This is a genomic window from Streptomyces sp. NPDC015346 (assembly GCF_043078785.1).
Classification (GTDB): Bacteria; Actinomycetota; Actinomycetes; order Streptomycetales; family Streptomycetaceae; genus Streptomyces.
Genome location: NZ_JBIBTW010000002.1, coordinates 226119 through 282526 on the forward strand (window position 1 = coordinate 226119; position 56408 = coordinate 282526).

The window sequence follows — 56408 nt, forward strand, 5'->3', positions numbered from 1 at the left end:
CCAGCACCACCCGCGCCTGATCGCCGTACACATCCACACCCCGTACAGCGCCGGCCGCCTCAAGCTCCCGCTCCTCGATCGCCTGGCCGACCGCCTGCTCACAACGGCTCTTGGCGGACTGCTCCAGCTCCTCCCTGGTGGCAGGCGCCAGCGCCGCGCACAACCGCCCATGCTCCCCCGCGGCCACCGCCTGCTCGAAACGGGTGACTTCAGCCGTCACCTCGTCACGACGCTCCGGAAGCGTGCCGCATCCGCCGACCGCGGCAAGGACCACCAGCACCCCGACCCCCGCCCCGTACCGCCGTCCTCGCATCCTGCCTCCTCGGCCCGTCAAACGCGGCTACGCCCATGGGACAACCACACCCAGGTGTCCGCAACCGCGAGTGGACAGAGCTCACGGGCCGCGGGTGTGCGCGCGGCCGGAGCGGGAAGCAGGCGATCATGGCGGACGACGTGACCGAGTGGGGAGAAGTGGACCGGCGCCTCACCAGGCGCGTGGCGCACTGGACATCGCCCGTGGCGCGCCGGGTCCTGCCGGCAGCGCGTACCGCGGCCGAGCACACGAAGCTGTGGTGGGCAGCGGCGGCGGTCATGTCCGCAGTCGGCGGCGGCAGGGGCCGGACCGCGGCGGCGGCCGGGATCGTCGGCATGGGCGTGGCGGAGCTGGTGTCCAACGGGGTGTGCAAGCCGCTGTACGAACGCCGGCGGCCGCCTGCGGATCTCGTCCCCCACAGTGATGTGCGGGAGCGGCCGGACAGCTCCTCCTTCCCCTCCGGACACACGGCGGCCGCCGTGGGCTTCACCGTCGCCGTCGCCGGCACCTGGCCGGAGGCGGCGGCGGTCTGCTCCGTACCGGCCGCGATCGTGGCCGTGGAGCGGGTGCACTCGGGCGCGCACTACCCCAGCGATGTGGCCGCCGGCGCCGCCATCGGCCTGGCGGCGGGTCTGCTGGTGCGTCGGTCACCCCGCCTCCTGCTGCGCCACGCCCTGAGGAAGGCCCGCGTCGGCCGGATCACCTGAGGCGACGATTCGCTCAACTGTGCGGAAGGTGACTCACATGAGCAGCGGCGCATACGTGCCGCGCGGCCGGGCACCCGTACGAGCACACCGGCGCCGTCGATCATCGCGGGGCCGGTCCCAGAGTCCATGTCCCGTCGTCCGCAGGGAGTCGCCGTGACCGTCCGGATCGGGGTCGAGGAAGAGTTTCACGTGATCGACGTCGAGAGCGGGGAGCTCGTTCCACGGGCCGATGCCGTACTCGGCAGGCTGTCGCGGCACGCGGGCGCGTACACACGTGAGCTGCCGCGGTCGGTCGTCGAGTCGAACAGTGGTGTGCACGACTCCCTGGAGAGCCTCTACGCGGACCTTTCCGCGTCACGCGGCCGGCTCGACCGAGCCGCATCCTCCCAGGGCCTGGGGATCGCGGCCGTCGGCACGGCGCCGCTGGCACGGCTCGGTACCGTGCCGCCGACGGAGGACGACCGCTATCTGCGCATGACCGGCGAGTACCGCCGGCTCGCCGATGAGCAGCTGATCTGCGGTGCGCAGGTCCATGTCGACGTGCCGGACCGGGACACCGCGGTGCGGGCGATGTGCGCCGTCAACCCGTGGCTGCCGCCGCTCCTCGCCCTGTCCGCCAGCTCTCCCTTCTGGCTCGGCGCCGACACCGGCTACGCCAGCTGGCGCACCATGGTCTGGCAGCGCTGGCCCACCTCCGGCCCGCCCGGATGCTTCCGAGGGGCCGAGGAGTACGACCGGGCGGTGGACGAGCTGATCGGCTCGGGCGTCATCAGTGACGCCGGCATGATCTATTACGACGTCCGCCCGTCGGCGCATCTGCGGACCCTTGAGCTGCGCGTGTGCGACGCCTGCCCGCGCGTCGAGACGGTGGTGCTGATCGCCGCCCTCTTCCGGGCGCTCGTGGTCGACGCCTGCGCGACGACCAGGACCGGCGGGGACGCCGGGTGCGACGGCCGGCACGAATGGCTGCGCGCGGCCACCTGGCGGGCCGCTCGGTCGGGCCTGGAAGGCGACCTGATCGACCCGTCCACCCGTCTCCCGGCGCCGGCCGCCACGGTCGTACGCGGCATGCTGCGGCGGCTGCGTCCGACCCTTGAGGAGTACGGGGACTGGGAGACCGTGCGTTCCCTGACGGAGGGCGTGCTCGCCCAGGGAAGCGCCGCTCACCGCCTGCGCGGGAAGGCGGCGAAGGAGGACCTGCTCGCGGCCGTGGACGACGTCCTGGCCGAGACCCGGGGCGACGCGCTCCGGCCCGTCCGGGGTGACCGGGCCCGCAGGCGCCTCGCGCCGCTTCCCGACCGCTGGGACGGGCGGACGGCGGCGAGCGCCTCCTGAGACGGGCCGGTCGGACCCGTGCGACGCCGTGGAATTCCCCGGGCGGAGAGGGAGGACCCGGCGAGAACGACCACGTCGAACGTCCATCGAGGAGTAGAGGAGTAATGAGTCATGCGAAAACACGCTGAGACCTTCCCCCACCCTGTGCGAGTCGTCCCCTCACCGGGAGGTCCGACGTGTGCGGCCTGAGCGGAGAGATCCGCTTCGACGGCGGGCGGCCGGATCTGGCCGCCGTGGAACGAATGACCGACCGCCTCGCGGCCCGGGGCCCGGACGGCCGGGGCCTGTGGTCCCAGGGCGCCATCGCCCTCGGACATCGACGGCTGAAGATCATCGATTTGTCGGAGCGTGCGGCCCAGCCGATGACCGATGCCGAGGCCGGCCTCACCTGCGTCTTCAACGGCTGCGTCTACAACTACGAGCAGCTGCGGGAGGAGTTGCGGGGGCTGGGGCACCGCTTCGTCACCACATCGGACACCGAGGTCGTACTCAAGGCGTACCGCCAGTGGGGCACCGACTTCGTCCGGCACTTCGTCGGCATGTTCGCGGTGGCGGTGGCGGAGCACGAGACGGGCAGGCTGGTGCTGGCCCGTGACCGGCTGGGCATCAAGCCCCTCTATCTGGCGGCGCGGCCCGGTCGGCTGCGGTTCGCCTCGACCCTCCCGGCACTCCTCGCGGGCGGCGGGGTGGACACCACCCTCGACCCGGTCGCCGTGCACCACTACATGAGTTGGCAGTCGACGGTCCCCGCCCCGCGCACCGTCCTCGCCGGGGTGCGCAAACTTCCGCCCGCCACCGTACGGGTCGTGGAGCCGGACGGCACCGAGCGGGACCACCACTACTGGCAGCCCTCCTACACGCGCCGGAGCGAATTCGCCGGCATGGGCCCCGAGGAGTGGCGGGACGCCGTCCTCCGGGCGCTGCGCACCGCCGTCCGCCGCCGGATGGTGGCCGACGTGCCGGTCGGCGTCCTGCTCTCCGGCGGCCTCGACTCCAGCCTGATCGTCGCCCTGCTCGCCGAGGAGGGGCAGAAGGATCTGGCCACGTTCAGCGTGGGGTTCGAGTCGGAGGCCGACGAGGAGGGAGACGAGTTCTTCTACTCCGACCGGGTCGCACGGCACTTCGGGACGGACCATCACCAGCTGATGGTGCCCTCCGACCGGGTGTCCACCGCCCTGGACGGCGCGGTCGCCGCCATGAGCGAACCGATGACGAGCCACGACGTCGTCGCCTTCCACCTCCTGTCGGAGCTGGTCTCCAAGGAGGTCAGCGTCGTACAGAGCGGCCAGGGCGCCGACGAGGTGTTCGCCGGCTACCACTGGTACCCGGCTCTGGCCGCGGTCGGACGCGAGGAGGAGCCCGAGCGGTACGCCCAGGTCTACTTCGACCGTTCGCACGCCGAGCTGGCGAGGATCCTCCAGCCGCACATGCTGCCCGACGGCGACCCGTCCCGGCAGTACATCCGGACGCACATGGCCGCCCCCGGCGCCGAGACGGCGCTGGACGCCGCGCTCCGCACGGAGGCCCACGTCATGCTCGTCGACGACCCGGTCAAGCGGGTCGACAACATGACGATGGACTGGGGCCTGGAGGCCCGGGTCCCGTTCCTCGACCACGAACTGGTCGAGCTGGCGGCCGCCTGCCCGCCCGATCTGAAACTCGCCCAGGGCGGCAAGGGCGTGCTGAAGGACGCCGGACGCACGGTGCTGCCCGCCGACATCGTCGACCGGCCGAAGGGCTACTTCCCGGTGCCGGCCATCCGCCACATGGCGGCCCCGGTTCTGGAGCGGGTGCGGGAGGCGCTCTCCGCCCCCGCCGCGCGCCGACGCGGGATCTTCCGCGACGAGTACCTCGCCGAGCTCCTGAAAGCCCCGGACGAGCACCGTACGAACCGAGGGGCGAACGCCCTGTGGCAGGTAGCGTTGCTGGAGATATGGCTGCAGACACACGGCATCGGATGACCGCGGAGAGCCCGTCCGCGGCTCCCTCGGCCCCCTCGACGCAGCCGCTGGCCGACGCCGCCGGTTCTCCCGACGCCTCCAGGGGGCTTGTGGCGCACGCCTGTTGGTACCCGACGGCGGACCCCGGCGGGGAGCGCGTGGCGTTCATCTGCGACCGCGGCGGCGTGCCGCAGCTCTGGACGGGACCGGTCGGCGGACCGGTCGGCGGTGAGGAGGTCCGTCTGCTCGACGCCGGCCCGGACCATGTCACCGAAGTGTCCTGGTCGCCCGACGGCCGTTGGATCGCCTACACCGTCGCGCCGGGCGGCAGCGGCCACACCCGGGTGCTCTGCGTCCGCCCCGACGGCTCGGACCGCAGGATCCTGGCCGGCCAGGATCCGGGATCGTCCGCCTACCTGGGCTGTTGGACCCGGGACGGCTCGGCGCTCGCGGTCACCATCGCGGAGCCCGTCGCCGACCCGCCCGACCTCCTCGCCCTGTCCGAGCGTCCCGCGGGCTGGACGGAACGCGACGGGCACGCCACCCTCCTCGGCGCCGGCGGGCACGGCGCCGAGGACGGCGGCCCCCCGGTCCGCGACCGGCTCACGGCGTACCTCCTCGATCCGGCGGGAACCACCGCGCCCACCCTGCTGGCCGACGAAGCGGAGGCGGCGACGCTGCGGGTGTGCGACGTCAGCCAGGACGGAAGCCTGGCTCTGGTGCGCCGGGGGCCGCGCGGGCGACGCGAGGCGGTGGTGGTCCGCGTGTCCGACCGTAGGCCGCTCTGCGCGCTGCCCGTCGCGGACGGCGACCCGTGGATCGGCCGCTTCTCGGCGGACGCCCGTACGGTGTGGCTGCGGAGCGACCACGAGCGGGAGTTCGCGGCGCTGCTCGCTCTTCGTCTGGACGAGGAGGGCGAGCGGACGGACCTCCGGGTGGTCGCCGAACGCCACGCCTGTGATCTGGAACTGCTCGCCTTCGTGGAGAACGGCCGGCGGGCCGCCCTGGCGTGGAACGTCCAGGGCATCAGCGAAGTGGAGACGCTGCCGCTCGCCGGGACGGAGGCGGGGAGCGGCACCGGGAACGACACGGGGAACGAGGCCGGGGCGGCGCCGCCCGCACCCCGCGCCGTGGAGCTCGAGCACGAAGTGGTCACCCGTGTCACGCCGGCCGGGCCGTACGGGATGCTGGCCGCCCTCTCGGGCTCGCAGCGCAGGCCCGGGGTGTGGCACGTGCCGGATGCCACCGCCCCGGCGCGTACGCCGTGGTCGGCGCGGGACGCCGAGACCGTCCCGCCGGGGCCTCCCCCCGTACGGCCGGTGCCCCTGCGCCCGACGGCCCGTGACGGGCTGCTCCTGGGCGGCTGGTACCACCGGGCGCCCGGCCGCGCCCCCGGCGAACCGGCGCCGTGCGTGCTCCACCTGCACGGCGGCCCGGAGGAACAGGAGCGTCCGGTCTTCGCCCCGCTCTACCACGAACTGGCCGGCCGGGGCCTCGACGTCTTCGCCCCGGACGTCCGGGGCTCGGGCGGCTGGGGCCGTTCCTTCCGCGACGCCGACCTCGGAGAGGGGCGGTTCGCGGCGATCGAGGACGTGGCCGACTGCGCGGCGCACGTGATCGAGGCCGGACTCGCCGATCCCCGCCGCCTGGCCGTCATGGGCCACTCGTACGGCGGCTACCTCACCCTGGCCTCACTCGTCTGGCACCCCGACCTGTTCCGTACGGGCGTCACCGTCTGCGGCATGTCCGACTTCGCCACCTTCTTCGCCGGCACCGAACCGTGGCTGGCGGAATCGGCGGCGCACAAGTACGGCCACCCGGAGCGGGATCGGGCCCTGCTGCACGCGCTGTCCCCGATGAGCCGCATCGACGCGCTGCGTGTCCCCCTGCTCGCGGTCCACGGCGAACACGACACCAACGTCCCGCCGCGCGAATCCGAACAGATCGTCCACGCGGCCAGGGAACGCGGCCTGGAAGCCGAACTTCTCCTGCTCCACGAGGAGGGCCACGACTTCCGGCGCGCGGAGAGCCGACGGCTGTTCCGGCGCACCGCCGCGGACTGGCTCCAGCGATGGCTCACCGCGTGAACCGCGTGTCGCCCGCTGGGGTGAGTGGCCGGTCCATCGCGTGAGGAGTGGGGGTCTCGGTGGCAGGGATGGGTGCTGGGCGCTGTTTCATGCGCCCGTTCGCGTTCACCGGTGCGATGACGGCTGGGCCGCCATTGGAAAGGAGCGTCCGGAATGGGGCACGGAGGAAACGTCATCCAGGAGCTGACCGCCGACCACCGTGAAGTCGACGCGCTGTTCGCGCAGATCGACGCGCTCGCCGCGGGCGACGCCGAGCGGCGTGTGCTGGCCGACCGGCTCACGATGGAGCTGGTACGGCACGCGGTGGCCGAGGAGCAGCACCTCTACCCGGCGGTCCGCCGGTACGTGGACGACGGTGACGACCTCGCCGACAAGGAGATCGCCGACCACGGCGAGGTCGAGCGGCTGCTGAAGGATCTCGAGCGCTGCGATCCCGACGACGCGGCCTTCGGCACCCTCGTCGCCCAGGTCAGGGAGAATGTGACCGCGCACGTCCGGGACGAGGAGGACCGCCTCTTCCCGCTGCTGGCCGACGCGTGCCCGCCCGCGCTCCTCGACGAGCTGGGCGAGAAGGTGCGCAGGTCCAAGGAGACCGCGCCGACCCGTCCCCACCCCGCCGCCCCGGACAAGCCTCCGCTGAACAAGATCCTCGCGCCTGGCACCGGCTTCGTCGACCGCCTCCGCGACGCGCTCACCGGCCGCGGCAAGTAGCGCCCCCGGTCGGCCGCCGGTGTGTAGGCGGGCACCCCGCGGGTAGACGCCGGGACGACCCGGTGCGGGGGCCGCCCTCGTCGCCCTGTCCTCCCGGCGGCGAGGGCGTCTACGGCTCGCGTCTACGGCTCGCAGGAGGAGCTGTGGAGTGGTTCACGGACGGTGACTACTGGCTGGGCCGGCTGGTGTTCCAGCGTGGACTGGCCCTTCTGTACCTTGTCGCCTTCCTGAGCACCGCCCTTCAGTTCCGGGCCCTGATCGGGGCGCGCGGGCTGCTTCCGGTTCCGAACTTCGTCGCGTCCGTACCCTTCCGGCAGTCGCCCGGCATCTTCCACCTCCACTACTCGGACCGCTTCTTCGCGAGCGTCGCGTGGACGGGCGTGGCCCTGTCCGCCGTCCTGGCGGCGGGAGCGGCCGACCGGGCGCCGCTGTGGGCGTTCATGCTGCTGTGGGCCCTGCTGTGGGTGATGTACCTGTCGATCGTCAACGTGGGGCAGACCTGGTACGCCTTCATGTGGGAGTCGCTGCTGCTCGAAGCGGGCTTCCTGGCGATCTTCCTGGGCAACGAACGCACCGCGCCTCCGGTCCTGGTGCTGTTCCTGCTGCGCTGGCTGCTGTTCCGTCTGGAGTTCGGCGCCGGGCTGATCAAGCTGCGCGGCGACCCCTGCTGGCGCGATCTGACCTGTCTCTACCACCACCACGAGACGCAGCCGATGCCCGGCCCGCTCAGCTGGTTCTTCCACCATCTGCCGAAGCCGCTGCACCGGGTCGAGGTGGCCGGCAACCACGTCGCGCAGCTCGTCGCGCCGGTGTTGCTGTTCACGCCGCAGCCGGTCGCGAGCGCGGCCGCCGGCTTCATCGTCGTCACGCAGCTGTGGCTCGTCCTGTCGGGCAACTTCGCCTGGCTCAACTGGCTCGCCGTGCTGCTCGCGGTGACCGCGATCGACGGGGCGCTCGCCGCCGAGGTGCTGGGTCTGCCCGAGCCGCCCGCCTTCGGCGCCACACCCGCGTGGTACGAGGGTGTGGTCATCGCCGTCACCGTGCTCGTCGTCGTGCTCAGCTACTGGCCGGTGCGCAACCTGCTCTCCCGCCATCAGGTGATGAACTACTCCTTCAACCCCCTCCATGTGGTGAACACCTACGGCGCCTTCGGCAGCGTCGAGCGGGTCCGCCACGAGATCGTGATCGAGGGCACCGACGAGCCGGAGATCACCGACGGCACGGAGTGGAAGGAGTACGGCTTCCGGGGCAAGCCCGGTGACGTGTCCGCTCTGCCGCCGCAGGTGGCTCCGTACCACCTGCGGCTGGACTGGCTGATGTGGTTCGCCGCCATCTCACCGGCGTACGCGCTGCCCTGGTTCGCGGCGTTCCTCGTCAAGCTGCTCGACAACGACCCGGTCGTGCTCAGGCTGCTGCGCCACAACCCCTTCCCCGACTCCCCGCCCAGGTTCCTGCGCGCCCGGCTCTACCGCTACCGCTTCACCGACCGCCACGAGTTGCGCGCCACCGGCGCGTGGTGGCACCGCACCCTGGTCGGCCCGTACGTCCCCCCGGTCACGAAGGCGGGCTGAGCGTCTCACGAAGGCCGGCTCACGCGTCCTTCGGGCGAAGGGGCCTCCCAGGTGACGGTGAGCCGGCCTTCGGCGGCGTCGACGTCGACGGTGACCGTCGAGCCGTCGGCGACGTCGCCGGCCAGCAGGGCGCGTCCGATGCGGGTCTCGACCTCGCGCTGGATGAAGCGGCGCAGGGGCCGGGCGCCGTACACGGGGTCGAAGCCCTCGGCGGCGATGTGGCGGCGGGCGGCCTCGGTCAGCTTCAGGTCCAGGCGGCGGTCGGCGAGCCGCCGGCGTACGTCCTCGGTCAGCAGGTCCACCACCCGCTCGATCTCGGGCAGGGTCAGCGGCTTGAAGAGGACCACGTCGTCGACCCGGTTGAGGAACTCCGGCCGGAAGTGGGCGCGGAGTTCGGCCATGACCGCGGCCCGGGCCTCCTCCTTGATCTCGCCGTCCGGTGTCACCCCTTCCAGCAGGTACTGGGAGCCGATGTTGCTGGTCATCACCACCACGGTGTTGCGGAAGTCGACGGTGTGGCCCTGGGCGTCGGTGAGGCGTCCGTCGTCGAGCAGCTGCAGCAGCGTGTTGAACACGTCCGCGTGGGCCTTCTCCACCTCGTCGAGCAGCACCACCGCGTACGGCTTGCGCCGCACGGCCTCCGTGAGCTGACCGCCCTCCTCGTAGCCGACGTATCCGGGCGGGGCGCCCATCAGACGGCTGACCGTGTGCCGCTCCTGGTACTCGCTCATGTCGAGGCGGATCATGTTGTCCTCGGTGTCGAACAGCGCGGCCGCCAGGGTGCGCGCCAGCTCGGTCTTGCCGACGCCGGTGGGGCCGAGGAAGAGGAACGAACCGATGGGCCTGCGCGGGTCCTTGACCCCGGACCGGGCGCGGATGACGGCGTCCGCGACCAGCTGGACGGCCTCGTCCTGGCCGATGACGCGCTCGTGGAGGATCTCGTCGAGCCGCAGCAGCTTCTGCCGTTCGCCCTCCAGCAGGCGGCTGACCGGGATGCCGGTCCAGCGGGCGACGATGGACGCGATCTCGTCCTCGGTGACGACCTCGCGCAGCAGCCGTCGGCCGCCCTGCTTGGTGGCGAGCTGCTCCTCCTCGGCCTGGAGCCGCCGCTGAAGCTCGGGCAGCCGGCCGTGGCGGAGTTCGGCGGCGCGGTTGAGGTCGTACGACCGCTCCGCCTCCTCGGCCTCGTACCGTACGTGTTCGAGCTCTTCCCGCAGCGTCTGGACCTTGCGCAGCGCCTGACGTTCGGCCTCCCACCGGGCGCGCAGCGCGTCCGCCTCGGCGCGGGCGTCGGCCAGCTCCTTGCGCAGCTCCGACAGTCGGGTCCGGCTCGCGGGGTCCTCCTCCTTGGCGAGGGCCGCCTCCTCGATCTCCAGGCGGCGTACGCGGCGGGTGAGCTGGTCCAGCTCGGCCGGCATCGAGTCGATCTCGGTGCGCAGCATGGCGCACGCCTCGTCGACGAGGTCGATGGCCTTGTCGGGGAGGAACCGGTCGGAGATGTAGCGGTGGGAGAGCGTGACCGCGGCGACCAGGGCGCCGTCCTGGATCTTCACGCCGTGGAACACCTCCAGACGCTCCCGCAGGCCGCGGAGGATGGAGACGGCGTCCTCCTCGCTCGGCTCGTCGATCATGACGGGCTGGAAGCGGCGCTCCAGTGCGGCGTCCTTCTCGACGTGCTTGCGGTACTCGTCCAGCGTGGTGGCGCCGATCATGTGCAGCTCACCGCGCGCGAGGAGCGGCTTGAGCATGTTCCCGGCGTCCATGGCGCCCTCGGCGGCCCCGGCGCCGACGACGGTGTGCATCTCGTCGACGAACAGCAGGATGCGTCCCTCGGCGGCGGTGACCTCGTGGAGTACGGCCTTGAGCCGTTCCTCGAACTCGCCGCGGTACTTCGCGCCCGCGACCAGGGAGCCCATGTCGAGGGCGAAGACGGTCTTGTCGCGCAGGCCCTCCGGGACGTCCCCGTGCGCGATGCGCTGGGCGAGCCCCTCGGCGATGGCGGTCTTGCCGACGCCGGGGTCGCCGATCAGGACGGGGTTGTTCTTGGTCTTGCGGGAGAGGATCTGCACGACGCGGCGGATCTCCGTGTCCCGCCCGATGACCGGGTCGAGTCTGCCGCCGCGCGCCTCCGCGACAAGGTCACGGCCGTACTTCTCCAGCGCCTCGTAGGTGACCTCGGGCATGGCGGAGGTCACCCGCTGGTTGCCGCGCACCGAGGTGAGGGCGTCCAGGAACTTCTCGCGGTTCAGGCCCTGTTCGTGCAGGATCCGCCCGGCGGCGCTGCCCGTTCCCTCCTCCAGGACGGCCAGCAGCAGGTGCTCGACGGAGACGTACTCGTCCTTGAGCCGTTTCGCCTCCTGCTCGGCGGCGTCGAGGAGGCGGGCCAGCCGCTGGGAGACGTACACCTGGCCGGGCCCGGCACCGGGCCCCGAGACGCTCGGGCGACGGCTCAGCGCGGCCTCCACCGCGGTGCGCGCCCGGTCGGGATCGGCGCCGGCGGCGGTCAGCAGGCGGGGGACGAGACCCTCGCCCTGGTCGAGCAGGGCGAGCAGCAGGTGCTCCCCGTCGACCTCGACGTGGCCGAAGCGCAGCGCCTTGGTCTGGGCGTCCCGCAGTGCCTCCTGGGACTTCTGCGTCAGCCGGTTCATGTCCACTTCGGTTCACCTCCTGCCCATGCCGCCGCCGTGCCGGGAGAGGACGGCTTCCAGCTCTTCGATACGGTCCAGCAGGTCCAGGACCACGCCGAGCGCCGCGTAGTTCAGGCCGAGGCCGGCCCGGAGCCGCTGGATCCGGGCCACCCGCACCAGGTGCGCGGTGCCGAACCACAGATCACCCGCCCTGTCCGTGTCGGGCTCCAGCAGGCCCAGCGTGACGTAGCGGCGTACCAGCTCTGGATGAAGGCCGGTGGCCGCGGCGAACTCGTCGATCGTGACACCGGCGTGGTATGTGGTGGTCGCGCGGACCAGTGGATAACGGCCGGGGCTGTGCGCCACGCCCGCTCACCCCCTTCCTCTGCTGTCGCGGGAGGCTCTCGGGTCGAAGTGCGACTCCTTGGCGAGGCGCTGGAACAGGTCTCGTTCCGTCGGCGTGGGATCGGCCGGTACGACGATCCTCACCTCGGCGTACAGGTCGCCGGCCGGGCCGCGGCGGCTGGGCATGCCCCGCCCGCGCAGCCGCAGTTTGCGTCCGCTGGAGGAGCCGGGCGGCAGCTCGACCCTGGTGGTGCCGCCGGGGGTCTCCACGGGGACGGACGCGCCCAGCGCGGCCTCCCAGGGGGTGACCGGGAGGTCGACGGTGATGTCGCGGCCGTCGACGCGGTAGCGGGGGTGCGGGGCCAGCCGCACGACGAGGTACAGGTCGCCGGAGGGTCCGCCGCCGGTGCCGGAGCCGCCCTCTCCGGCGAGGCGGATGCGCTGTCCGTCGACGACGCCGGGCGGGATGTTGACCTCGTAGCCGCGCGGACCGGCCGAGGTGTCGAGGGTGACGCGCCTGCGTCCGCCGGCGTAGGCGTCCTCCACGCTCAGGGTGATCTCGGCCTCCTGGTCGGCGCCCGGCATCCGGCCGAAGCCGCCCCGGCCCGCGCCGCCGCCACCGCCGAAGAGGCCGCCGAACAGGTCCTCGAAGCCGCCACCGCCCATACCGCCCAGGCCGCCGAGATCGGCGAAATCGGCGCCGCCGAAGCCGCTGAACCCCTGGCCGCCGGTGTTCACGTACACCCGTCGGCCGCCGCCCGCCCCGAAGGGGCCGCCGGGCCCGCCCGCCGGCTCCTCGCGGGCCTGGCGCCAGGCGGGTCCGAACCGGTCGTAGCGGGCCCTGCTGTCGGGGTCGGAGAGCACTTCGTACGCCTCGCTGAGCTCCTTGAACCGCTCCTCGGCTCCCGGGTCCTTGTTCAGGTCGGGGTGCCAGCGGCGGGCCAGGTTGCGGTACGCGCGCTGGATCTCCTCGGCGCTCGCGTTCCGGGCGACGCCGAGTACGTCGTAGTAGTCACGGTTCGATGTCGCCATCGACTACTCCACCGGTCCCTGTCGTCGGTCCCTGTCGTCGTCCTTCACTCCTCCGGCTTGGCCGCCACCGACACGACCGCCGGCCGCAGGAGCCCTCGGTCGCCGCTGTATCCGGCGCGCAGCACCTGGACGATGCTGCCGGGCGCGGCCGCCGGGTCCTCGCGGACCTGCGCGGCCTCGTGGCGGCCGGGGTCGAACGGCTCGCCGACCTCGGCGATCCGCCGGTAGCCGAGGTGCGCGAGCACGGCGAAGGCCTGCTGGCAGACCGCCTCCACGCCCGCGATGATCGCCCGCGGATCGGCCTCGGCGTGCTGGAGAGCCAGCTCCAGGTGGTCGACGACCGGCAGCCACGCGGCGGTCACGCGGTCGCGCTCGGCGCCGCGGACGTCCTCCAGCCGGCGCTCGTGCCGTTTGCGGAGGTTCTCCGTCTCCGCCACCGCGCGGTGCCAGCGGTCCCGCAGCTCCTCCACGTCCAGCTCCGGAATCGCCGGGGCGGCGCGGGGTCCGCCGGCCGTCTCGGACGCGTCGGCCGTTCCGGTTCCTTCGGTTCCTTCGGCGGCTTCGGCGGCTTCGGCGCGTGTCTCCGAGAGGGCCTCGGTCGCCGCGGCCGCCGCGGCCTCGACGTCGCGCCGGGCCTCCTCCTGTGCCCGTTCCTCGGCAGGGCCTGTGGGTTCTGGGCGTTCCTGGCTCATGGTCCCTCATCCCGCTGTCGGCTCGTGTCGGTCCTCTGTGTCAGTCGGGCCTGAACTCCGCGTCGATCACGTCGTCCCCGCCGGGTCCCGGACCGCCGGGTCCGCCCTGGGGCCCCGGCCCGGCTCCCGGTCCGCCCGGCCCCGGTCCCGGTCCGCCCGGTCCACCGCCGGCGGCGGCGAGGCCGTGCAGCATCTGCTGCAGGTCGGCGGTCAGGGACCGCACCCTGTCGAGCGGCGCCTCTTCCTTGACGGCCTGCCGGGCGTCCGCGATCAGCGACTCGGCGCGGGCCTTGTCGTGTACGGCGACGGCGTCGCCCAGCTCGCCCAGCCGCCGCTCCACCTGGTAGGCGAAGCTGTCGAGCTCGTTGCGCGCCTCGACGAGTTCCCGCATACGGGTGTCCTCGGCGCGGTTGCGTTCGGCCTCGTCGACCATCCGCCGTACCTCGGACTCGTCCAGCGTGCCGCTGCCGGAGACGGTGATGCTCTGCTCGGCACCGGTGTCCTTGTCCTTCGCGGACACGTTCAGGATGCCGTTGGCGTCGATGTCGAACGTCACCTCGATCTGCGGCACGCCACGCGGCGCCGGACGGATGTTGTCCAGCCGGACACGGCCGAGCACCCGGTTGTCCGCGGCCCGCTCGCGCTCGCCCTGGAGCACGACGACGTCGACGGCGGGCTGGTTGTCCTCGGCGGTCGTGAACGTCTCGCCGCGCCGGGTCGGGATGGTCGTGTTGCGCTCGATCAGCTTGGTCATCAGCCCGCCGAGCGTCTCGACGCCCAGCGACAGCGGGGTGACGTCGAGCAGCAGGACGTCCTTGACCTCGCCCTGGAGGACGGCCGCCTGGACGGCCGCGCCGAGGGCGACGACCTCGTCGGGGTTGACCGACATGTTCGGGTCCTTGCCGCCGGTCAGCCGCCGCACCAGCGCCTGCACGGCGGGGATGCGGGTGGATCCGCCGACGAGGATGACCTCGTCCAGGTCGTCGGCGGTCACCTTGCCGTCGGCCATCGCCTGCCGGACCGGTCCCATGCACCGCTCGACCAGATCGGCGGTGAGCTGTTCGAAGGTCGCCCGCGTCACGGTGGTCGTCAGGTGCTTCGGACCGGAGGCGTCGGCGGTCACGAAGGGCAGGTTGATCTGCGTCTGCGCGGTCGCGGACAGCTCGACCTTCGCCTTCTCCGCCGCCTCGTAGAGCCGCTGCAGCGCCTGCGGGTCGCGGCGCAGGTCGATCCCGTTCAGCCGCTGGAAGTCCTCCGCCAGGTGGTCGACCAGGCGCCGGTCGAAGTCGTCGCCGCCCAGATGCGTGTCACCGGCGGTGGAGCGCACTTCGACCACGCCGTCGCCCACGTCGAGGATGCTCACGTCGAACGTGCCGCCGCCCAGGTCGAAGACGAGCACGGTCTCGTGCTTCTTCTTGTCGAGCCCGTACGCCAGCGCCGCCGCGGTCGGTTCGTTGATGATCCGCAGGACATCGAGACCGGCGATGCGGCCGGCGTCCTTGGTGGCCTGCCGCTGCGCGTCGTTGAAGTACGCCGGGACCGTGATCACCGCCTGGGTGACCTTCTCCCCGAGTTGCTTGGCGGCATCGTCGACGAGCTTGCGCAGCACGGCGGCGGAGATCTCCTCGGGGGCGTACGGCTTGCCCCGTACGGAGAATCGCGCCGCGTCCTCGGGGCCCGCGACCACTTCGTAGGAGACCTGCTCGGCCTCCGTGCGGACCTCGCTGAAGCGCCGGCCGACGAACCGCTTCGCCGAGTAGACCGTGCCCTTGGGGTTCAGCACGGCCTGGCGCCGCGCCATCTGCCCGACGAGCCGCTCACCGGTGTCGGTGAACGCCACCACCGACGGCGTCGTGCGGCCGCCCTCGGTGTTGGGGATCACCCGCGGGTGGCCGCCCTCGTAGACGGCGACCACCGAGTTGGTCGTACCGAGATCGATACCCACAGCCTTCGCCATGGCCCTGCCTCCACGCTGCTCGCCACGGCCGTGTACTCACGCCGCGGGGTGCCCGTCAGGGAGCCTCGCAATCATCGGCGTCGGTACACGTCACCGCCTTGCTCCGTCCTGTACCTCATACACCTCCAGGGATAAAAGTTGAGCCTGACATTGTCAAGAAGGATGGGGGGAGTTATATAAGAACTGTCGGACGAACTCCGACGGCCACCGCACGGCCCACACCATCGAGGAGGCGATGATCAGATGCTGATGCGGACCGATCCCTTCCGTGAGCTGGACCGACTCAGTCAGCAGGTCTTCAGCGGCGGGCGACGCCCCGCGGCGATGCCCATGGACGCGTGGCGCGAGGACGACTCGGTCTGGGTCAAGTTCGACCTGCCGGGTGTCGACCCCGAATCTGTGGACCTGAGCGTCGAGAAGGACGTGCTGACCGTCCAGGCCGAACGGAAGCCCGAGATCAAGGAAGGTGCCGAGACGGTGATCTCCGAGCGGCCCACCGGCACGTTCAGCCGTCAGCTCTTCCTCGGCGAGACGCTGGACACGGAGCACATCGAGGCGACGTACGACGCCGGTGTGCTCAGCCTGCGTATCCCGGTCGGCGAGCAGGCCAAGCCGCGCAAGATCGAGATCAGCACCGGCACGCACAAGGAACTGCAGTCGTAACCACGGTCGCGAGTACGTGCGAAGCGGATGGAACGGGCGTCCCACCGGGCCAGGCCCGGGCCGGTGGGACGCCCGCTCTATCCGTGGCGGCTCTCGTCCCACCGGCGGGGACGCGCGCCCGCCAGCCGGGCGAGGACCGGCCCCGCCAGGGCCAGGACGAAGACATAGGCGGTGACGAGCGGGGCGAGGTCCTCGTCCAGTGCGCCGACCAGCCCGACGATGACGATGGAGAATTCGCCGCGCACGACGAGCGCCGTTCCGGCGCGGAGTTGACCGCGCTTTCCGACCTGGTCGCGGGAGGCGGCGTACCGGCCGGTGAGCACCTTCGTGACGGCCGTGACCACGGCCAGGGCGAGGGCGGCCGGAAGGAACGGCACCAGTTCGCCGGGGCCGACCGACAGCCCGATGGAGAGGAAGAAGATCGCCGCGAACAGGTCCCGGAGGGGACCGAGCACGGCTCGGGCCCGGTCGGCGGTCTCGCCGGTGAGGGTGAGCCCGACGAGGAAGGCCGCCACCGCCGCGGTCACGTGGACGAGTTCGGCGAGCGCGGCGACCATCAGGGTCAGGCCGAGCACCCTGAGCAGGAGCTGCTCGTCGTCGGGGTGCGAGAGCAGCCGTCCGAGGTGATGCCCCCACCGGTACGAGGCGGTGAAGGCCGCCAGCACCGCGCCGACCGCCGCCAGGAAGCCGAGCACGGCCTGCCACCATGTGCCGCCCGCGGCGAGGACGGCGAGCACGGGCAGGTAGGCGGCCATGGCGACGTCCTCCATGACCAGGACGGAGAGGATGGACGGGGTCTCGCGGTTGCCCAGTCTGCGCAGGTCGGACAGGAGCCGGGCGATCATGCCGGAGGAGGAGACGTACGTCGCGCCCGCAAGGGCCAGGGTGCCGACACCGTCCAGGCCGAGGAGCCAGCCGGCCACCGCGCCCGGCACCGCGTTCAGGACGAGGTCGACCACGGCGGAGGGCACGTGCCGGCGCAGGCTCGCCGTGAACTCGGGCAGGGAGAACTGCAGCCCGAGCGTGAGCAGCAGCAGGACCACGCCGATGGCGGCGCCGGTCTCGACGAACACACCCGCGGCCGGGACGGGGGCGATACCGCCCTCGCCTAGCGCCAGGCCCGCGAGCAGGTAGAGCGGGACGGGCGAGAGGGTGAGGCGGCGCGCCACCGCGCCCAGCACGCTGAGCGCGGCGAAGATGAGGCCGAGCTCGAGGAGCAGCGTGACGGGGGTGGCCACCCTCAGCCCTGGATGATCTCGTCCACGTCGGCGATCCCCTCACGGGTCCCGATCACGACCAGGACGTCACCCGCCTGGAGCGTCTCGTCCGCCGCCGGGGACGCGATCACGTTCTCGCCGCGGACGATCGCCACGATGGAGGCGCCCGTCCGGGTCCTGGCCCGGGTGAGTCCCAGGGGCCGGCCGGCGTACGGGCTGGACGCCCTCACCTCCACCTGGCCGGAGAGCAGACCGGGCATCTCCTTGGTGAGGTCGGCGAAGCGTTCGGCGATGCGCGGCGCCCCCAGGATCTCGGCGACCGCGTCCGCCTCCTCGCCGTTCAGCCGCACCAGCGGGCGGGCCTCGTCGGGGTCACCCCCCACGTAGACGACCAGCTCGAAATCGCCGGTCCGCTCGGCGACGATGCCGACCCGGTCTCCTTCGTGGTTGGTGAACTCGTACCGGATCCCCACTCCGGGCAGGAGCACCTCGGTGACGTCCATGCGCTCATCATCACCGGGCTCGCGGGCGGCGGCTCGGTGTGGACGCCCGGCGGAGCAACGGCCCGGCCCCGCCCCGGAGCCGGGGCGGGGCCGGGCCGGCGAAGGATGGCCTCAGGACTCCGTGGGCTCCGTGGACTCCGCGGGCCCGGTGGACTCCGTACCGGACGTGGCCGGGTAGAAGGTGATCAGGGTCGCGGTGTCCTCCTGGTCCAGGACCCGGACGGCCGGCTCGGGCACGTCCACGGTCGACACGTCGATCTCCTTCGGGTGCTGGACCATGTGGCGCAGCACGACGGGGTAGCGCGACGACTGCCCGCCGACGGCGACGATCACGACGTCGTCCTTCGCGTCGTAGGTGAGGTACGAGAAGGGCAGCCGCTCGGCTTCGTACTGGTGCCCGATCGCGGGGTCCAGCAGTTCGATGCTGACGAGTTGCCCGCCGTAAGTGTCGGTGAGCTCGTCGAGCGCGGTCGTCCAGCGGTCGCGGTCGAGCACGGGCGTCTCGGGCATGGCGTCGATCCTCCCTCTACGCGCTTGTGGTGGATCGCTTCTCTCTCTCGTCGCCTCCCCCGTTTCGCGGTGGCTCATGCCGCTGTCCGCCGCCGAGCGGCCCCGTCCCTTCCCGTGCCCACCGCGCCGCGAGCCGCACGGCCAGCACGGCGCCTTCCGGGTCGACGGTCGAGACGCTGAGGCGGGCGAACCGGCGGCCGGGAAAGAGGTCGACGACGGCCACCGGACCGGGAGCGCCCACGGCGACGAAGTCGACGCCGCCCGCGTGGCGCCAGGTGCCCATGCAGAAGCGCCCCGGTCGCCAACGCCCACGCTCGCTGACGCCCCGGAGGGTGCGCCACCAGTCCGTCTCGACCCTCGCCTCCCGCACGTCCGCGAGCGGCACCCGTACCTCTTTGCGCCGGGCGAGCAGCGCCTCCCGCCACGACAGCCGTACGACCACGTCCTTGTTCTGAACCAGCAGGCGGGCCATGGGCCATCACCCCCTCCGTACCTCGCGGACGCGACACGCGCCCGCGCACTGCCGCGACTCCCCACGCCACGGGCCTTCATTCCTCACCGGTCGGGTTGGACGGCGGCGATCCCCGGGTATGCGCCTGCTTACGGGGGCTTTGCGACCGGTCGGGTACGGGAGCGGAGGCGCACGGTGAAGGCGACGTTCACGCTGGGGCGCATCGCCGGCGTACGAGTCGGCGTCAACTGGAGCGTCCTCGTCATCTTCTGGCTGGTGACCGTCAGCCTCGCCGAGGGGCGGCTCGCCCACGCGTACCCCGGCCACGCCACCGGAACGTACTGGGGGCTGGCGTTCGCGGTGGCCGTGGTGTTCGTGGCCTCCATCCTGGTGCACGAGCTGGCCCACGCGATCGTCGCCCGGCGCAACGGCGTCGAGGTGGAGGACATGACGCTGTGGATGCTCGGCGGCGTCGCCCGCCTGAAGAGCGAGGCTCCCACCCCCGGCGCCGAGCTGCGCATCGCCGGAGTGGGGCCGCTGACCAGTGCCCTGCTCGGCGTCGTCTTCGGCTTCCTGGCGGGCTGGCTGGGGGTGTTGTCGGCGCCCGGTCCGGTGGTCGAGGCGGTCGCCTGGCTGGCCGCGATCAACATCCTCCTGGCCCTGTTCAACAGCATTCCCGCCGCTCCCCTCGACGGCGGCCGACTGCTTCGCGCGGCGCTGTGGAAGTTCACCGGGGACCCGATGCGCGCGGCGGTGATCGCGGCGGCGGCCGGACGCGGCTTCGGGTGGCTGCTGGTCGTCTACGGTTTCGCCTCCATGCTCGTCACCGGCACGTTCTCGGCGCTGTGGACGGCCCTGGTCGGCGGGTTCATGATCGCCGCCGCGACGGCGGAGGGTCAGCAGGCGCGGCTGCGTGGCACCTTGGCCGGGATCACGGTCCGCCAGATCATGACGCCCGACCCGGTGACCGTGCCTGCGGACATGAGCGTCGAGCGGTTCCTGGCGACCGTGCCCTTCGGGCACCATCGCCATACGGCGTTCCCGGTGGTGGCGCCGGACGGCACGCTCCTGGGCCTGGTGACGGCCGGCGGAATCGACCGGACGCCGTGGCAGCGGCGGGCGACGATCACCGTCGCCGAGGTGATGGCACCTCTCGACGACGTGGCCACCGCTTTCCCGGACGAGGCCGTCAGCGACGTCCTGCCCCGGCTGGAATCGGTGAGCGAGAACCGCGTCCTCGTCCTCGCCCCGGACGGCCGCGACCTGGTCGGCATCGTCTCCCCCGCGGACATCGACCGCGCCGTCACCTGGCTCGCGGCCACCCGTCGCAAGCCATGACGAGGCGGGGCGAGGCGCGCGTCCGGTCACCTCGTTGTCGCCCGTCCGCTCACCTCGTCGTGCGGGCGTGCTCCTGCCGCTGCTCCTGACCCCGCTGGTCCTGCCCCTGCCCCTGCTGGTCCGGCTTTTCCCGGTTCCCTCTGATCGTCATGAGCGACGCCGCCGCGGCGAGTACGAGCACGATGAGGCGGTCACGTCGAGGATCTTGTTCTCCTCGGCGATCGCCGTGTTCTGCAGGCCGAGCAGGAACGGTGCGGCGATCATCCAGGCTCCCAGTCCTCCGACGACCAGGTCGGAACGCGTGCTGCTGCCGCGGTAGAGCCGGCGCCCGACGACGAACAGCAGGACCATGCCGACGGCCAGCTCGTTGACCTGGGCGTCCTTCGGACCCGCCTGCGAGACCATCGGGCCCAGGACCAGCGCGACCGCCGCCAGGAGCATCGGCAGGCTCAGGAGCTGGTCGTGGACGGCGCTGCGGAACTCGCGCCTGCCGGCACGGTCCCGGGGTACGCGGTTGCGGCCGTAGGTGCGGTGGCCGGTGGCGTGGTGGCCGTAAGCGCCCATGGGGGCCTCCTCTCACCCCGGGCCAGTGCCCACCACGCCCTCCGGCATGCGTCCGGCGGCGGCTTCTCAGCCGCGCAGGGCGATGAGGGCTGCGGCCGTGCCGAACAGCGCCATCGCGATCAGGGCCAGGGCGAGGGTCCGGCGGCGCAGCTGGGCGTACCGCTCGCTGTACTCCGCCCGGAGTTCGGCCGCACGCTCGACGACGGAGTGCAGCATCTCCCGGCGGAGCGCGAGGTGGTGGTCGGTGAAGCGGCGGGCGATCTCGTCGCGCTCCAGGGGTCCGAGCCAGGACAGGTCGCGGGCGAAGTCCTCCCCCGCCCTCCTCGCCTCACTCATCACCGCCTGGCTCATGAGGTAGCCCTCGAGGCGGGCCAGGCCCGCAGCCGTCTCGTCGCGGTCCATCGGGGAGCCGCCCTCAGCGAGGCGCTGGGCCGTGCTTGCCGGCGTCCGGGCCCTCGTGCGTCGCGGCGGACGCGTCGTCGAAGACGTCGCGTTTGCCCGTCTTGCCGACGTCCAGGGCGGCCATCTCGGGGAAGTGCAGGTCGAAGGCGGGCGACTCGGACCGGATCTTCGGGAGGGTGACGAAGTTGTGCCGCGGGGGCGGGCAGGAGGTCACCCACTCCAGGGAGCGCCCGAAGCCCCAGGGGTCGTCGACGGTGATCCGTGGGGCGACCTTCGCCGTCTTCCAGACGTTGTAGAAGAACGGCAGGGTCGACATTCCCAGCAGGAAAGCACCGATGCTCGACACGGTGTTCAAGGCGGTGAAGCCGTCGGCGTCGAGGTAGTCGGCGTAGCGACGCGGCATGCCCTCTGCGCCGAGCCAGTGCTGCACGAGGAACGTGGTGTGGAACCCGATGAAGAGAGTCCAGAAATGGATCTTTCCGAGACGTTCGTCGAGCATCGTGCCGGTCATCTTCGGCCACCAGAAGTAGAAGCCGGCGAACATGGCGAAAACGACGGTGCCGAAGACGACGTAATGGAAATGGGCCACGACGAAGTAGGTGTCGGTGACGTGGAAGTCCATGGGAGGCGAGGCCAGGACGATTCCGGTCAGGCCGCCGAACAGGAAGGTCACCAGGAATCCGATGGACCACAGCATCGGTGTCTCGAAGGAGAGTGATCCCTTCCACATGGTGCCGATCCAGTTGAAGAACTTCACACCCGTCGGCACGGCGATGAGGAAGGTGAGGAAGGAGAAGAACGGCAGCAGCACCGCGCCGGTGGCGAACATGTGATGCGCCCAGACGGTGGCCGAAAGACCGGCGATCGCGATCGTCGCCGCGATCAGACCGATGTAGCCGAAGATCGGTTTACGGGAGAACACCGGCAGGATCTCGGTGACGATTCCGAAGAACGGCAGGGCGATGATGTACACCTCGGGGTGCCCGAAGAACCAGAAGAGGTGCTGCCAGAGGAGGGCACCGCCGTTCGCCGCGTCGAAGACGTGGGAGCCGAACTGCCGGTCCGATTCGAGGACCAGCAGCGCCGCCGCCAGGACCGGGAACGCCAGCAGCACCAGGACCGACGTGAGCAGGATGTTCCAGGTGAAGATCGGCATCCGGAACATCGTCATGCCCGGGGCGCGCATGCAGATGATCGTCGTGATGAAGTTGACGGCGCCCAGGATGGTCCCGAATCCGCTGAGTGCGAGGCCCATGATCCACATGTCGCCTCCCACATAGGGAGTGCGTTCCCCGCCGCTGAGCGGTGTGTAGGCGGTCCAGCCGAAGTCCGCCGTCCCCTGTGTCGTGAAGATCCCGCTGAAGGCGATGATGCCGCCGAAGAGGAACAGCCAGTAGGAGAGCATGTTGAGGCGGGGAAAGGCGACGTCCGGAGAGCCGATCTGCAGCGGCATGATCGCGTTGGCGAAGCCCGCGAAGGTCGGCGTCGCGAAAAGCAGCAGCATTACCGTGCCGTGCAGGGTGAATGCCTGGTTGTACTGCTCGGGAGAGAGGATCTGGATGCCGGGCCGCGCCAGCTCCGCGCGGATGAAGAGCGCCAGCAGACCGCCCAGCAGGAAGAACACGAACGACGTGATCAGATAGAGATGCCCGATCTTCTTGTGATCGGTGGTGGTCACCCAGGAGACGACGACGCTGCCGAGGCTCCGGCCCGGCACCGGAATGGGCGTGACCGGTTCTGTCGACGTCGCCATGAGACCCCTCGAAGAAATGGGCCGCGTCCGCGCGGCGGAGCTGCCATCTGTCTCGACCCCGGTCTTTCTACTCCTGTCGGCCCTGCCGATCTCCTTGCGGCGCGGGGGCGGACGAGTGAAACCACGCGAAAGGCGGTGGGGCCGGCCGGTGGGCGATCAGGCGCCGAGCTTGTCGACGGCGTCGCGCAGGGAGGCCGCCAGGCGCGCCACCTCCTCGTCGGTGGGCGAGGCGCCCAGCCTGTCGACCAGGTCTCCCCGCGAGACGAGGACCGCCGCTCCCCGGAACTCGTTGCCGGCGAGGGCGGCCTCCCCCACGACTTGGGCTCTGCCCTCCAGCAGGACGATCGCGGCGTCGCTCTCGGGCGCGTTCAGTAGCTCCCGTACGAGATTCTCGTCGATGACCACGTCATCACCTGCCTCTCTCCCGCCGCCGCCGGCGCACAGGTCCGGTCAGGCGTACGTACGTCCTAAGGACGGCCGCGACAAGCGTCACGCCGCGTGGGGTGAGGTCTCCAGTGGGTGCTCCGGGGCCGGGGTGGCGAGGCGCGCCTCGACGCGGCCGTTCGTGACACGTGTGTCGAAGGCGGGCTGGGGGGCGGTGGCGGGGCCGCGTACGTTCCAGCCGTCGGAGAGACGGAAGACGCTGCCGTGCCACGGGCAGCGCACGCAGCCGTCGGCGATCGTTCCCTCGCTCAGGGGGCCGCCCATGTGGCTGCACGAGTCGGCGAGGACGTGCACCTGCTCGCCGCTCTCCCGTACGACGAGAACGGCGACGCCGTCGACGTGCCGCCGTACCGCCTCGCCGACGGGGAGGTCCGCGACAGCGCCGATCGCATGCCATCCCGGCTCCACGAGCTGCGACACCGCTTCCGCGTGGTTGGCCCCGGAGGCCTGCCGGTAGGCCAGATGGCCGCCGATCGCGCCGCCGACGCTCACCGTGAGCAGACCGGCGAAGCCGAGCGCCTTGCCGAGGAAGGGCCGGCCCCGCATGCGCGCGGTGAACGATCCCGCGTACAGGCCGACAGCGGTGACGTTCGTCGCCGCGTGCAGCAGTCCCAGCCGCATCTGCCGGCGCTGCAACTCGGCCCAGTCGACCCACCCGGCGATCGCCGCCGGGGCGGCGGCCGCGAGACCCACGCCGACCAGGGCGTGCGCTGCCCGCCGCTGTCCGGGGAGCAGGTCGAGCACGGCGGCGGACATCCAGGTGCCGATCGGCACCTGCACCATCAGGGGGTGCAGGGGGTGACCGAGCCACCGCCCGTGCAGGACGTCCCGCCCGTCCCCGAGCGGGAGCGACCGCACCGCTCCGCGCAGGCGGTCGACCAGCCCGTCCAGGACGGCGGCGCCCTCCACGCGGTCCATCCCCCGCAAGATCCTTCCGGGGCCCGCCGCCGACGGCAGCAGTCGCCTCACGGCTCGCGTTCCGGCGCTGACGGCAGGGGCCCGGCCGTCGGACTTCGCTGATGTGTTCATGGGGGGCGGCTAACCGTTCGGCGCTGCCGGAAACGAGGCCGGCGCAGGGCGCACGGTCCCGGACCCGGGCCGGGACGCGGCGGGCCGTGGGTACGACATCGCGGCTCTTGCTCGTCAGGGGTGGCGCGGCCGCGTGAGAGCCGCCTCGACGGCCTCGCCCGTCATCTCGATGACGACGGCGTCCTCTCGCATGCCCGCCGGCAGATGCGCGAGCTCTTCCGCCCTGCACACGACCCCGGACCCGCCCGGGTCGAGGATGACCGCGCCGAGACGGGAGACCAGCTCCGCGATGATCCCGAACACGGCGCCGGCGTGCGGACGCGAGACCAGGATGCCGTGCCGGTCGGCGGTCACCTCGGCCTCACTGCCGTCCGACGCCCGGATCCAGAAGGCCAGGGTCCCGTCCTCGCCCACCGTGAGCCGCGGATCCCCGACATCATGCGGCTCCAGCACCGCCCGCACCAGCGCCGGGTCCGGCGGCACGGGCACCTCACCGCCGTCGACGAATGTATAGATCAGCGGACTCCACCCCACGACTCCCCCTCCACGTCGCACACACCGGGCGGAGAACGCACCGGCTCGGCCCAGCCGTACGGTAGCGCCGGCCTGCGTGCCGTGACGCCGTCCGCCGGGGGGGGCGCCGCCCGTGGTCCGTGGCATCGTGGGAGGTATGAGCGTCGAGGTTCGTCCGGCTTCGGTCTTCGAGGATGTCAAGGTGTTGCTCGGGCCGAAGTCGCCCGACGCCAACGTCTGCTGGTGTCTGAGCTACCGGATCGGTTCGAAGCTGAACGCGGAGCTTCGCGGGCCGGCCCGCGGTGCGTACGTCGCCGAGCTGTGCCGCAAGCACCCCCCTCCGGGAGTCCTCGCCTACGACGGCGACGAGCCGGTCGGCTGGGCGGCCGTGGCCCCCCGCTCGGACACCGCCTTCGCACGCAGCCGCAGGATCCCGCACATCGACGATCTGCCGGTCTGGTCGCTGTGGTGCGTCCGCGTGCGACCGGGGCATCGCAAGAAGGGCATCTCGCACGCGCTCATCGCGGGTGCGGTCGAGTTCGCCCGCGCCCATGGAGCGCCGGCGATCGAGGCGTACCCGCTCGACAACGGCACGGCCCGCGTCGACATGACGATGGCGTACGCCGGGATCAGGAAGAACTTCGAGCGTGCCGGATTCACGTACGCCGCCGACACCACCTCGGTGCTGGCCGGTCATCCCCGGGTTCTGATGCGGCTCGATCTGCGCTGACCCGTCGCGCCGGGCGGGCCGGGCCGCCGGGTCCGTCTACGACGGGACGGTCGCGGTGGCGGCGCCGGGCGCGTCAGGCTGGTCGGTCTCGTCGGTCGCCGGTTCCCGTGCGGGCTCGGCGAGTTGCTCGCGCAGGTAGTTCCAGACCACCGCGACCAGCGCGGCCGCCGGGACGGCGAGGAGACTGCCCACGATGCCGGCGAGGCTGCCGCCCAGCGTCACCGCGAGGAGGACGACCGCCGCGTGCAGGCCGAGGCCACGGCTCTGGATCATGGGCTGGAACACGTTGCCCTCGAGCTGCTGCACCACGACGATGATCGCCAGCACGAGCAGCGCGTCGGTCAGGCCGTTCGACACGAGCGCGATGAGGACCGCGACGAGGCCGGCGAACAGGGCTCCGACGATCGGCACGAACGCGGACACGAAGGTCAGCACGGCCAGCGGAAGCACCAGGGGTACGTCGAGGAACCACAGGCCGAGGCCGATGAACACGGCGTCGAGGAAACCGACGAAGGCCTGGGAGCGCACGAAGGCGCCCAGGGTGTCCCAGCCGCGCTCGGCCACGGCGGGGACGTCGGCGGCGAGCCGGCCGGGGAGCTGGCGGGTGAGCCACGGCAGGAAGCGGGGGCCGTCCTTGAGGAAGAAGAACATCAGGAAGAGCGCCAGGACGGCGGTGACGACACCGTTGAACACCGTGCTCACGCCGGAGGCGATGGTGGTGACCATGCTGCCGACGCTGTCCTGGACGCGGGCCACGGCGGTGTCGAAGGCGCCGGAGATCTGGTCGTCCCCGATGTTGAGCGGCGGCCCGGCGGCCCACTCGCGCAGCTTCTGGATGCCCTTGACCACGCCGTCGGCCAGCTCCCCCGACTGGGCGGACACGGGCACCGCGATCAGCGCGACGATGCCGGCGACGACCAGGAGGAACAGCACGGTGACGACGGCCGCGGCGAGGGCGGGCGCCCATCCGCGGCGGCGAAGGAAGCGGGTGAGGGGCCAGGTCATGGTGGTGAGGAACAGGGCCACTATGAGCGGCCAGACGACCGACCACATACGGCCCAGAACCCACAGGGTCACCGCGGCCATCACCAGGACCAGCAGCGACTCGGCGGAGACGCGTGCTGCCGTGCGCAGTGCGGCGGCGGTTTTCGTGGAACTCAACGGGGCAGACATGGGGGTCACCCTATTGACCCCCATGTCCCGTCGGAGATACCGCCTAGCGGCCGGCGCGCAGCCTCGCGGGCAGCCAGCGGAGTTGGGCCGCCTGCTGGAAGGTGTCGCCGCCCTCGTGGTCGTTGAAGTCGTAGACCTCGATGGCCTTCTCCTCGTGGGCGTACGCGTTGAAGGCCGCGAACACCGTCGACGGCGGGCAGGTCAGGTCCTCGAGGGCCGTGGAGAAGAGCGCCGGGGCCGTCGCGCGGGCCGCGAAGTGGACGCCGTCGAAGTAGGCCAGGGTGCGGTGGACCTGGTCCGTGCGGCCGCGGTGCGTCTTGAGGTAGTTGCCGATCTCCCGGTACGGCGCGCGGTCGGTGAGCGTCGTCGCGCGCGGGAAGTCGCAGAGGAACGGCACGTCGGGCGCCACGGCCACCAGGTCGCGGACCAGGCCCGCGACCGCCAGGGTGATGCCGCCGCCCTGGCTCACCCCGGTCACGGCGGTGCGCGCCGCGTCCACGAGCGGGTGCGAACGGGCGGCCTCCACGGCGCGGACGGCGTCCGTGAAGAGCCGCCGGTAGTAATAGGCGTAGGGGTCCTCGACGCCGCGCGTCATGAAGCCGGGGAAGGCCGGCGCGCTGCCCACGGGGTCGGGGGTGTCGCCGGTCGCCCACCCGCTGCCCTGCCCTCGGGTGTCCATCACGAGGTGCGCGAACCCGGCCGAGGCCCAGAGCAGGTGGGTGTGGGCGAGGCCGCGCCCGCCTCCGTACCCGAGGAACTCCACGACCACCGGCAGCGGTCGTTCCGTGCCGGCCGGGAGGACGAACCAGCCCTTGACCGGGTGTCCGCCGAACCCGGCGAAGGTCACGTCGTACACCTCCACCGTCGCCAGTCCGGTCGCCACCGGCTCGAAACGCGCGTCCAGTTCATGGGTACGTGCGTCGTCCAGCGTCTTGGTCCAGAAGGCGTCGAAGTCCTCCGGCTCCTCGGACGCGCTGCGGTACGTACGGAGTTGGTCGAGGGGCAGGTCGAACCGGGCCATGGGCACCGCCTTGGTCGTCAGAAGTCGCGTCCACCGTCATGACCGGTCGTCCCGGCCGCCCTCACCGTACTGGGCGCTTTCGTCGCAGGTCATACGTGGCGTAGCAGAGCCGTCATCACGGCGCGCGGCAGCGAGGGGTTGGCCGCCGCCGCTTCGACGACCTGCCAGTCGGGGTCGGACAGCAACTCGGCCACGACCGGCGGCGGAAGGGCGGGATGACCGGCGGCCACCGGCCTGGCCCGGGCGTCGCCCAGGCAGGCGAGCAGCGCGGGCGCCGTCGCGTTGCGGTGCCGGGCGATCTCGCGAAGCGCCTTCCGTACGGGCGGCTCGGCCCGGGCCAGACGCTCCAGCAGCGCCGGCGTCGCGTCCGGGTTGGCCGCCACCCGTGCCGCGACCTGGGCTCCATGGCGGTCGAGCATGGCGCCGAGCCGGTCCTCGGAGAGGCCGGGGTGGGGTGCGAGGGACTTGACCACCTTCGCGTCGGCGTCGGCGGCCAGGGCGTCGCGGACGGCGGGCGGCAGGTCGCGCCGTTCGGCCGTCAGCATCCGCAGCTCCGGGTGTGGTGACTGCGCGAGGCTCGCCACCTCGGCGGCGGAGGCGGCGGCGATCCGGGGCAGCAGGGTCGGGCCGATCCTGGTGGCGGCGGTCAGGCGGGCGAGCACGTCGAGCGGTACGCGGGGGTGGTGCGCCAGTGCGCGCAGGACGGCCGGCGCTTCGTCGGCGGCCAGTTCGCGGATCAGCGCCTCGTCGACGGCCGGGTTCCGGGCGAGGTCCGCGCGGACGCCCACGTGGGAATCGGCGGCGAGTCGTCGGCAGACGGCCGGCGGCAGGTCGGGGCGGGCGGCGAGCAGGAGACGCGGCAGCGTCGACGGGTGGTCCGCGAAGCCGGCGGCGGCCCCGGCGGGGGTGGCGGGGTTCTGGAGCGCCGTCCACCACATGTCGTGCACGGCGTAGGCGTGCGAGCCGCCGTCACAGGAGGCTCCGGGCGGCACGTCGAAGGGGGTGTCGCTTCCGTCGCAGACCGGGCACCACCGCGCCGGGGGCAGTCCGGCGCCGTCGATCAGCCGGGCCAGTACCGCCGGGGGCGTCGCCTCATTGGCCGCCACGCCCCGGCGGACCTCGGTGTGCGGATGCGTCGCCAGGCGGGCGGCCAGGTCGGACGTCGTCGCTCGCGCCAGCTCCGCCACCACCCGTACGTCCGGGTCCGCCGCGAGGGTCTGCGCCACATCGGGCGGGAGGTCGGGGCAGGCGGCCAGCCTCTCCCGCCGCTCGACGGCGGGGTCCACCGCGAAGAGACATGTCCACTCCTGAGGGCCGGCGCCTTCTTCGAGGAGGGCGAGCGCGGCGCGCGGCTGTGTCAGGGGATCGATGTCGTCGGCGGTCAGCCGCCCCGCGTACGCGAGCTGCGGCGCGGACTCCCCGACACGGGCGGCCAGTTCGACCGCCTGGGCGTGGCTGAGGTCCGTGCGCCGCGCGAGGTCGGCGGCGATGTCGTCGTCGGCGAGCGCGATCAACCGGTCGACCAGCTCGGAGGGCAGCGCCTCGTTGGCGGCGAGTCCGCACAGCAGATGGTTCACGCCAGGCATCCTGCCGCGCCGTCGAAGGGGCGGACCGGCCGCCCCCGGTTCCTACCCCACTTCGGATGCCTCGGGGGACTCGGGGTTGAGCTTCTCCCCAAGGGCGTCCGAGTCGCTCTGGGTCTGGGCCCGGCGGCCGACGACCGCCGCGGCGGCGAGGGCGCTGACGATGAAGGCGGTGGCGACGACCCAGGGGCGGTCGAGCACATGGCCGGTGGCGTGGTCGAGGGAGTAGCGGCCCGCGCCGGCGACGCCGATGGCGGCCGCGGTGAAGCCGAGGAAGGCCGGGTACTCGTAGCCGCCCGCCTGGGCGAAGAAGCCGGCCGGGGCGTGCACGGAGACCGCGCCCGCCATGGCGCCGGCCGCGGCGGCTCCCGCGGCCGGGGTGGCCAGGCCCAGGGCCAGCAGGGCTCCGCCACCCGCCTCGCCGAGGCCGGCGGCGATCGCGCTCTCGCGGGGCGGGGAGAAGCCCATGGCCTCCATCGCGTGGGTGGTGCCCGTCAGCCCGCCGCCCCCGAACCAGCCGAAGAGCTTCTGCGTGCCGTGCGCGGCGAGGACGGCGCCGGTGCCGACCCGGAGGACGAGAAGCCCGAGGTCGCGTCGGTTGAGCGTGGTCATGAGAGGTCTCCCGGTGCGTGCGGCACGTCGGTGCGCGGAGGGGGCGTACGCCTTCCACTGTCGCCGCGTTCGGGGGCGAGGCCTCAGCGTTGCTGCTCCACACGTGTCACGTTCTGAGACGTTTGTTCGGCACGGCTTCAGTGGGTGCTGCTTCGACCGCCGACTGGAGGGTTCCATGACGCAGACGCGAGAGAGCCTCGGGGCCCTGGCCGACCGGTCGGGGCCCCGACCCCATGCGCTACATTTTGCCGGTCCTTGACCGCGATCATTCACGATCACCTCTCCTCGGAGCCGGCATCCCATGAGCGACATCGTCAACGGCCTCGGCCGAGCCACCGCCTACGGCGCACTCGGTGTGGTGCTGCTGATCCTCGGCATCGTCCTCGTGGACGCGCTGACGCCCGGGAAGCTCGGCCGGCAGATCTGGGAGGAGCGCAACCGCAACGCGGCCGTCCTGCTCAGCTCCGCCCTGCTCGGGATCGGCGGGATCGTCTTCACCTCGATCTGGACGACCTACGACGACTTCGGCAAGGGCCTCGCTTCCACGGCGGCGTTCGGGCTGCTCGGCCTGGTGATGATGGCGGTGGCCTTCCTCGTCCTCGACCTGGTGACGCCCGGCAAGCTGGGCGCCACCCTCGTCGACCCCGAGCCGCACCCGGCGGTCTGGGTGACGGCCTCGTGCAACCTCGCCGTCTCCGCGATCCTCTCCGCGTCGATCGCCTGAGCCGCAGCCACCCACGCCCCGCCGCCACCCACGGTACGGACCGACCCGACGGATCACCTTCGCATCGGCTCCACCTCCAGGTACCGCCTGCGGCGCGGGCCCCGGTAGAGCAGCGCCTCCCAGCCAAGCCGTTCGAGAAGAGGGACACAGGCGCCGAGGGCCGACTCCTCCTCCTGGGCGGCGCCGCCGCCCGGCGGGCCCAGCCACTCGACGACGGCGGTGCCCGGCCGTTCGCCCGCCGTGACGCGATAGCCCGTCGCCACCCGGGCTCCGGAGGCGTCCACCGCCGAGGGAACGATCTTCGCCGCCTCCAGGGCGAGGGCCACCGCCCGGACCGGCTGTCTCCGCTCCCACTCGGCGGGCGCCTCGGTCGGGTCAGCGCCCTCACCGTTCGTCAACCGGCGGATCTGCAGCAGCCCTTCGAAGGCGGCCCTCACCTCCCGGGAGCGCTGCTCGGCCTCGCCTTCGGGCCGCGGCGGGCCGTCCCCCGTGGCCGCCTCGAACGCCCCGCCGGTCACAGCAGCCGCCGGATGTCGCCGCGGACCCGGTAGAAACCGCCCGACGCGGGGTGCAGCGCGTCGACCACGTACCGCGCTCCGGGCTCCCGGATGGCCCGGGGGAACTGCACGTTCCAGGACCGCTCATAGCCGTCCGACAGCACATGGACCCGGGTCCTGCCGCCTTCTTGGACACACTCCACGATCACCGAGCCGGCCGGTGCGGCGCTCACCGCCGTCACGGCCGCCACCGTCGTCGCCGGCGCGTACGTCGGCAGCGCCGCCGCGAGCTTGACGTCCCTGGCGACCGGGACCGTACCCCGCTGAGCGGCGGTGATGGCGGCCTCGCTCGCGTCCACGCACACCAGGGAGCCGTCCGAGGTCACCAGATAGAGCCGCTCGTCGCGGTACTGCATGGACAGCGCCGAACCCGCACCCGTGCCCAGCTTCCACAGGCGCGTGCCGTCCTCGGCGAAGCAGTACACCGAGGAGGCGGCGTCGGCGGCGAAGACGAAGCGGCCGCCGGGGGAGGTCGCGCAGGAGTAGACCGTGCTGTCGCAGGCGTAGACCGCCTCGACGCGGCCCGTCTTCTTCGCGAGGCGCTGGACCTTCCGGTGCGCCGTGCCCGCGTAGACGGCGGTGTCCTCCTGCCAGCCGAAGAGCACCGCGCCCTCGCTGTCGGTGTGCCACAGCTCGCCACCGCCGTCCGGGGCGTACGCCGTCACCCCCCTGGTGTCACCGTGGTAGACGGCGTCGCCGTCGGCGCGGACCATCCAGGCGTGCTCGCCGCGTCCGCCGCGGGACCACTGGTGTTCGTCCTCGTGGTCGATGACGGTCAGCCGGCCCGACCGGTCGGCCACGTTCAGGACGCCCTCGTGGATGTCCAGCCAGAAGATGTCGACCGCGGCGGCGATGTCGTAGGCGGCGAAGGGCAGCTTCGACGACAGGTCGTACACCCGGCCGTCGTCGCAGCCCGCGTAGATCCAGAAGTCGTCGGCGACCAGGCACTTCACCCCGTCGGGGAGGGAGAAGCGGGCCTGGATCTCGCCGCCGTGGCTCAGGGTGTACACGTCCCCGGCCTGGTTGCCGACCCAGCAGCGGTCGTCGTCGACATGGATACCGAAGGCGGCGGAGCCGGTCCTGAACCGCCACAGGACCGGCGCGACCGCGCGGGCCGTCGACGGCGCGGAGGCGACCGCGCGGCGGGTGACGGAGCGGGCCGCCCGCTGCCCCTGGACCGCCGGGGCGTACCCCTTGCGGACCTTCTCGCCTATCTTCTTCGCCGCCGCGGCGCGCGCCTTCTCCGCCGTGGCGAACGTCGAGGTCTGCGTCTGCCCGGCGGCGCCGATCCGACCGTAACGGACCGACACCACCAGGCCGTCGACCGTCACTTCGTAGAACTTGTGCGCGCCGCCGTCGTCCTGCGACAGCTCCAGATAGGTCTTCGTCGTCATGTCGAGAACGGTAGGGCCGACCACTGACAACGGGCCCAAAGCTAGCGCTGCGAGCGGCCGCTCGTCACGGCGTAGTACTGGAGGTCCTGCTTGTCGACCGGGCGGCGCACCGGGTAGCGGCTCGTGACCGTGGTGGTGGTCTCCCCGTCCCGGACCACCGTCGCCGAGCTGTGGCCGGTGCGCAGTGGCAGCAGGCGCGCGTGGACACCGGCCGGTGCGCGGTGGTCGCCCCGCGTGCCGCCGGTCGTGGTGCGGACGCTCGCAGGCGCCGTGAGGAAGCTGAGCACCTCCACCGTGTCCCGTGGGGTCGCCGTGCCCGGGCGGGGCTTTATGACGCGGGGCTGGAGTGTGGCGGGCGGTGTGTCGTCGACGAACTGGACGCGGGAGGTCAGGTACAGCGTGTCGCGCACGATCCGGGGCCAGGCGCCGGTCTTGAACCGGGTCAGGTAGTAGGAGGAGAGGTCCAGGTAGGCGTACCCGTTGTGGAGCGAGGGCGCGAAGTGGGTGCCTTCGGAGTAGTCGTTCCAGGTGGTGAGCTGGACCCAGTCGGCGCCGGAGCCGATGGCCGCTTCCCAGGCCGCCCGCAGCGTCTCGGTGTTGCCCGCCTCGTCGAAGATCCCCTGGTTGGGGCGGGCGTCCTGCACGGAGACCGGTTGCATCCAGATCTTTCCGAGCCGGTGGGCCCGGGCGGCGTCGGCCGTGGCGCCGTCCTGACGGTTGGCGCTGCGGGCACCCCACTCGGAGAGTCCGTGACTGATCGCCGCGTACCGCTCCCGCTCCGGGGTGAAGTCGAGGAAGAGGGGGACGAGCGCGGTGCGGATGCCGTGCCGGGTCTCCAGTTCTCCCATCATCCGCTGCCACCAGGCGGGGTCCTTCTCCTCGGCCTTGAACGGCGAGACGACGAGGCGGCCGTCGGGAAGCCGGTGGGCCGAGGGGTGGCGGGCCAGTTGCGCGAGCGAATCGGCCAGGGCGGCCGGGGTGGTGGTCAGTGAGGTCATGTCGGGCATGAGCTGGATGCGGAAGCCCGGGTCCTCCTCGTGCGCGGCGCGCATCAGCAGGTCGGCGCGGTCCCGGTTGCGGCCGGCGAGGGAGAGCAGGTCGAGGGTGAAGCCGTCGAGGCCGGCGTCGCGTGCGGTGCGGACCTCCTGGCGCAGATGGGCCAGTTCCCAGTCGCCGGTCCCGGGTGCGGCGGGCAGCGGCCGGTCACGCAGGAGACCGCCGTAGGCGCGGTGCCTGCCCTTCTCGCCGTCCGGGGTCAGGTAGTTGCGACTGTAATAGTCCTGGGCGGCCGGCTGGTTGTCGAGGGAGAGCGGGTACGGCGTGAAGTAGTGGGCGAAGACCAGCTTCGGGGAGCGTCGCAGCTCGGCGGTGTCCGGCAGGTCGAAGGGCAGGGCCGTGCTGTACGCCTCCGGTGGCGCCGCCGGCTGTGCGGGGGCGCCGCCGCGGAGGGCGTCGGCGGTGCCGATGCCGGCCCAGGCGCCGAGGAGCAGGGCGCCCAGCACGACTCCCGGTAGGAGCCGACGGCGCCCGGACGCCCGGTGGGACCGCGCGCGCCGTGGCCGCCCGGAGGGCTGCGGCGGTGGTGCGGTGATGTCCGCCATGGGCGTCCTTCCGGCCGGTCGAGGTGTACCGAAGTGCCGAGGCACCGACGTGCCCGCAGCGGACCTCCACGGCCCCCTGGGCGGGGGCTGCCAGTAGTACAGCCGATCCGGGACGGCGCGACAACAACCCGCATAGGCGTGCGCCCCCGCGCCCTCCGAGCGGCGTTGTGCTTTGCGCCACAGTGACGGCCGAAACGCCCGCCGCCTCCCGTACTCTCCGGGACACTTCGCGGTACCTCCTCGCGTGGTCCCACGTGCGTCGACTCCCCTTCCGGGGACGTGTCACCCGATCGGCCGGTTCCGCCGGCGACCGCGATGTCACGAGATGAACGCGCCAACACCTTCTGGAGTCCTTCGCGTGAACAGCAGCGGAGGTGCGTGTGTTTGTCGTACTGTTCCGCGTTGCGACGCTTGTTCATCGAACTAGGGGATCGATGACGGGGTGGCGAACGTCGACACGTGCCTGGGGGGTACATGTGGCATGTCCGCACAACTGAGACCAAGTCCGCTGGAACGAGGACCGGTTCACCACCGGCTCCTCCTCATCCGCGCGCCAAGGCAGGCTGGTATCCGGTCCTCGCGCTGAGCGTCGACCTGCTCGGCGTGGGGCTGCCCACGGCGCTCGTCCTGCACACCGAGCGTCAGCCGTACGCCTTCACCGGCGCGGTCGTCGCGGCCCTCTCCTGGGCCGGCGTACGGGCGCTGCGCCGTCGGTACTCCCGCCGCGAGCTCGGGGAGTCGCGGGGAAGTCTGCCCGTCCTGCACGACTGGCTGATCCTGCTCGGCGTGCTGGCCGTCCTGCGCGCGGCCGCCGATCTGCACCATCCCGCTCTGCTCTGCCTGGCGGCGCTGCTGCCGGCACCCGTACTGACCCTGACCTGCACCAAGCTGACGTGGCATCACCTCGTGGCGGCCCGCCGGGAGGCGCAGGTGGTCACCCGCGTCCTGGTCCTCGGTGAGCCCACGGCGGCCGCCGATGTCGCCGAGCATCTGGCCCGGCGCACCGAGCACCCGTACGTCGTGGTCGGTGTCGTCGCGATCGGCGACGGGCCGGTCCGTACCGGGGCGCCGGTGGCCGCCCGGCTCGGTGCCTCGATGCCGGACGCCGCCGACGGGGACACCACGCCTGTCCTGGCGGCGGCCCGCGAACTGGAGGCGGATGTCGTCCTGGTCGCGGCCGGCGCCCTGATGGCCGGTGAGCGGCTGCGCCGGCTCTCCTGGGGCCTGCACGACGCCGGGACCGAACTCGCCCTGGCGCCAGGCCTGGTGGAGTGCGCCGTGAAGCGACTGGAGACCATCTCCGCCGCCGGAATGGCGATGCTCCGGATCGCTCCGCCGGTCCGCGACGGGGTGCAGCAGGTGCTGAAGTCCGTGATGGACCGGGCGGGCGCGGCGCTCGGCCTGGTCGTCCTCGCGCCGCTCTTCCTGGCGATCGGCGTCGCGGTGCGGCTGACCTCGCCCGGACCGGTGTTCTACCGGCAGGTACGGATCGGGCAGGATCGCGCCCCGTTCGTGATGTGGAAGTTCCGCACGATGTACCTGGACGCGGACGCCCGCAAGGCGGAGCTGTCCCAGGCCAACGAGCACGACGGCCTGATGTTCAAGATGCGGCGCGATCCGCGGGTGACCCGGGTCGGCCGGCTGCTGCGGCGCACCTCGCTGGACGAACTGCCCCAGCTGATCAACGTGTTGCTGGGGTCGATGTCCCTGGTCGGGCCGCGCCCGCCGCTTCCGGAGGAGGTGGCCCGGTACGGGGACGTGGAGCTGCGCCGGCTCTCGGTGCGCCCCGGGATGACCGGTCTGTGGCAGATCAGCGGCCGTTCGGACCTGTCGTGGGACGAGACGGTGGAGCTGGATCTGCACTACGTCGACAACTGGTCGTTCACCAGCGACGTCGATGTCATGGCCCGTACGTTCCGCGCCGTCGTCGACGGTCGCGGAGCGTACTGACGGGCCGCCGCATGACGTCAGCCCTGTTTCCGCCACCAGGCGTAGGTCGAGGCGATGCCGTCCCTCAGTGGGACGGCGGGCTTCCAGCCGAGGCCGGTCAGCCGGGACACGTCGAGGAGCTTGCGGGGGGTGCCGTCGGGCTTGCTCGTGTCCCAGGCGATGCGGCCCTGATAGCCGGTCACGTCGGCGATGGTCCGGGCGAGTTCGCCGATGGTGAGATCCTCGCCGCAGCCGATGTTGACCGGCTCGTCGCCGTCGTAGCTCCGCAGCAGGACGGCGCAGGCGGCGGCGAGGTCGTCCACGTGCAGGAACTCCCTGCGCGGGGTGCCGGAGCCCCAGAGGGTGATCTCCTCGCGCCCCTCCTCGCGGGCCTCGTGGAAGCGGCGGATCAGCGCCGGGAGGACGTGCGAGCTCTCCAGGTCGAAGTTGTCGCCGGGACCGTAGAGATTGGTCGGCATGGCGGAGATGTAGGCCGCGCCGTACTGCTTCCGGTACGACTGGACCTGCACGATGCCGGCGATCTTGGCCAGCGCGTAGGCCTCGTTGGTCGGTTCGAGCGGGCCGGTCAGGAGCGCGTCCTCGGTGATGGGCTGGGGCGCGAGCCGGGGGTAGATGCAGGACGAGCCGAGGAAGAGCAGCCGTCCGACGCCCGCCGCGTGGGCTCCGGCCACGACGCTGAGTTGGATCTGGAGGTTCTCCTCCAGGAACTGCACGGGGTAGGTGCTGTTCGCCATGATCCCGCCGACCTTGGCGGCGGCGAGCACCACGGCGTCGGGGCGGGTCTCGGCGAGGAACGCGGCGGTCCGCGCCGCGTCCCTCAGGTCGAGCTCGGCGCGGGTCCGGGTGATCACCTCGTGCCCGTCCCCGGCCAGTCGGCGGGCGATCGCGGAGCCGACGAGTCCACGGTGTCCCGCGACGAATATCCGCGCCCCGTCGGGCAGATGCGACGGCGTGTGCGTCACGTCGGTCCTGGACTCGGACGTGGATGCGGACGTGAATGCGGGCGTGGATTCGGTCGTGGAGTCAGTCATGGCCCGGATCATGCCAGGCCGCCGGGGAGCACAGCACACCAGATCCGGAATTCTCTCCCGGATCGTCTCAGAACAGCAGGTTTCGGAATATCCGCAAGAAATGGCGGACCGGCTGGGGGCCGGCCCGTCCGGGAGGGGCACCACGCATGAGCAAGACCGCACTCATCACCGGCGTCACCGGTCAGGACGGCTCGTACCTGGCCGAACTGCTGATGTCCAAGGGCTACACGGTCCACGGCCTCGTCCGCCGCTCGTCCAGCTTCAACACCGAGCGGATCGACCACATCTACCAGGATCCGCAGCAGGCGAACCGGTCGTTCGTGCTGCACCACGCGGACCTCTCGGACGGGGTGGCGCTGGTGAACCTGCTCCGGGACATACGCCCGGACGAGGTCTACAACCTCGGCGCGCAGTCCCATGTGCGGGTCTCCTTCGACGCGCCGCTGTACACCGGCGACGTGACGGGCCTCGGCGCTCTGCGCCTCCTGGAGGCGATCCGGGCGAGCGGCATCGACACCCGGATCTACCAGGCATCCTCCTCCGAGATGTTCGGCGCGACCCCGCCGCCGCAGAACGAGCGGACCCCGTTCCACCCGCGCAGCCCGTACGGGGCCGCCAAGGTCTTCGCGTACTGGACGACGGTCAACTACCGCGAGGCGTACGGCATGTTCGCCGTCAACGGGATCCTGTTCAACCACGAGTCGCCGCGCCGCGGCGAGACCTTCGTGACCCGCAAGGTGACCCGGGCCGTCGCCCGGATCAAGGCGGGGCTGCAGGACCGGCTCTACATGGGCAACCTCGACGCCGTACGCGACTGGGGTTACGCCCCCGAATACGTCGACGCCATGTGGCGGATGCTCCAGCAGGACGAGGCGACGGACTACGTGGTGGCGACCGGAGTCCCCGCGACCGTACGGCAGTTCCTGGAGACGGCCTTCTCCCACGCGGGGCTCGACTGGTCGCGGTATGTGCGCTACGACCCGAAGTACGAGCGTCCCAGCGAAGTCGACGCGCTGATCGGCGACGCGAGCAAGGCCCGCGATCTTCTCGGCTGGACGCCCACCGTCCAGGTGGAGGAGCTGGCGCGGATCATGGTGGACGCCGATGTCCGCCTCGTCGAGGACCAGTTGACGGGCGCCACCGTACGCATCGACCGCTGAATCACGGCGGGACAGTACCGAATTGGTCAAGTGCCCTGCCCTGCGCGCCGCTTGGTCGTAAAGTTCGCAACCATCAATGGCACTTGCACCACTTCACGCCACAATTGACTGGGCTATCACGCCTGGGGGGAACATGCGTAGATCCTGGGGGCTCACGGCTGCCCTCGTCCTGACCGTCGCGGCCGGAGCCGGAGGCTCGCTGGCCCCGACGGCCGCGGCGCTCACGCCGCCGGTGGCCTTCACCGCGGACGATCTGCCGACCTGGCAGACCAACGGCATCGTCTGGGCACTGGCCGAGGCGAACGACACCGTCTTCGTGGGCGGCACCTTCTCGGCGGTCCGCCCGCCCGAGGGCGCCGCCGGCACGCCGAAGACCGCCGTCAACTTCGCCGCGCTGAACACGGCGACGGGTGCGCCCACCGACTGCACCCTCTCCTTCACCGTCGGCAGCGGCACCGCGACCGTGCGGACCCTGGTGGTCTCGCCGGACAAGAAGACGCTGTACGCGGGGGGTTACTTCGGCGCGGTCAACGGCACCCCGGTCTCCAGCCTCGCCGCGATCGACATCGCCACCTGCGCCCCGAGGGCGAACTTCACCCCGAGCTTCCCCGCCACCGTGCGGGCGCTCGCCGTCACCGACACCACGATCTACGCGGCCGGCGACTTCGGCACCGTCGAGGGCCAGACCCGCCAGCGGTTCGCCGCCCTCACCACCGCCGGTGACCTGCTGCCGTTCACCGCCAACGCGGACGAGCCGGGCCGGGCCATCGAGGTGACGCCGGACGGGCGGCACGTCGTGCTCGGCGGCGACTTCTTCACCGTCAACGGGTCGAACTCGCACGCCCTGGCGGTCGTGAACGCCACGACCGGCGCCGTGACCAGGGCCTATCCCAACGGCTGGATCCACCAGAACTCCGTCGTCAAGGACATCGAGACCGACGCCACCGGCTTCTACACCGCCAACGAGGGCACCGGCGGCGGCGTCTTCGACGGCCGCATAGCCATGAACCTCGACTTCGAGCAGCGCTGGCGCGACACCTGCCTCGGCGCGACCCAGGCGGTCCGTTCCTACCAGGGGGTGCTCTACAGCGCCTCCCACGCCCACGACTGCTCCAGCGTCGGCGAGTTCCCCGACGGACGCCGCTACCACCTGCTCGCCCAGCCGACCACCTCGACGGGCAAGCTCGGCTGGTTCCCGGACACCAACGACGGCGGCGCCCCGCCGGAGGTCGAGGGCATCGGCCCGCGGGTGATGACGATCTCGGGCACCGGCACCACCAAGTACCTGTGGGTGGGCGGCGAGTTCACCACGGTCAACGGCGCCCCTGCGCAGGGTCTGACCCGCTTCGCCTCCGGCCCCGACACCGGCGCGCCGACCGTGCCCGTGGCGAGCGCCGCGGCCGTCACGCCGAACGCGGTGCAGGTCCGGTGGCGCTCCAGCCTCGATCTGGACGACTCGAAGCTGACGTACAAGGTCTACCGCAACGGCGCGGCGAGCCCCGTCGCGACCGTTCAGGGCGACTCGCTGCACTGGTCGCGCCCGCAGGTCTCCTTCAAGGACACGGACGTGACCCCCGGCCAGACCTACACCTACCGGGTGTCCGCGAGTGACGCCGCCGGCAACACCAGCTCCCTGTCCGCGACGGCGACCGTGACGGTGCCGACCTCGCCCGAGCCGTACGCCTCTCAGGTGATCGCGGACGGCGCGAGCCTGTACTGGCGCTTCGACGAGTCGACGACGCCGTACGCCGCCGACTCCTCCTACGGCGACAACAGCGGTCTGTACGTCAACGCCCCGGCGCTGCGCCAGACGCCGGGCGCCGTCAGCGGCGCGTCCACGGCCGTCTCGCTGAACGGTACGGACGAGCAGATCTACAGCGACCGGCGGCAGACCCCGACCGGTGCGTTCACCGTCGAGACCTGGTTCAGGACCACGACGTACCGCGGTGGCAAGCTCATCGGTTTCGGGAACAACACCACCCGTAACAGCGGCAGCTACGACAAGCACCTGTACATGACCAACACGGGCAACGTGGTCTTCGGCGTGTACTCCGGCTCGGTCCGCACGCTGACCTCCCTGGGCTCGTACAACAACGGCGCCTGGCACCACGCGGTCGGCACGCAGGGACCGGAGGGCATGCGGCTCTACATCGACGGCAAGCTGGTCGGCTCCAACGGCGTCACCACGAACCAGCAGTACGCGGGCTACTGGCACGTCGGCGCGGACAACCTGTCCGGCTGGCCGCTGAAGCCGACGAGCAACTTCTTCGCCGGACAGCTCGACGAGGCCGCCGTCTACCCGAAGGCCCTCACCGCCGCGCAGGTCGCCAAGCACTACAGCCTGGCCTCCGCCCCTGCCGACTCGGTCGCCACGGTCACCGCGTCGGAAGACACCTACGTCAACGCCGGTGCCACCGACACGAATTACGGCACGTCCAGCTCGCTGGCCGTGCGCGGGACGTCGGCGTACGAGTCGTACCTGCGGTTCACACTGCCGTCGGCGCCGGCCGGCACCGTCCTCAAGAGCGCCCGGCTCGCGGTGAAGACCACCACGATGACCGGCGCGGGGTCGGTCGACTCCCAGTCGGTCGTGCCGGTCACCGGAGCGTGGACCGAGGACGGGGTGACGTACGACACCCGTCCGGCTCTCGGCCCGGAGCCGGTCGGGACGCTCACCGGCGCCACCGACGGCTCGGCGGTCTACTCGGCCGCACTGGACACCTCGGCGGTCTCGGCCAGGCTCGGCGGGTCCTACAGCCTCGCGCTGACCAGCACCGGGACCGATCCCCTGTGGCTCTGGTCCTCCGAGGCGGCGGCCGCGGAGGGCACCCCGCAGCTGGTGCTGACCTTCGGCGCTCCATGACCGGTGTGCCGAACCCTTCGTGAACTGGATGCGGGGCCCGGCTGCCGGGCCCCGCGTCCGACGTACCACAGGAGCTTCCCCATGCGTGGTCCCCTTCACCGGCGTGGTCCGGCCGCGGCGGCGGCCGTGCTCGCCGCGCTGCTCACCCTCGCCGCCTGTTCCTCGGACGACGGCGACGGCGCCGCCGACCGGTCGAAGGCGGCCGGTCCCTCCCGTTCGGCGACCGTGCCCGACCGGCAGGCCGAGGTGGCGCCCACCGGCCCCACCCCATCCGTGTCCGCCTCCCGGGGCCCGGTGGTGCCGGACGCCGAACTGAAGCCGGTCACCGGCTCGTTCACCCCGGACGAGAAGGCCTATCTGAGCGGGCGGGTCCCCCGGAGCATGGACCCGGCCGCGCTGCTCCAGACCGGGCAGGAATCCTGCCAGCGTCTCGAACGCACCGCGAAGCGGGACAGGGACGCGGCCGTCGGCGCCCTCGTCGCCGGGGACATTCCGGACGCCGAGGCCGCCGTGAACCATCTCTGCCCCGAGCGGAAGCCGCTCCTCGCGACGGCGCGCACGGGCTTCCCCGACGGTACGACCGCACGGCCGAAGCCGGGGACGTACCGCGCGCTCACCACCGACCCGTCGTGCTCCTGGCGGGCGCTGGGCAGCGGCGGGAAGCCGCTCGCCTCGGGTCCCGCGCCCGGCGCCCAGGGGCCGGTGAAGGCCACCGTCCCGGCCGGGACGGTGGAGTTCGTCTCCACGTCCTGCTACGCCTGGCTGCCGGCCTGACCCTTCCGCGCGTCCGCGTACACCGTGAGCAGGGTGTCGAGGACGGCGTCCATCGAGAACGCCTCCGTGGCCAGCTTGCGGGCCGCCGCGGAGGCGCTGTCGTTCGCGCCGGGGTCCAGGAGCGCGGACACGGCCGGGGCGATGCCGGCGGCGTCCGTGATCACCCGTCCGGCGCCGGCCTGCTCGATGTCGTGGGCCAGCCCGTTGGAGGTGGTGACGACGGCCGGGGTGCCGACCGACAGCGCCTCAAGGACGGACATGGGGAAGGGCTCGTCGACCGACGGCAGTACGTACACGTGCGCCCGGCGCAGCTCCTCCAGCATCCGCTCGGACGAGAGCGGCCCGGGCAGGCTCACCCTGTCGCCCACGCCGAGCCGGGCGACGAGCGCGTCCACGGCCGCCCGCTCCCCCTCGTCGGGTCCGGCGAGCACGAACCGGGCCTCGGGGTGGTGGCGGAGGATCTCCGGGACGGCCGCGACGAAGTCCGTGGGCCGCTTGCGGGCCTGGAGACGAGCGGCGTACAGGATGCGGGGCGGGCCGGTGGGGGCGGGCCGCGGCTCCTGCGCGGGCACGCCGTTGACCAGCCGTACCGCGTGGGGCAGTTCGGTGCCCAGGACCGCCTCCAGGTCCCTGCGTTCGCGGCCCGTCAGGTGGAGCACGGCGGAGGCGCCCCGAAGGACGCGGCGTACGGCGACGGCGTCCAGGACCCGGGCGAGCGCCTTCTCGCTCGGGTCGACCATGCCGTGCGTCTGGAGCACGAGCGGCCGTCCGGCCCGCAGCGCGGCGAGCGCGAGGGGCAGTGTCACCAGGTCGCGGGCGAGGTGGACGTGGACCACGTCGGCGTTCTCGACCAGGGCACCGGCCCGGGCGAGGAGCGTGGGCGAGGTGATGCCGCTGAAGCCGAGCGGCAGGATCGAGCGTGCCTGGTAGAGGCGGGCGGGCACGCCGTCGACCTCGGTGGGCAGCCCTTCGGCGCCGAAGCCGTCGCCGAGGGCGACCAGGCGCGCCCGGTGCCCCCGGCCGGCCAGTCCCCGGCAGAGGTTGAGCGCGACCCGGACCGGTCCGCCGAAGGCGTGGGTGGGGCTGTGCAGGGTCACCGCGTGCAGGACGCGCAGGCCGCTCACGCGGGCACCGGGACCGGTCGACGGCCGTCGGCCGTGTGCAGGGTCAGTTCGGGCAGGTCCTTGTGGAGGGTGGTGCCGGCGGCGAGGACCGCGTGGCGGCCGACGGTGACGCCGGCGAGGACGGTGGCGCGGGCCGCGATCCAGGCGCCGTCCTCGACGGTGATCGGCGCGTTGCGGTAGCGGAAGTCGGCGGCCCGGTGGTCGTGGCCTCCGGTGCACAGCAACGCCTCCTGGGAGACGCAGACATGGGCGCCGAGGGTGATGGGCTCCAGGTTGAGCAGCCAGGCCCCCTCCCCGATCCAGGTGTGGTCGCCGACGGTCAGTTTCCACGGCCACAGGATCCTGACCCGGTGCCGTACGAGCACGCCGTCGCCTATGGTCGCGCCGAAGGCGCGCAGCAGCGCGACCCGCAGCCGGGCCGGGCAGAACCAGGCCATGAAGACCGTGTTCATCACCGCGAACCAGAGGGCCTGCACGAGTCTGCCGCGGCCCTTGTCGTAGCCGGCCAGTGTGAAGGCCGGGAGATTCCGCATGAGTTCACCCCCATCGGCGCCTCCCCTGGCGCCGAGACGTTCAGACTAGCGGTTGACGCGAAGTGACAGGGGGGCGTCGGTAGACTGCCGCGAAGTGACGTTCCGGGGGCGGGGGCCGCGACCTCCAGGGGGCCGGAACTCCGGGGATTCCAGGGGGCGCGATGACGACTGACGTACGCGGTACGGCCACGCGGCCGCGACCGGACCCGCGCCCGGGTCCCTCCGCTCCCGCGCCCCTGCTGCTGGCGCCCCCGGTCTCCCCGCGCACCCTGCTCTCGCGAGCCCTGTCGATCCCGCTGGTCCTCGGCTTCACCGTGTTCCTGCCGCTGCTGGTCGCCATCCAGCCGGGCGCGGGGGCGCATGACGCCGCGTACTACCTCCAGATCGCGCTGACCATGTACGCCGGGGCCAGGCTCTCGGCGATGATCCTCACCAGCCGACGCAAGCTGCTCCAGGGCTCGTTCTGGCTCTTCGTCTACATGGCGATGGGGGTGGCGCCGCTCGCGCAGGCGGTCCTGGGGCGGGTGCCGACGCCGGTGGTGGGGCCGCGTTCCGATCTGACGGCGGCGGTGGCGCTGGTCCTCGTCGGCTGCGCCGCGTTCGATCTGGGGTCGCTGCTGGCCCGGGGCCGGCCGGGCGGCTCGGACCGGGCCGAGGAGCGCCCGGCCCTCGTCCACCGGCACAGGCTGTATCTGCTGGTCCTGCTCGCCTTCGCGTGCAGCGGTCTGTTCGTCGTCAAGCTGGGCGGGCCCGCGGTCTTCTTCTCCAGCCGCCAGGAGATCATCGCCGGGATCGAGGAGGCGGGCATCTCGCAGGCCGACTCGCAGGCCGGGCAGGCCTTCCTGCGCGGCTTCGGCACGGTCCCCGCGCTCTTCGCGCTGCTCGTGTACTGCCGGTGGCTGGTCACCTCGCGGCGCGCCCGGCGCCGCCCGATGGTGATCGCGGTGTTCCTGGGCCTTGTGCTGCTCAACTGCGTGGTGAACAACCCGATATCGAATCCGCGGTACTGGTTCCTGACGGTGATGTTCTCGCTGCTGTTCACGGTGTTCCCGGTGAGCGCCGCGATGTACCGGTCGGCGTTGAGCCTGGGGGTGGTGATGGCGCTGATCGTCTTCCCGTTCTCCGACCGCTTCCGGTACGACGAGAAGAACTACCGCCCGGTGGAGACGACGTCGGTCCTGGAGCCGCTGGCGCTCAAGGACTACGACCAGGTCGGCATGTTCGCCAACACCATCACGCTGGTGGACTCGGGCAGCCGTCACCGCTACGGCCGTCAGCTGGCCGGGTCCGTGCTCTTCGCGGTGCCCCGTTCGGTGTGGCCGGGCAAGCCCCGCGACACGGGGGTGATGGTCGGGCAGTGGATGGGGACGGTGAACACCAATCTGTCCTCGCCGATCTGGGCCGAGCTGTGGATCGACTTCGGTGCGGTGGGGATGGCCGCGGGGATGACGGGGCTGGGGTCCGCCGCCGCGCGGATGGACCGGAGGTTCGCCCGGCGGGGCACCCGCAGGGCGCCGCCGGGCAGCCTGATCTCGCTGGTGGTGCCGCTGGTGGCGGGCTACTCCTTCATCCTGCTGCGCGGCCCGCTGCTGCAGGCCTCCGGCCGGGTGGCGATCGCGCTGATCTGCGTCGCGCTCGTCACCACCTGGCGTCAGGACAAGGGCGCGGCGCTGCGCTGACGGCCGTCCTCCTGCTCGGCGGCGGGTGCCGGGCGGGTGCGCGCCACCCGCGTCCAGGCCGCGACGGCCTTCAGCGCGGAACCGGCCGCGAGGCCCCAGGCGGCGCCGACGGCGCCGGCGACGAGGTAGCCGCCGATCATCAGGACGACCGCCAGCAGCGAGAAGACGACCTGCACGGAGAGGGTGGCGCGGGGGCTGAGGACCCGCAGCGTGACCAGGGCGCAGGTGCCGAGCGCCATCACCGCGTACTGGCTGCCGGTGGCCGGCAGCAGGTCGGCGGCCGACTGCCAGGTGTCCCCGAGGAGTTGGCGGCCGACGCTCTCGGGGAGCGCGAAGAGCACGGCGCCCCAGGCGAGGCCCAGGAGGGCGAGGACGGCGCCGAGCGCGGCGGCGGCGCGTACGGTCGCCCGGCGGGATCCGGTCCGGCCGAGCAGCGGCGGGGCGAAGGCGTTGACCGAGGTGAGCAGGGTGCCCAGGGGTCCGAAGAGGGTGGAGGCCCCGCGCAGCGCGCCGACGGCGAGGGGACTGGCGAAGAGTCCGAGCCCGAGGACGGCGAGCTGGCTGGAGGCGCTGCCGACGGCGTACTCGACGACGAAACGGCGGCCGAGATGTCCCTTGCGCAGGTGGCGGCGGGCGTCGCCGGGCCGGTTCCTCACGAAGGGCCGTAGCAGGGCGAGGCCGAGGAGGGCGGCGGGCAGCGCGGACAGGCCCCAGACGAGAACGAGACGGGCCGGTGAGGTGTCGTACGGCTGGAGCAGCAGCGCGGGTACGGCGCAGGTGAGGCGGAGTGTGTCGGCGGCCAGGGCGCGGTGCGGCTGCCGCAGGGCGGAGAAGCTGTAGCGCAGGCCGTCCTGGACGAGGACGACCGGCAGGACCGCGCCGAGGGCGAGGAAGGCGGGGCCGGTCGGGCCGTCGACGAGCACGCCCGCGGCGAGCAGCGGCAGGGCGGCGACCGCGGAGGCGGCGGCGGTGAACGTCACGGCGGAGCGGGCGGCCGCCCCGACCCGGTCGTCCTCGCCCTTCTCCAGGACGACGGCCTGCCCGACGAAGGCCACGTTGAGGCCGAGGAGTACGGTGAAGGTGATGTACACCAGCGAGAAGGCGGCGAAGCCCTCCGCGCTGGACGTCCGTGCCGCGATCACCAGGACGGCGATGTTGGTGAGGCTGGCCGCCGCCTGGTCGAGGACCGAGGCGGCGACCGTGACGGCACGTCTCACCGATCGCCCGCGCGGATGTCACCGCGGCGGAGGTCCTCGGCGCGCAGCGAGCGCAGCGCCACGGTGTCGGAGCCGTCGCCCAGGATGATCTGCTCGGGTTCGGCGGCGAACTCCTCGGAGTCGGTGTCTTCTTGGGAGGGCGTACGGGCTCGGCCGGCGCCCGCTCCGCGCCGGCCGCTGGAGCGCTTGGCGGCGGCCCGCTTGGTGGCGCGGCGCCCGCCGGGGGTGTGCACGACGGCGCCGAGGACCGTTCCGCCGGCGCCCGCGATGAGTTCGCGGATGCGCTGGAGGTCGGTGCGGTGGACACCGCGCGGGTCGCAGACGATCAGCACCCCGTCGACCCGGTCGACGAGTGCGAGGGCGTCCGCGTAGTTGAGGACCGGCGGGGCGAGGACGACGACGGTGGAGTTGGGCGAGTCGGCCTCGGCGATCATCCGGGTGACCCGGGGGGCGGTCAGGGCGCGCGCCACGTTCCGTACCCGCTCGCCCGGTACCAGGCCGAACGAGCCGGATTCGCCCGCGTCGACGGTGAGCCGGCGCCGGGTGGGCCAGCCGCCCTCCTCCGGCTCCGCCGGACTGCTCCATCGGGGCGCGGTGGCCGCGTGGGCGCGCAGCCGGCCGGCGAGCGTGGGGGCCCGCAGGTCGGCCTCGATGAGCAGGACGTCCTTGCCGGTCTCGGCGAAGGAGGCGGCGAGGTGCGAGGCGACGGCGACGGCGGCGTCGTTGGAGCCGCGCGGGGCGACGACGAGGAGCCGCCGGCGGTCGGCGAACCGCTGGTCGTAGGCGAGCCGGAAGGCGACGGAGCGGTACTCCTCGGCGATCCGGGCGTCGGTGTGTTCGTCCGCGAGCAGCACGTCGGTGGCGCCGCGCGGCAGGGTGCCGAGGACGGGGGCGCGCACCGCGCGGGCGACATCGCCCGCCGAGCGCGGCGCGGGGTCGAAGACGAGCCGGACCCAGGCGGCGAGGAGGCCGAGCGCCACGCCGACGAGCGCGCCGAGGCCGAGGCTCATGGGCAGACCGGGGCCGTCGGAGTAGCCGGGGGCGCTCGCGGTGCGGATGACCGTGCCCGGTGACATGTCGAGCGCCTTGAGCTGGCTGATCCGGGCGTCGAGTTCGTTGATCCGGTTGAGCAGGTTGGTCTTGACGCCGTACTCCGCGTCCCGGGCCGCCCCGTCGGGCATCCGGTCGAGTTCCTTGGTCTTCTGGTCGTGCTTCTTGGCGACCTCGTCGAGCTGCTTCTGCTGTCCCGCCAGCATGGTGGCGCGCAGGTCGGTCCACTGCTTCTGGCGCAGGTCGAGGTAGGCCCGGGTGACCGCGTTGGCCCGGTCGGCCGCCGCCTGGGGCGTGTCGGCGGTGTAGGTGAACTGGAGGACCTGGCTCTGGGGCGGGTTGGTGACCTGCAGGTCCTTCTGGAGCTTGCCGATGGTGCCGGTCCAGCCGAGTTTCTTCGCGGCCTGCTCGGCGACGCTGCTGCTCAGCGCGGTCTGCCGTTCGGACCCCATGTTGAGGGTCTTGTCCTGCGAAATGCTGGGGTTGAAGGGGTCGTTGACGGGGGCACGGAGGACGACCTGGCTGGTGGCGACGTACGTGTCGGCGTTGGACACCCCGAACCAGACGCCGCCGAGCAGGCCGATGCCGATGCCGGCGCCGATGATCGCGCGGTAGCGCAGGAGCTGGCGGAACTGGTCGCGCAGCAGCTCCGGTTCGTCGTCCTCCACCGCGTTGACGTGCGTGTGCGTCACGTGCCCGGACCCCCCAGAGCCTCGTCGATCAGTGCGTCGATCCGGGCGAGTCCGGCCGCCCGGGTCAGGTGGGCCTCGACGTGCCGGGGCCCCTGGGCGCCGAGCGCGTCGGCGGCGCCCGGATCGTCTCCGAGTCTACGGACCTCGGCGAGCAGGGCGTCGGGGTCTTCCGGGGGAACGACGACGCCGGCGCCCGAGCGCAGCACTTCGAGGGCGGTGCCTCCCCCGGCGGCCACGGAGGCGACCACGGGTCGTCCGGCGGCGAAGTAGGAGGTCAGTTTGGACGGGACGCTCATGTCGAGGACCGAGGCGCGCTGGGTGACGGCGAGGACGTCCGCCGCGGCGAGGACGTCCGGGAACTCGTCGTCGCCGACCGGCTTCATGAAGTGCAGGTTGCCGATGCCCGCGCCGAGTTCGGCGAGGTGGGCGCGCTGGTTGCCGTCGCCGAGGAGCACGATCCGGATCTTCGGGTCGCGGCGGGCCGCCTCGACCAGGACCTCGAGCCCCTGCTTGAGGCCCATGTTGCCGGAGTGGAGGACGACGGTCTCGTCCTCGCCCCAGCCGAGCCGCTCGCGAGTCGCGGCCCGGGAGGCCGAAGGTCCGGAGACATGCGACCAGTTGGGGACGAGCCGTATCCGGCGGGGGTCGACGCCCAGGGCGGCGACCTTGTCGACGAAGGTCTCGTGGATGACACCGACGAGTGTGGCCCCGCGAAGGGCGTAGGACTCGGCCCGGGCGGCGAGCGCCGCGGCCCGGTCGCCGCCGCGGATGCCGCTCTGGGCGGCGGCCGCGCCCATCAGGTCCTGGACGACCGGCACGTACGGGACGCGCCAGCGGGCGGCGAGCCGGGCGCCGATGATGCCGCCGGCGAGGCTGGGCATCTGGGCCAGGACGGCGTGCGGCCGGGCGACGGCGGGCGGGGCGAGCAGCCCGTGGACGAGGACGCTCGCCTCGAACGCGGCTCGCCGCAGGGCGGTTTGGCGGGGCGGGACGGTGTGGCGTCTGCGGTGCACGACGACACCGGCGCGCTCCTCGGTGCGGCGCCAGACCCCCGCGTAGGCGGGGTCGAGCGACCAGGAGGGGTAGTGCGGCATGCCGGCGAGGACATGGGTCTCGTGTCCCCGGCGCGCCCAGTGTTCGGCGATCTGGGTGGCGTACGGACCGATTCCGGCGTGTTCCGGCGCGTAGTTGGTGGACACCATCAGCAGGCGCCGCCGTATGACCGGCGTACCGTCGCCGCTCTCCCCGGCTGCCGTCGTCTCCCCCACGCGAGCGCCCCTTCCCCCCGGTTCGTGAACCGGACCTCACCCTAGCCGTTCACCCACTCTCGACGGAATGTCCACGCTATCGTCGAAAGTCCTTCGCGCTGGGGAGCGCGAACGCACCTGGGGGGTTTGGCACATGACCGCAGGAAGGCCGTACCGCGTCGGCTACGCACCGGGGGCCTACGACCTCTTCCACATAGGACATCTCAACATCCTCCGGCACGCCCGCGCCCAGTGCGACTACCTGGTCGCGGGCGTGGTGTCGGACGAGATGGCCGAGCTGGCCAAGGGCCGTCGGCCGGTGATCCCGCTGGTCGAACGCCTGGAGATCGTGCGCAACATGAAGTACGTCGACGCGGCGTTCGTGGAGACCGTCCCGGACAAGCTGGAGACGTGGAAGCAGGTCCGGTTCGACGTGCTGTTCAAGGGCGACGACTGGCGTGGCACGCCCAAGGGGGAGAAGCTGGAGCGGGACTTCGCGGGGGTGGGCGTGGACGTCGTCTACTTCCCGTACACCGTGCACACGTCCAGCACGCAGCTCCGGCGCGTCCTCGACATCCTGGGGCAGGGCGCCGAGCCGACGGCCGGTGTGGGCGAGGTCAGCGACGGGCCGGCGCGAGTTCACGGAACCATTTGACCAGGAACGCCACGAGGAAGACGGCGGCGACGGCGCCGAGCCCCGTGTAGGCCCAGCGGAAGACGGCGCCGCCGCCGAGGAGCAGGAAGACCAGGCAGAAGCCGCCGTGGTCGACGGGGAGGAGGGCCACCGCGCGCAGGGTGGAGGGTGCGGGGGCCGGTGCGCCGGGGGCCGGGCGGGGCTTGAGTTTCTCGGTCAGCAGCCCGCCGAAGAAGGTGACGACAGCGGCGAGTTGGAAGCCGAGGGGGACGAGCAGCCAGGCGTCCGTGGTGGTGCCGAAGTGCTCCGGGTGCCGGTAGAAGGCGATCAGCACGGCGAGGTGGAGCGCGGTGATCTTCGCGCAGTCCACGACGTGATCGAGCCACTCCCCCGCCGGGCTGCCGCCGCCCCGGAGCCGGGCGAGCTGCCCGTCGGCGGAGTCGAAGGCGTAGCCGACCGCGAGACCGAGCCAGACGAGGAGTCCCAGCGTCCAGGACGGCGTTCCGAGCGCCGTGGCGGCGACCGCCGCGAAGCTGAAAGCGGCGCTGATGAGCGTGACTTGATTGGGCGTCAGGCCCAGGGCGTGCGATCCGGCGGCGAGGTACCTGCCCACCGGGCGGTTGACGAAGCGCGAGTAGAGCGAGACGCCCTTCGCGGACTTCTGTGCGGATCTCAGCTCGTTCAGCGCGGTCCCGATCGTTCCCACGAACCCCCCCCGGGTCATGATGCGTACGCCATCCGGTCGTCACGGCCGCGCCGGTGCGGCCGGACGTGACAGCGGACATCATGTCAAGCCCGGGGGGTCGATGGGCGGTCTATGCCTCGATCTCGATGGCCTCGGCGGCCTCGATGGCCTCGGTGGCCGCGGTGGCTTCGACCGGGCGCTTCTCCTTGATCGTGACGCGGCCCTTGCGGATGGTCGCGACGCGGGGGGCGCGGCGGGCGATGGCGCTGTCGTGGGTGACCATGACGAAGGTCAGCCCGTGCTCCTTCCAGAGGCCTTCGAGCAGTTCCACGATCTCGTCGCGCATCGACTCGTCGAGGTTGCCGGTCGGCTCGTCGGCGAGCAGCACCTTGGGCCGCTTCACCAGGGCGCGGGCGATCGCGACGCGCTGCTGCTGGCCGCCGGAGAGCTCGGCCGGCAGATGTCCGAGCCGCTCGCCGAGACCGACCGACTCCAGCGCCTCGGCCGCCCGGCGGCGCCATTCGGCCGCCTTGCCGCCGAGCGGGACGAGCGCGGTCTCGACGTTCTCCTGGGCGGTGAGGGTGGGGATGAGGTTGAAGCTCTGGAAGACGAAGCCGATGTTCTGGCTGCGGACGGTCGTGAGCCGGCGCTCCGGGAGTTTCGCGAGGTCGATCCCGTCGAGCAGGACGCTGCCCGCGGTGGGCCGGTCGAGTCCGCCGAGCATCTGCAGCAGCGTGGACTTGCCGCCGCCGGTCGGGCCCTGGATGACCAGCCGGTCGCCCGCGCCGATGGTGAGGTCGACGCCGGCGAGCGCGTCGACTCTCTGCTGTCCCCTGCGGTAGTGCTTGGTGACGCCGATGAGTTCGTACATGGTGCGACTCCTGCGGTACGTGGGGAGGGTTCGGGTTACTCGACGCGGCGCAGCGCGTCGGCGGGGCGGAGCCGCGAGGCGCGCCAGGCGCCGAAGCCGCCCGCGACGAGCCCGCCGCCGAGGGCGAGGAGCACGGCGAGGCCGACGGTGGTCACGCTCACGGGGGCGGTCAGGGCGATGTCGAGGGTGCTGCCGCCCACGCCGCCGGGGCCGCCCGTGGTCGGCATCGGGCCGCCGAAGACCCGGCCGCTGCCCCCGCCGCCGACGCCTCGCGTCAGGGCGCCGGAGCCGAGTTCGGCGGTGAGCGTCGGGCTGACGGCGGTGACGAGGTAGGCGCCGGCGAGGCCCACGGCGATCCCGAGGGCGCCGCCGATCAGGCCGTTGACGAGCGCCTCCCCCATGACCTGCCGGGTGACTCGGCCGCTCTTCCAGCCGAGCGCCTTGAGGGTGCCGAACTCGCGCACCCGGCGGCTCACCGCGGCGGAGGTGAGGAGCCCGGCGACCAGGACGGCGGCGACGAGGACGGCGTACGAGAGCCACGTGCCCACGGTGGTGGCGAGGTCGGCGGCCGTGTCGAGGGAGCCGGAGACGGTCTCGGCGAGATCGGCGGAGGTGGTGACGGTGGTGCCGGTGATGTTCTTCTGGATGGCGCCCTTGACGGCGTCGATGCGCGTCGAGTCGGTCGCCCGCACATAGACGGTGGTGATCTTGTCCTTGGAGTCGGAGAGGGTCTGTGCCTGCTTCAGGGGCAGATAGACCTGGGCGGCGGCCTGGCCGCTGTCGGCCGTGGCGATGCCGATGATCTGGAAGGTCACGCCCTTCACGGTGAGGGTCTCGCCGACGTCGAGGCCCTCCTGCTGGGCGTAGGCGCTGTCGACGACCACGACCTTCGCGTCGGTCTCGGAGGTCGTGAAGGTGCGGCCCTTGGTGAGGGTGGAGGTGGTGAGGGGGCCGAGGTCGGGGGCGGTGACGTCGGTTCCGTAGAGGGTGAAGGAATTGACGTCGAAGGCGGCGCCACCGCCGGTGACGGTGTCGCTCTTGCCGGAACCGGAGCCGGTACCCGGGCCGTCGGAGCCGGAGCCGCCGGGGCCGGAGCCGCCGGGCTGGGCGGGGGCGGCCTCGCCGCGCTGGATCTCGCCCCGCTTGAACTCCCCGTCGATCTTCAGGTTGACGAGGCTCAGACCGCCGACGGCCTGCGCGACGCCGTCCTGCTCGGCGACGGTGGCGACGGTGGAGGCGGCGAGTGTCTCGAACCCCTGGACCATCAGCCGGTCACTGCTCTGCTCCTCGCCGCCCTCCTTGGCGTCGAACCGGAACCTGGGCCGCTGCGCCTGCGCGCCGGCCTCGGGTTCCTCACGGGCCTTCGTGACGGTGAGGTCGGTACCGAGCCCGTAGAGGGACTGAAGGACCTGGGTCTGGGCCTGCTTCATGCCGGAGGCCACGGAGTTGACCACGATGACCAACGCGATCCCGAGCGCGAGCCCGGAGGCGACGACGAGCGCCGCCTTTCTGCGACGGCGCAACTCGCGCCGGAGGTAGGTGAAGAACATGGGCGCGAAGCTAGGCGCGCGCGGTGATGGCGGGATAAGGCCCGCGTGAGAGTGGGATGAGAGTCGGGGCGCGGGGGGAGGCGGGGGCGCGCCGCGTCGCGCCGGCCCTCCGGACGGCGGGTGGCGGTCGGGGCAAGGCCTGCGGTGGCCCGGCGTCGGCGGGTGGCGGCCTGCCGGGGGTGCGGTGTCAGGGGGTGTAGGTGAGGGGGTCGGCGAGGACCTCGCGGATGACGACGGCTGCCGCGCCGCGGGCCGCGTCCGCGGAGGTGGAGGCGGGGCGCAGGCGGCCGGCGGCGGGGGTCCAGAGGCCGGAGACGACGCGGCGGGCCAGTTCCGCGTCCACCGCCGGGCTCAGACGGGACATCAGGCGGGGGTAGATCCCGCCCAGGACGACGGCCTCCGGATCGAGCAGGTTCACCGCGCCCGAGAGCGCGAGCCCGAGTCTGCGCCCGGCCTCCTCCACGGCCGCCACCGCCCGCACCTCGCCCGCGTCCGCGCGGCGGGCCAACTCTTCGACTCCGGCCCCGGGTTCGAGCCCCGCCGCCCGCAGGAGCGCCGACTGGCCCGCGTACTGCTCGAGGCAGCCGTGCGAGCCGCAGCGGCACAGGGGACCGTTCTCGTCGACGGGCAGATGGCCGATCTCGCCGGCGAACCCATGCGCACCGCGCAGGAGTTCGCCGTTCACGACGATCGCACCGCCGACGCCGATCTCGCCCGTGAGGTGGAGGAAACTGCGCACCTCCCCGAGCCCGCCGAACCACAGCTCCGCGAGCGCCGCCACGTTCGCCTCGTTGTCCGAGGCCACCGGCAGTTCCGGCCGCTCCGCCCACAACCCCCCGAGCGCCGCCGCGAACAGCCCGTCGGCCTCGACCCGGTTCCAGCCGAGGTTCGGGGCCTGGTGCACGGTCCCGGCGGAGACCAGGCCGGGCAGGGCGAGCCGTACGCCCACCGGGTGCAGATCGTGTTCGGCCGCGCTCGCGAGGACGCCCGCCGCTACCCGGGCGGCCCGCTCCAGGACCTCCGCCGCCCCGGCCGTGCGGTTGTCGAGCGGTTCGGTGACGCGGACGCGGTCGGCGCCCGCCAGGTCCACGACACACACGGAGACGTAGGCGACGTTGATCTCGACGCCGAGGCCGGCCGGACCCGTGTCGGCCGCCTTGAGCACCGTTCCCGGCCGCCCCGCCTGCCCGCTGAAGGTCTTGCCCGACTCGACCAGGAGGCCGTGCTCCAGGAGCTGTTCGACGAGCGAGGAGACGGCGGCCCGGGTCAGCCCGACGCGCGCCGCGACCGACGCGCGGGTCGTCTCGCCCGCCTCATGGACCGTCCGCAGGACGAGGCTGAGGTTGTGCCGCCGCACGCTCGCCTTGTCGGCCTTGGGTTCCACGGGGTGCGCTCCCCCGGTCCGCGGAGTCTTCTTCATCGTGCGCCGAGCCTAATCCCCCGCCTCCCCGTCCAACAGTCCGACAGTTCAATCACCGAACTCTTTGGGCTATTGTCTGGGCCATGCCACTTCCGCGCGACTACAGCGGTCAGAGCTGCGCCCTCGCCCGCTCGATGGAGATCATCGGCGAGCGCTGGACGCTCCTTATCGTGCGGGACGCCTTCTACGGGGTGCGCCGCTTCGGCGAGTTCGCCGCGCATCTCCGCCTCCCCCGGGCCGTCCTCACCGACCGCCTCACCACCCTCACCGAGGCCGGCGTCCTGGAGCGCAGACCGGACACCGGACGCCGCGAGGTCTACGGCCTGACGCCCAAGGGCATCGCCCTCTGGCCGGCCGTCCGGGCGCTCACCGCCTGGGGCGACACGTTCTACGGCACAGGGAGCGGCCCGCGCCGGCTCTTCCTCCACGCCGCCGACGACGCCCCGATCGCCGACGACGGCCGCTGCGCCGGCTGCGGGGCACCCGTCGAGGTCGGCGACACCCTGGTCACCCCCGGCCCCGGGCTCACCCCGGCGACCGAGGACGACGATCCGGTGACGCGGGCCCTCGCCCGCCCCCACCGGCTGCTCCAGCCCCTGCTCGACCCCTCCCGCACGCCACGCCCCCCACGTACCCCCCGCACCCCACGCACCCCACGCCCCGAGAGAGGTTCGCACCCATGAAGATCCTGGTCGTCGGCGCCGGAGCCACCGGAGGCCACTTCGGTGCCCTGCTCGCCCGCTCCGGACAGGACGTCACCTTCCTGGTCCGTCCGCGCCGCGCCGCCGTGCTGCGCGAGCGCGGCCTGCGCCTCACCGGCCGGGGAGAGGAGTGGTCCCTGGAGCCCCGGCTGGTCACGGCCGACGCGCTGAACACGCCGTACGACCTCGTCCTCCTCTCGGTGAAGTCGACCGCGCTGGAGCGGGCGATCGACGACATCGCGCCGGCCGTCGGCCCGGACACGGCGATCGTGCCGCTGCTCAACGGCCTCGCCCACCTGGACGCCCTCAACGCCCGCTTCGGCGCCGACCGGGTCCTCGGCGGGGTGGCGAAGGTCGTCACCACCCTCAGCGACGAGGGCGACATCGTCCGTCTCGCGCCGCTCTCCCACCTCACGATCGGCGAGCAGGACGGATCTCCCTCCCCCCGCGTGGCGAAGATCCGGGACGTACTGGCCGGGGCGGGGATCGACGTCCTGATACCCGCCGACTTGATCACCGCGATGTGGCACAAGTGGGTCTTCATCACGACCCTCGGCGCGGTGACCAGCCTCACGCGCGGAACGGTCGGGGAGGTCAACGCCGTTCCGGGCGGTACGGAGCTGGGCCCCGCGGTCCTGGCGGAGGCGGCGGCGGTCGCGGCCGCGGCGGGCCGTCCCGTACCGCCGTCCGAACGGGACGCGACGCTCGGCATCGTGACCGCGACCGGCTCCTCGATGGTCCCCTCCCTCTACCGCGACCTGGTGGCCGGGCGGCCCACCGAGGTCGAGCACCTCTTCGGGGACCTGGTGAACCGTGCGCGCGCCCTGTCGGTGGCCACGCCCCTCCTCGACCTGGCCACGCTCCACCTGCGCGTCCACGAGGAGCGGATCCGGGTCGCGTCGGCCGCGCCGTCCCACCGCGCGTAGTCAGCCGCGGAGCCATCCCTTCAACAACCTACTGACGGCCGGCATCGTCACGTACGTCATCAGGACGTTGAAGACGCACGCGATGACCGCGCTGCTGAGCACCAGCGGCAGCGCGGTCAGCCGGGGCACCAGGAAGTAGCCGCCGAGGAGCGAGATGGGGTAGATCGCCAGGGTCGCGCTGATCGCCATCTTCCAGCGCGGC

The 56408-nt window shown here is 72.4% G+C and carries 52 protein-coding genes (2 of these 52 cut by a window edge); 18 read left to right on the forward strand and 34 right to left on the reverse strand.

All coding sequences use genetic code 11. The features are described from left to right. Positions 1–280: the 5' portion of a hypothetical protein gene (locus ACF06X_RS07020; protein WP_392286182.1), read on the reverse strand. Its footprint begins 110 nt before the window's first position; the window shows 280 of its 390 coding nt (coding positions 1–280); the start codon lies at positions 278–280; the stop codon falls past the left edge of the window. Between the two features lie 161 nt (positions 281–441). Between ACF06X_RS07020 and ACF06X_RS07025 the strand changes: the two genes are divergently transcribed. The 6 genes from ACF06X_RS07025 (at position 442) to ACF06X_RS07050 (ending at position 8664) form a co-directional block, all read left to right on the forward strand. Beyond that, a complete protein-coding gene (locus ACF06X_RS07025) occupies positions 442–1020 on the forward strand; it encodes a phosphatase PAP2 family protein (protein ID WP_392286183.1) in 579 nt (192 codons plus the stop codon). 153 nt (positions 1021–1173) lie between these two features. After that, the gene (locus tag ACF06X_RS07030; protein ID WP_392286184.1) at positions 1174–2355 is read left to right on the forward strand and encodes a glutamate--cysteine ligase; all 1182 of its coding nucleotides are present in this window, start codon (positions 1174–1176) and stop codon (positions 2353–2355) included. A 176-nt stretch (positions 2356–2531) separates the two neighbouring features. Further along, a complete protein-coding gene (locus ACF06X_RS07035) occupies positions 2532–4316 on the forward strand; it encodes an N-acetylglutaminylglutamine amidotransferase (RefSeq protein ID WP_392286185.1) in 1785 nt (594 codons plus the stop codon). Further along, a complete protein-coding gene (locus ACF06X_RS07040) occupies positions 4313–6382 on the forward strand; it encodes a S9 family peptidase (protein ID WP_392286186.1) in 2070 nt (689 codons plus the stop codon). The genes ACF06X_RS07035 and ACF06X_RS07040 overlap by 4 nt, the downstream gene beginning before the upstream one ends. Positions 6383–6535: 153 nt before the next feature. Then, positions 6536–7093 carry a hemerythrin domain-containing protein gene (locus ACF06X_RS07045; RefSeq protein WP_392286187.1) on the forward strand — a complete coding sequence of 186 codons (558 nt, stop codon included), beginning with the start codon at positions 6536–6538 and terminating at the stop codon, positions 7091–7093. A 143-nt stretch (positions 7094–7236) separates the two neighbouring features. After that, on the forward strand, positions 7237–8664 hold the full coding sequence (locus tag ACF06X_RS07050; RefSeq protein ID WP_392286188.1) for a lipase maturation factor family protein: 1428 nt from the start codon (positions 7237–7239) through the stop codon (positions 8662–8664). A gap of 5 nt (positions 8665–8669) precedes the next feature. Here ACF06X_RS07050 and clpB read toward each other — a convergent pair whose 3' ends face one another. From clpB to dnaK, 5 genes are read right to left on the reverse strand one after another with little or no spacing between them, the layout of a single operon-like run. Further along, positions 8670–11318, reverse strand: coding sequence for an ATP-dependent chaperone ClpB (gene clpB / locus ACF06X_RS07055; protein WP_392286189.1), 2649 nt, complete (start codon positions 11316–11318; stop codon positions 8670–8672). Positions 11319–11324: 6 nt separating this feature from the next. Next, positions 11325–11657 carry a chaperone modulator CbpM gene (locus ACF06X_RS07060; RefSeq protein ID WP_392286190.1) on the reverse strand — a complete coding sequence of 111 codons (333 nt, stop codon included), beginning with the start codon at positions 11655–11657 and terminating at the stop codon, positions 11325–11327. 6 nt (positions 11658–11663) lie between these two features. Further along, complete coding sequence (locus ACF06X_RS07065; protein WP_392286191.1) at positions 11664–12668, reverse strand: DnaJ C-terminal domain-containing protein; 1005 nt, start codon at positions 12666–12668, stop codon at positions 11664–11666. A gap of 44 nt (positions 12669–12712) precedes the next feature. Further along, positions 12713–13360, reverse strand: coding sequence for a nucleotide exchange factor GrpE (locus ACF06X_RS07070; protein ID WP_392286192.1), 648 nt, complete (start codon positions 13358–13360; stop codon positions 12713–12715). A gap of 40 nt (positions 13361–13400) precedes the next feature. After that, positions 13401–15317, reverse strand: a complete 1917-nt coding sequence (gene dnaK, locus ACF06X_RS07075) for a molecular chaperone DnaK (protein WP_392286193.1) — start codon at positions 15315–15317, stop codon at positions 13401–13403. Positions 15318–15560: 243 nt separating this feature from the next. Here dnaK and ACF06X_RS07080 point away from each other — a divergent pair, with 243 nt between their 5' ends. Continuing rightward, positions 15561–15980 (forward strand): Hsp20/alpha crystallin family protein, encoded by a 420-nt coding sequence (locus ACF06X_RS07080; RefSeq protein WP_392286194.1) that lies wholly within the window; start codon positions 15561–15563, stop codon positions 15978–15980. Positions 15981–16057: 77 nt separating this feature from the next. Here ACF06X_RS07080 and ACF06X_RS07085 read toward each other — a convergent pair whose 3' ends face one another. From ACF06X_RS07085 to ACF06X_RS07100, 4 genes are all read right to left on the reverse strand, one after another. Then, the gene (locus ACF06X_RS07085) at positions 16058–17218 is read right to left on the reverse strand and encodes a cation:proton antiporter (protein WP_392286195.1); all 1161 of its coding nucleotides are present in this window, start codon (positions 17216–17218) and stop codon (positions 16058–16060) included. 2 nt (positions 17219–17220) lie between these two features. Further along, positions 17221–17700, reverse strand: a complete 480-nt coding sequence (locus ACF06X_RS07090) for a cation:proton antiporter regulatory subunit (protein WP_392286196.1) — start codon at positions 17698–17700, stop codon at positions 17221–17223. A gap of 111 nt (positions 17701–17811) precedes the next feature. Further along, positions 17812–18210 (reverse strand): DUF5335 family protein, encoded by a 399-nt coding sequence (locus tag ACF06X_RS07095; RefSeq protein ID WP_392286197.1) that lies wholly within the window; start codon positions 18208–18210, stop codon positions 17812–17814. 16 nt (positions 18211–18226) lie between these two features. After that, positions 18227–18682: a hypothetical protein gene (locus tag ACF06X_RS07100; RefSeq protein WP_392286198.1), complete on the reverse strand. Its 456-nt coding sequence runs from the start codon at positions 18680–18682 to the stop codon at positions 18227–18229. Positions 18683–18856: 174 nt separating this feature from the next. Between ACF06X_RS07100 and ACF06X_RS07105 the strand changes: the two genes are divergently transcribed. Continuing rightward, a complete protein-coding gene (locus tag ACF06X_RS07105) occupies positions 18857–19999 on the forward strand; it encodes a site-2 protease family protein (RefSeq protein WP_392286199.1) in 1143 nt (380 codons plus the stop codon). Positions 20000–20146: 147 nt separating this feature from the next. On the opposite strand, the gene ACF06X_RS07110 is transcribed toward ACF06X_RS07105, so the two are convergent. From ACF06X_RS07110 to ACF06X_RS07135, 6 genes are all read right to left on the reverse strand, one after another. Continuing rightward, positions 20147–20563, reverse strand: coding sequence for a hypothetical protein (locus ACF06X_RS07110; RefSeq protein WP_392286200.1), 417 nt, complete (start codon positions 20561–20563; stop codon positions 20147–20149). Between the two features lie 66 nt (positions 20564–20629). Beyond that, positions 20630–20965 (reverse strand): hypothetical protein, encoded by a 336-nt coding sequence (locus ACF06X_RS07115; RefSeq protein ID WP_392286201.1) that lies wholly within the window; start codon positions 20963–20965, stop codon positions 20630–20632. A gap of 13 nt (positions 20966–20978) precedes the next feature. After that, positions 20979–22718 carry a cytochrome c oxidase subunit I gene (gene ctaD / locus ACF06X_RS07120; RefSeq protein WP_392286202.1) on the reverse strand — a complete coding sequence of 580 codons (1740 nt, stop codon included), beginning with the start codon at positions 22716–22718 and terminating at the stop codon, positions 20979–20981. A gap of 156 nt (positions 22719–22874) precedes the next feature. Then, on the reverse strand, positions 22875–23123 hold the full coding sequence (locus ACF06X_RS07125) for a hypothetical protein (protein ID WP_392286203.1): 249 nt from the start codon (positions 23121–23123) through the stop codon (positions 22875–22877). Positions 23124–23207: 84 nt separating this feature from the next. Continuing rightward, positions 23208–24080 carry a Rieske 2Fe-2S domain-containing protein gene (locus tag ACF06X_RS07130; protein ID WP_392286204.1) on the reverse strand — a complete coding sequence of 291 codons (873 nt, stop codon included), beginning with the start codon at positions 24078–24080 and terminating at the stop codon, positions 23208–23210. Positions 24081–24305: 225 nt separating this feature from the next. Beyond that, entirely contained in the window at positions 24306–24725 is a 420-nt protein-coding gene (locus tag ACF06X_RS07135) for a hypothetical protein (protein WP_392286205.1), read from the reverse strand. A gap of 136 nt (positions 24726–24861) precedes the next feature. Between ACF06X_RS07135 and ACF06X_RS07140 the strand changes: the two genes are divergently transcribed. Beyond that, entirely contained in the window at positions 24862–25434 is a 573-nt protein-coding gene (locus ACF06X_RS07140; protein ID WP_392286206.1) for a GNAT family N-acetyltransferase, read from the forward strand. Positions 25435–25470: 36 nt separating this feature from the next. On the opposite strand, the gene ACF06X_RS07145 is transcribed toward ACF06X_RS07140, so the two are convergent. From ACF06X_RS07145 to ACF06X_RS07160, 4 genes are all read right to left on the reverse strand, one after another. Continuing rightward, positions 25471–26607, reverse strand: coding sequence for an AI-2E family transporter (locus tag ACF06X_RS07145; protein WP_392286207.1), 1137 nt, complete (start codon positions 26605–26607; stop codon positions 25471–25473). A gap of 43 nt (positions 26608–26650) precedes the next feature. Next, positions 26651–27628: an acetylxylan esterase gene (locus tag ACF06X_RS07150; RefSeq protein WP_392286208.1), complete on the reverse strand. Its 978-nt coding sequence runs from the start codon at positions 27626–27628 to the stop codon at positions 26651–26653. An 89-nt stretch (positions 27629–27717) separates the two neighbouring features. Beyond that, on the reverse strand, positions 27718–29205 hold the full coding sequence (locus ACF06X_RS07155) for a hypothetical protein (RefSeq protein WP_392286209.1): 1488 nt from the start codon (positions 29203–29205) through the stop codon (positions 27718–27720). Positions 29206–29256: 51 nt separating this feature from the next. Continuing rightward, the gene (locus tag ACF06X_RS07160; protein WP_392286210.1) at positions 29257–29823 is read right to left on the reverse strand and encodes a DoxX family membrane protein; all 567 of its coding nucleotides are present in this window, start codon (positions 29821–29823) and stop codon (positions 29257–29259) included. 301 nt (positions 29824–30124) lie between these two features. On the opposite strand from ACF06X_RS07160, the gene ACF06X_RS07165 reads away from it, so the two are divergent. Further along, positions 30125–30547: a DUF350 domain-containing protein gene (locus ACF06X_RS07165; protein ID WP_392286211.1), complete on the forward strand. Its 423-nt coding sequence runs from the start codon at positions 30125–30127 to the stop codon at positions 30545–30547. Positions 30548–30600: 53 nt separating this feature from the next. Here the strand turns inward: ACF06X_RS07165 and ACF06X_RS07170 are convergent, their stop codons facing one another. Genes ACF06X_RS07170 through ACF06X_RS07180 form a run of 3 tightly spaced genes read right to left on the reverse strand, consistent with a single transcriptional unit; the run spans position 30601 to position 34099 of the window. Next, positions 30601–31065 (reverse strand): hypothetical protein, encoded by a 465-nt coding sequence (locus tag ACF06X_RS07170; RefSeq protein WP_392286212.1) that lies wholly within the window; start codon positions 31063–31065, stop codon positions 30601–30603. Then, positions 31062–32498 (reverse strand): WGR domain-containing protein, encoded by a 1437-nt coding sequence (locus ACF06X_RS07175; protein ID WP_392286213.1) that lies wholly within the window; start codon positions 32496–32498, stop codon positions 31062–31064. Before ACF06X_RS07175 ends, ACF06X_RS07170 begins: the two co-directional genes overlap by 4 nt. Positions 32499–32539: 41 nt before the next feature. Further along, on the reverse strand, positions 32540–34099 hold the full coding sequence (locus ACF06X_RS07180; RefSeq protein WP_392286214.1) for a glycoside hydrolase family 71 protein: 1560 nt from the start codon (positions 34097–34099) through the stop codon (positions 32540–32542). 603 nt (positions 34100–34702) lie between these two features. On the opposite strand from ACF06X_RS07180, the gene ACF06X_RS07185 reads away from it, so the two are divergent. Next, complete coding sequence (locus tag ACF06X_RS07185) at positions 34703–36049, forward strand: sugar transferase (RefSeq protein ID WP_392286215.1); 1347 nt, start codon at positions 34703–34705, stop codon at positions 36047–36049. Between the two features lie 17 nt (positions 36050–36066). Here the strand turns inward: ACF06X_RS07185 and ACF06X_RS07190 are convergent, their stop codons facing one another. Next, a complete protein-coding gene (locus ACF06X_RS07190; RefSeq protein WP_392286216.1) occupies positions 36067–37080 on the reverse strand; it encodes a GDP-L-fucose synthase family protein in 1014 nt (337 codons plus the stop codon). A 146-nt stretch (positions 37081–37226) separates the two neighbouring features. On the opposite strand from ACF06X_RS07190, the gene gmd reads away from it, so the two are divergent. From gmd to ACF06X_RS07205, 3 genes are all read left to right on the forward strand, one after another. Next, positions 37227–38240 (forward strand): GDP-mannose 4,6-dehydratase, encoded by a 1014-nt coding sequence (gmd, locus tag ACF06X_RS07195; RefSeq protein WP_392286217.1) that lies wholly within the window; start codon positions 37227–37229, stop codon positions 38238–38240. Positions 38241–38373: 133 nt separating this feature from the next. Next, a complete protein-coding gene (locus tag ACF06X_RS07200) occupies positions 38374–41103 on the forward strand; it encodes a LamG-like jellyroll fold domain-containing protein (protein ID WP_392286218.1) in 2730 nt (909 codons plus the stop codon). An 81-nt stretch (positions 41104–41184) separates the two neighbouring features. Continuing rightward, entirely contained in the window at positions 41185–41877 is a 693-nt protein-coding gene (locus ACF06X_RS07205) for a hypothetical protein (protein ID WP_392286219.1), read from the forward strand. Here the strand turns inward: ACF06X_RS07205 and ACF06X_RS07210 are convergent. Together ACF06X_RS07210 and ACF06X_RS07215 are read right to left on the reverse strand one after the other, a co-directional pair. Further along, positions 41856–42992 (reverse strand): glycosyltransferase, encoded by a 1137-nt coding sequence (locus ACF06X_RS07210; RefSeq protein ID WP_392286875.1) that lies wholly within the window; start codon positions 42990–42992, stop codon positions 41856–41858. The genes ACF06X_RS07205 and ACF06X_RS07210 overlap by 22 nt on opposite strands. A 5-nt stretch (positions 42993–42997) precedes the next feature. Continuing rightward, positions 42998–43534 (reverse strand): WcaF family extracellular polysaccharide biosynthesis acetyltransferase, encoded by a 537-nt coding sequence (locus tag ACF06X_RS07215; RefSeq protein WP_392286220.1) that lies wholly within the window; start codon positions 43532–43534, stop codon positions 42998–43000. Positions 43535–43695: 161 nt separating this feature from the next. Here ACF06X_RS07215 and ACF06X_RS07220 point away from each other — a divergent pair, with 161 nt between their 5' ends. After that, on the forward strand, positions 43696–45213 hold the full coding sequence (locus ACF06X_RS07220; protein ID WP_392286221.1) for a hypothetical protein: 1518 nt from the start codon (positions 43696–43698) through the stop codon (positions 45211–45213). On the opposite strand, the gene ACF06X_RS07225 is transcribed toward ACF06X_RS07220, so the two are convergent. From ACF06X_RS07225 to ACF06X_RS07235, 3 genes are read right to left on the reverse strand one after another with little or no spacing between them, the layout of a single operon-like run. Further along, positions 45186–46430: a hypothetical protein gene (locus ACF06X_RS07225; protein WP_392286222.1), complete on the reverse strand. Its 1245-nt coding sequence runs from the start codon at positions 46428–46430 to the stop codon at positions 45186–45188. The two genes, ACF06X_RS07220 and ACF06X_RS07225, sit on opposite strands and share 28 nt — an antisense overlap. Beyond that, positions 46427–48172 carry a lipopolysaccharide biosynthesis protein gene (locus ACF06X_RS07230; protein WP_392286223.1) on the reverse strand — a complete coding sequence of 582 codons (1746 nt, stop codon included), beginning with the start codon at positions 48170–48172 and terminating at the stop codon, positions 46427–46429. Before ACF06X_RS07230 ends, ACF06X_RS07225 begins: the two co-directional genes overlap by 4 nt. After that, entirely contained in the window at positions 48169–49374 is a 1206-nt protein-coding gene (locus tag ACF06X_RS07235) for a glycosyltransferase family 4 protein (protein WP_392286876.1), read from the reverse strand. Before ACF06X_RS07235 ends, ACF06X_RS07230 begins: the two co-directional genes overlap by 4 nt. A 199-nt stretch (positions 49375–49573) precedes the next feature. Here ACF06X_RS07235 and ACF06X_RS07240 point away from each other — a divergent pair, with 199 nt between their 5' ends. After that, positions 49574–50074 (forward strand): adenylyltransferase/cytidyltransferase family protein, encoded by a 501-nt coding sequence (locus tag ACF06X_RS07240; protein ID WP_392286224.1) that lies wholly within the window; start codon positions 49574–49576, stop codon positions 50072–50074. Here ACF06X_RS07240 and ACF06X_RS07245 read toward each other — a convergent pair. The 4 genes from ACF06X_RS07245 to ACF06X_RS07260 form a co-directional block, all read right to left on the reverse strand. After that, a complete protein-coding gene (locus ACF06X_RS07245) occupies positions 50037–50759 on the reverse strand; it encodes a CDP-alcohol phosphatidyltransferase family protein (RefSeq protein WP_392286225.1) in 723 nt (240 codons plus the stop codon). The genes ACF06X_RS07240 and ACF06X_RS07245 overlap by 38 nt on opposite strands. 109 nt (positions 50760–50868) lie before the next feature. Further along, positions 50869–51609, reverse strand: a complete 741-nt coding sequence (locus tag ACF06X_RS07250) for an ABC transporter ATP-binding protein (protein WP_392286226.1) — start codon at positions 51607–51609, stop codon at positions 50869–50871. Between the two features lie 35 nt (positions 51610–51644). Next, positions 51645–53159 carry an ABC transporter permease gene (locus tag ACF06X_RS07255; protein WP_392286227.1) on the reverse strand — a complete coding sequence of 505 codons (1515 nt, stop codon included), beginning with the start codon at positions 53157–53159 and terminating at the stop codon, positions 51645–51647. 187 nt (positions 53160–53346) lie between these two features. Beyond that, positions 53347–54579: an ROK family protein gene (locus ACF06X_RS07260; protein WP_392286228.1), complete on the reverse strand. Its 1233-nt coding sequence runs from the start codon at positions 54577–54579 to the stop codon at positions 53347–53349. An 83-nt stretch (positions 54580–54662) separates the two neighbouring features. Between ACF06X_RS07260 and ACF06X_RS07265 the strand changes: the two genes are divergently transcribed. Together ACF06X_RS07265 and ACF06X_RS07270 are read left to right on the forward strand one after the other, a co-directional pair. Then, complete coding sequence (locus ACF06X_RS07265) at positions 54663–55262, forward strand: winged helix-turn-helix transcriptional regulator (protein ID WP_392286229.1); 600 nt, start codon at positions 54663–54665, stop codon at positions 55260–55262. Next, entirely contained in the window at positions 55259–56206 is a 948-nt protein-coding gene (locus tag ACF06X_RS07270; protein WP_392286230.1) for a ketopantoate reductase family protein, read from the forward strand. Before ACF06X_RS07265 ends, ACF06X_RS07270 begins: the two co-directional genes overlap by 4 nt. Here the strand turns inward: ACF06X_RS07270 and ACF06X_RS07275 are convergent, their stop codons facing one another. Continuing rightward, on the reverse strand, positions 56207–56408 hold the final stretch of the coding sequence (locus ACF06X_RS07275) for an antibiotic biosynthesis monooxygenase (protein ID WP_392286231.1). The gene runs 374 nt beyond the window's last position; 202 of the gene's 576 nt are visible here — the last part of the coding sequence; the start codon falls outside the window, past its right edge — the gene reads right to left on this strand; the stop codon is at positions 56207–56209.

Excerpts from the sequence above, each read along its gene's own strand:
- ACF06X_RS07255 (WP_392286227.1), bottom strand. The coding sequence starts at position 53,159 with ATGTTCTTCACCTACCTCCGGCGCGAGTTGCGCCGTCGCAGAAAGGCG.
- ACF06X_RS07140 (WP_392286206.1), top strand. The coding sequence starts at position 24,862 with ATGAGCGTCGAGGTTCGTCCGGCTTCGGTCTTCGAGGATGTCAAGGTG.
- ACF06X_RS07115 (WP_392286201.1), bottom strand. The coding sequence starts at position 20,965 with ATGGACCGCGACGAGACGGCTGCGGGCCTGGCCCGCCTCGAGGGCTAC.
- ACF06X_RS07025 (WP_392286183.1), top strand. The coding sequence starts at position 442 with ATGGCGGACGACGTGACCGAGTGGGGAGAAGTGGACCGGCGCCTCACC.
- ACF06X_RS07095 (WP_392286197.1), bottom strand. The coding sequence starts at position 18,210 with ATGCCCGAGACGCCCGTGCTCGACCGCGACCGCTGGACGACCGCGCTC.
- ACF06X_RS07220 (WP_392286221.1), top strand. The coding sequence starts at position 43,696 with ATGACGACTGACGTACGCGGTACGGCCACGCGGCCGCGACCGGACCCG.
- ACF06X_RS07100 (WP_392286198.1), bottom strand. The coding sequence starts at position 18,682 with ATGGCCCGCCTGCTGGTTCAGAACAAGGACGTGGTCGTACGGCTGTCG.
- ACF06X_RS07130 (WP_392286204.1), bottom strand. The coding sequence starts at position 24,080 with ATGGACCGCGTGGAGGGCGCCGCCGTCCTGGACGGGCTGGTCGACCGC.
- ACF06X_RS07045 (WP_392286187.1), top strand. The coding sequence starts at position 6,536 with ATGGGGCACGGAGGAAACGTCATCCAGGAGCTGACCGCCGACCACCGT.
- ACF06X_RS07165 (WP_392286211.1), top strand. The coding sequence starts at position 30,125 with ATGAGCGACATCGTCAACGGCCTCGGCCGAGCCACCGCCTACGGCGCA.
- ACF06X_RS07160 (WP_392286210.1), bottom strand. The coding sequence starts at position 29,823 with ATGACCACGCTCAACCGACGCGACCTCGGGCTTCTCGTCCTCCGGGTC.
- ACF06X_RS07215 (WP_392286220.1), bottom strand. The coding sequence starts at position 43,534 with ATGCGGAATCTCCCGGCCTTCACACTGGCCGGCTACGACAAGGGCCGC.
- ACF06X_RS07110 (WP_392286200.1), bottom strand. The coding sequence starts at position 20,563 with ATGGGCGCTTACGGCCACCACGCCACCGGCCACCGCACCTACGGCCGC.
- ACF06X_RS07190 (WP_392286216.1), bottom strand. The coding sequence starts at position 37,080 with ATGACTGACTCCACGACCGAATCCACGCCCGCATTCACGTCCGCATCC.
- ACF06X_RS07240 (WP_392286224.1), top strand. The coding sequence starts at position 49,574 with ATGACCGCAGGAAGGCCGTACCGCGTCGGCTACGCACCGGGGGCCTAC.
- ACF06X_RS07145 (WP_392286207.1), bottom strand. The coding sequence starts at position 26,607 with ATGTCTGCCCCGTTGAGTTCCACGAAAACCGCCGCCGCACTGCGCACG.
- ACF06X_RS07200 (WP_392286218.1), top strand. The coding sequence starts at position 38,374 with ATGCGTAGATCCTGGGGGCTCACGGCTGCCCTCGTCCTGACCGTCGCG.
- ACF06X_RS07040 (WP_392286186.1), top strand. The coding sequence starts at position 4,313 with ATGACCGCGGAGAGCCCGTCCGCGGCTCCCTCGGCCCCCTCGACGCAG.
- ACF06X_RS07205 (WP_392286219.1), top strand. The coding sequence starts at position 41,185 with ATGCGTGGTCCCCTTCACCGGCGTGGTCCGGCCGCGGCGGCGGCCGTG.
- ACF06X_RS07150 (WP_392286208.1), bottom strand. The coding sequence starts at position 27,628 with ATGGCCCGGTTCGACCTGCCCCTCGACCAACTCCGTACGTACCGCAGC.
- dnaK (WP_392286193.1), bottom strand. The coding sequence starts at position 15,317 with ATGGCGAAGGCTGTGGGTATCGATCTCGGTACGACCAACTCGGTGGTC.
- ACF06X_RS07235 (WP_392286876.1), bottom strand. The coding sequence starts at position 49,374 with ATGGTGTCCACCAACTACGCGCCGGAACACGCCGGAATCGGTCCGTAC.
- ACF06X_RS07180 (WP_392286214.1), bottom strand. The coding sequence starts at position 34,099 with ATGGCGGACATCACCGCACCACCGCCGCAGCCCTCCGGGCGGCCACGG.
- ACF06X_RS07260 (WP_392286228.1), bottom strand. The coding sequence starts at position 54,579 with ATGAAGAAGACTCCGCGGACCGGGGGAGCGCACCCCGTGGAACCCAAG.
- gmd (WP_392286217.1), top strand. The coding sequence starts at position 37,227 with ATGAGCAAGACCGCACTCATCACCGGCGTCACCGGTCAGGACGGCTCG.
- ACF06X_RS07070 (WP_392286192.1), bottom strand. The coding sequence starts at position 13,360 with ATGAGCCAGGAACGCCCAGAACCCACAGGCCCTGCCGAGGAACGGGCA.
- ACF06X_RS07090 (WP_392286196.1), bottom strand. The coding sequence starts at position 17,700 with ATGGACGTCACCGAGGTGCTCCTGCCCGGAGTGGGGATCCGGTACGAG.
- ACF06X_RS07080 (WP_392286194.1), top strand. The coding sequence starts at position 15,561 with ATGCTGATGCGGACCGATCCCTTCCGTGAGCTGGACCGACTCAGTCAG.
- ACF06X_RS07065 (WP_392286191.1), bottom strand. The coding sequence starts at position 12,668 with ATGGCGACATCGAACCGTGACTACTACGACGTACTCGGCGTCGCCCGG.
- ACF06X_RS07265 (WP_392286229.1), top strand. The coding sequence starts at position 54,663 with ATGCCACTTCCGCGCGACTACAGCGGTCAGAGCTGCGCCCTCGCCCGC.
- ACF06X_RS07270 (WP_392286230.1), top strand. The coding sequence starts at position 55,259 with ATGAAGATCCTGGTCGTCGGCGCCGGAGCCACCGGAGGCCACTTCGGT.
- ctaD (WP_392286202.1), bottom strand. The coding sequence starts at position 22,718 with ATGGCGACGTCGACAGAACCGGTCACGCCCATTCCGGTGCCGGGCCGG.
- ACF06X_RS07175 (WP_392286213.1), bottom strand. The coding sequence starts at position 32,498 with ATGACGACGAAGACCTATCTGGAGCTGTCGCAGGACGACGGCGGCGCG.
- ACF06X_RS07250 (WP_392286226.1), bottom strand. The coding sequence starts at position 51,609 with ATGTACGAACTCATCGGCGTCACCAAGCACTACCGCAGGGGACAGCAG.